This window comes from Roseivivax marinus (genome assembly GCF_900109705.1).
GTDB lineage: Bacteria > Pseudomonadota > Alphaproteobacteria > Rhodobacterales > Rhodobacteraceae > Roseivivax > Roseivivax marinus.
In genome coordinates this window covers 1-54,675 of record NZ_FOAI01000017.1, presented here as the reverse complement: position 1 = coordinate 54,675, position 54,675 = coordinate 1, and the positions used below count along the sequence as shown (strand labels likewise).

Annotated in this window: 53 protein-coding genes, 1 tRNA gene and 1 pseudogene (1 of these 55 only partly in view); 25 read left to right on the top strand and 30 right to left on the bottom strand. The window is 67.9% G+C overall.

Translation table 11 applies throughout. From position 1 onward, the window contains the following. Positions 1–824 carry the 5' portion of an MFS transporter gene (locus tag BMX29_RS16980; protein ID WP_092815213.1) on the bottom strand. 433 nt of this gene lie to the left of the window's left edge, so the window shows 824 of its 1,257 coding nt (coding positions 1–824); the start codon lies at positions 822–824; its stop codon lies off the left edge, out of view. Between the two features lie 82 nt (positions 825–906). After that, positions 907–1,278, bottom strand: coding sequence for a tellurite resistance TerB family protein (locus tag BMX29_RS16975; RefSeq protein ID WP_051487694.1), 372 nt, complete (start codon positions 1,276–1,278; stop codon positions 907–909). A 180-nt stretch (positions 1,279–1,458) separates the two neighbouring features. Here BMX29_RS16975 and BMX29_RS16970 point away from each other — a divergent pair, with 180 nt between their 5' ends. Beyond that, positions 1,459–3,036, top strand: coding sequence for a lysine--tRNA ligase (locus tag BMX29_RS16970; RefSeq protein ID WP_092815210.1), 1,578 nt, complete (start codon positions 1,459–1,461; stop codon positions 3,034–3,036). A 16-nt stretch (positions 3,037–3,052) separates the two neighbouring features. Here the strand turns inward: BMX29_RS16970 and BMX29_RS16965 are convergent, their stop codons facing one another. Continuing rightward, on the bottom strand, positions 3,053–3,949 hold the full coding sequence (locus tag BMX29_RS16965) for a CHAD domain-containing protein (RefSeq protein WP_092815207.1): 897 nt from the start codon (positions 3,947–3,949) through the stop codon (positions 3,053–3,055). 99 nt (positions 3,950–4,048) lie between these two features. Between BMX29_RS16965 and BMX29_RS16960 the strand changes: the two genes are divergently transcribed. Both BMX29_RS16960 and BMX29_RS16955 read left to right on the top strand, forming a co-directional pair. Then, complete coding sequence (locus tag BMX29_RS16960; protein WP_092815204.1) at positions 4,049–4,459, top strand: DUF4864 domain-containing protein; 411 nt, start codon at positions 4,049–4,051, stop codon at positions 4,457–4,459. A gap of 260 nt (positions 4,460–4,719) precedes the next feature. Next, complete coding sequence (locus BMX29_RS16955; protein WP_092815201.1) at positions 4,720–7,002, top strand: glycosyl hydrolase family 28-related protein; 2,283 nt, start codon at positions 4,720–4,722, stop codon at positions 7,000–7,002. Positions 7,003–7,018: 16 nt separating this feature from the next. On the opposite strand, the gene BMX29_RS16950 is transcribed toward BMX29_RS16955, so the two are convergent. After that, positions 7,019–7,582 (bottom strand): carboxymuconolactone decarboxylase family protein, encoded by a 564-nt coding sequence (locus BMX29_RS16950; RefSeq protein WP_092815198.1) that lies wholly within the window; start codon positions 7,580–7,582, stop codon positions 7,019–7,021. Between the two features lie 125 nt (positions 7,583–7,707). On the opposite strand from BMX29_RS16950, the gene BMX29_RS16945 reads away from it, so the two are divergent. Next, complete coding sequence (locus tag BMX29_RS16945) at positions 7,708–9,372, top strand: Y-family DNA polymerase (RefSeq protein ID WP_092815195.1); 1,665 nt, start codon at positions 7,708–7,710, stop codon at positions 9,370–9,372. Positions 9,373–9,436: 64 nt separating this feature from the next. Beyond that, positions 9,437–9,778, top strand: a complete 342-nt coding sequence (locus BMX29_RS16940) for a DUF2794 domain-containing protein (RefSeq protein ID WP_092815192.1) — start codon at positions 9,437–9,439, stop codon at positions 9,776–9,778. A gap of 65 nt (positions 9,779–9,843) precedes the next feature. On the opposite strand, the gene BMX29_RS16935 is transcribed toward BMX29_RS16940, so the two are convergent. From BMX29_RS16935 to BMX29_RS16925, 3 genes are all read right to left on the bottom strand, one after another. Further along, positions 9,844–10,692 (bottom strand): C40 family peptidase, encoded by an 849-nt coding sequence (locus BMX29_RS16935; protein WP_092815243.1) that lies wholly within the window; start codon positions 10,690–10,692, stop codon positions 9,844–9,846. After that, entirely contained in the window at positions 10,689–12,074 is a 1,386-nt protein-coding gene (locus tag BMX29_RS16930; RefSeq protein ID WP_092815189.1) for a leucyl aminopeptidase family protein, read from the bottom strand. Before BMX29_RS16930 ends, BMX29_RS16935 begins: the two co-directional genes overlap by 4 nt. A 242-nt stretch (positions 12,075–12,316) precedes the next feature. Next, positions 12,317–12,814, bottom strand: coding sequence for a hypothetical protein (locus BMX29_RS16925; protein ID WP_131618159.1), 498 nt, complete (start codon positions 12,812–12,814; stop codon positions 12,317–12,319). A gap of 76 nt (positions 12,815–12,890) precedes the next feature. Here BMX29_RS16925 and BMX29_RS16920 point away from each other — a divergent pair, with 76 nt between their 5' ends. Further along, positions 12,891–13,541: a carbonic anhydrase gene (locus BMX29_RS16920; protein ID WP_092815186.1), complete on the top strand. Its 651-nt coding sequence runs from the start codon at positions 12,891–12,893 to the stop codon at positions 13,539–13,541. Between the two features lie 30 nt (positions 13,542–13,571). Here the strand turns inward: BMX29_RS16920 and BMX29_RS16915 are convergent, their stop codons facing one another. From BMX29_RS16915 to BMX29_RS16910, 3 genes are all read right to left on the bottom strand, one after another. After that, complete coding sequence (locus BMX29_RS16915) at positions 13,572–13,871, bottom strand: hypothetical protein (RefSeq protein WP_244889269.1); 300 nt, start codon at positions 13,869–13,871, stop codon at positions 13,572–13,574. A 334-nt stretch (positions 13,872–14,205) separates the two neighbouring features. Then, positions 14,206–14,346, bottom strand: a complete 141-nt coding sequence (locus BMX29_RS19350) for a hypothetical protein (RefSeq protein WP_175471224.1) — start codon at positions 14,344–14,346, stop codon at positions 14,206–14,208. Positions 14,347–14,506: 160 nt separating this feature from the next. After that, positions 14,507–15,529, bottom strand: coding sequence for an aspartate-semialdehyde dehydrogenase (locus BMX29_RS16910; protein WP_043844419.1), 1,023 nt, complete (start codon positions 15,527–15,529; stop codon positions 14,507–14,509). Positions 15,530–15,872: 343 nt separating this feature from the next. On the opposite strand from BMX29_RS16910, the gene BMX29_RS16905 reads away from it, so the two are divergent. Then, entirely contained in the window at positions 15,873–17,792 is a 1,920-nt protein-coding gene (locus tag BMX29_RS16905; RefSeq protein WP_051487684.1) for a nucleoside-diphosphate sugar epimerase/dehydratase, read from the top strand. Between the two features lie 57 nt (positions 17,793–17,849). Here BMX29_RS16905 and BMX29_RS16900 read toward each other — a convergent pair whose 3' ends face one another. Next, positions 17,850–18,701: an LOG family protein gene (locus BMX29_RS16900; RefSeq protein WP_092815183.1), complete on the bottom strand. Its 852-nt coding sequence runs from the start codon at positions 18,699–18,701 to the stop codon at positions 17,850–17,852. A gap of 140 nt (positions 18,702–18,841) precedes the next feature. On the opposite strand from BMX29_RS16900, the gene dapD reads away from it, so the two are divergent. The 5 genes from dapD (at position 18,842) to BMX29_RS16875 (ending at position 22,547) form a co-directional block, all read left to right on the top strand. Then, positions 18,842–19,669: a 2,3,4,5-tetrahydropyridine-2,6-dicarboxylate N-succinyltransferase gene (gene dapD, locus BMX29_RS16895; RefSeq protein ID WP_043844416.1), complete on the top strand. Its 828-nt coding sequence runs from the start codon at positions 18,842–18,844 to the stop codon at positions 19,667–19,669. A 108-nt stretch (positions 19,670–19,777) separates the two neighbouring features. After that, positions 19,778–20,602, top strand: a complete 825-nt coding sequence (locus BMX29_RS16890; protein WP_092815180.1) for a hypothetical protein — start codon at positions 19,778–19,780, stop codon at positions 20,600–20,602. Between the two features lie 181 nt (positions 20,603–20,783). Beyond that, a complete protein-coding gene (locus BMX29_RS16885; RefSeq protein ID WP_092815177.1) occupies positions 20,784–21,812 on the top strand; it encodes a sodium:calcium antiporter in 1,029 nt (342 codons plus the stop codon). A 30-nt stretch (positions 21,813–21,842) separates the two neighbouring features. Then, a complete protein-coding gene (locus tag BMX29_RS16880; protein ID WP_043844410.1) occupies positions 21,843–22,091 on the top strand; it encodes a GlsB/YeaQ/YmgE family stress response membrane protein in 249 nt (82 codons plus the stop codon). Positions 22,092–22,193: 102 nt separating this feature from the next. After that, the gene (locus tag BMX29_RS16875; protein ID WP_092815174.1) at positions 22,194–22,547 is read left to right on the top strand and encodes a hypothetical protein; all 354 of its coding nucleotides are present in this window, start codon (positions 22,194–22,196) and stop codon (positions 22,545–22,547) included. 15 nt (positions 22,548–22,562) lie between these two features. On the opposite strand, the gene BMX29_RS16870 is transcribed toward BMX29_RS16875, so the two are convergent. Together BMX29_RS16870 and BMX29_RS16865 are read right to left on the bottom strand one after the other, a co-directional pair. Continuing rightward, positions 22,563–23,636 carry a Hint domain-containing protein gene (locus BMX29_RS16870; protein ID WP_092815171.1) on the bottom strand — a complete coding sequence of 358 codons (1,074 nt, stop codon included), beginning with the start codon at positions 23,634–23,636 and terminating at the stop codon, positions 22,563–22,565. Next, the gene (locus tag BMX29_RS16865; protein ID WP_092815168.1) at positions 23,633–25,204 is read right to left on the bottom strand and encodes a Hint domain-containing protein; all 1,572 of its coding nucleotides are present in this window, start codon (positions 25,202–25,204) and stop codon (positions 23,633–23,635) included. Before BMX29_RS16865 ends, BMX29_RS16870 begins: the two co-directional genes overlap by 4 nt. A gap of 303 nt (positions 25,205–25,507) precedes the next feature. Here BMX29_RS16865 and dapE point away from each other — a divergent pair, with 303 nt between their 5' ends. From dapE to BMX29_RS16850, 3 genes are all read left to right on the top strand, one after another. Beyond that, complete coding sequence (gene dapE / locus BMX29_RS16860; protein WP_092815165.1) at positions 25,508–26,653, top strand: succinyl-diaminopimelate desuccinylase; 1,146 nt, start codon at positions 25,508–25,510, stop codon at positions 26,651–26,653. A 93-nt stretch (positions 26,654–26,746) separates the two neighbouring features. Beyond that, a complete protein-coding gene (rnr, locus tag BMX29_RS16855) occupies positions 26,747–29,056 on the top strand; it encodes a ribonuclease R (RefSeq protein WP_092815162.1) in 2,310 nt (769 codons plus the stop codon). Between the two features lie 147 nt (positions 29,057–29,203). After that, entirely contained in the window at positions 29,204–30,496 is a 1,293-nt protein-coding gene (locus BMX29_RS16850; RefSeq protein WP_092815159.1) for a lytic murein transglycosylase, read from the top strand. A gap of 36 nt (positions 30,497–30,532) precedes the next feature. Here BMX29_RS16850 and BMX29_RS16845 read toward each other — a convergent pair whose 3' ends face one another. The 5 genes from BMX29_RS16845 to carB all read right to left on the bottom strand — a co-directional run bounded on the left by BMX29_RS16845 (position 30,533) and on the right by carB (position 38,743). Continuing rightward, entirely contained in the window at positions 30,533–31,015 is a 483-nt protein-coding gene (locus BMX29_RS16845) for an RNA pyrophosphohydrolase (RefSeq protein WP_043844399.1), read from the bottom strand. A 157-nt stretch (positions 31,016–31,172) separates the two neighbouring features. Beyond that, positions 31,173–32,612, bottom strand: a complete 1,440-nt coding sequence (locus BMX29_RS16840; protein WP_092815156.1) for a S41 family peptidase — start codon at positions 32,610–32,612, stop codon at positions 31,173–31,175. Between the two features lie 7 nt (positions 32,613–32,619). Next, positions 32,620–33,744, bottom strand: a complete 1,125-nt coding sequence (locus BMX29_RS16835) for a murein hydrolase activator EnvC family protein (RefSeq protein WP_092815153.1) — start codon at positions 33,742–33,744, stop codon at positions 32,620–32,622. After that, positions 33,741–35,252, bottom strand: a complete 1,512-nt coding sequence (gene gpmI / locus BMX29_RS16830) for a 2,3-bisphosphoglycerate-independent phosphoglycerate mutase (protein WP_092815151.1) — start codon at positions 35,250–35,252, stop codon at positions 33,741–33,743. The genes BMX29_RS16835 and gpmI overlap by 4 nt, the downstream gene beginning before the upstream one ends. 140 nt (positions 35,253–35,392) lie before the next feature. Next, positions 35,393–38,743: a carbamoyl-phosphate synthase large subunit gene (gene carB / locus BMX29_RS16825; protein ID WP_092815148.1), complete on the bottom strand. Its 3,351-nt coding sequence runs from the start codon at positions 38,741–38,743 to the stop codon at positions 35,393–35,395. A 274-nt stretch (positions 38,744–39,017) separates the two neighbouring features. On the opposite strand from carB, the gene bchJ reads away from it, so the two are divergent. Next, complete coding sequence (gene bchJ / locus BMX29_RS16820) at positions 39,018–39,653, top strand: bacteriochlorophyll 4-vinyl reductase (protein WP_051487683.1); 636 nt, start codon at positions 39,018–39,020, stop codon at positions 39,651–39,653. Positions 39,654–39,699: 46 nt separating this feature from the next. On the opposite strand, the gene BMX29_RS16815 is transcribed toward bchJ, so the two are convergent. After that, on the bottom strand, positions 39,700–40,944 hold the full coding sequence (locus BMX29_RS16815) for an SAM-dependent methyltransferase (RefSeq protein WP_092815145.1): 1,245 nt from the start codon (positions 40,942–40,944) through the stop codon (positions 39,700–39,702). A gap of 170 nt (positions 40,945–41,114) precedes the next feature. On the opposite strand from BMX29_RS16815, the gene aspS reads away from it, so the two are divergent. Then, positions 41,115–42,890: an aspartate--tRNA ligase gene (gene aspS / locus BMX29_RS16810; RefSeq protein ID WP_043844390.1), complete on the top strand. Its 1,776-nt coding sequence runs from the start codon at positions 41,115–41,117 to the stop codon at positions 42,888–42,890. Further along, positions 42,890–43,669 (top strand): BglII/BstYI family type II restriction endonuclease, encoded by a 780-nt coding sequence (locus BMX29_RS16805; protein WP_092815142.1) that lies wholly within the window; start codon positions 42,890–42,892, stop codon positions 43,667–43,669. The genes aspS and BMX29_RS16805 overlap by 1 nt, the downstream gene beginning before the upstream one ends. A 69-nt stretch (positions 43,670–43,738) precedes the next feature. Here BMX29_RS16805 and BMX29_RS16800 read toward each other — a convergent pair whose 3' ends face one another. Then, positions 43,739–44,371, bottom strand: a complete 633-nt coding sequence (locus BMX29_RS16800) for an MT-A70 family methyltransferase (RefSeq protein WP_043844388.1) — start codon at positions 44,369–44,371, stop codon at positions 43,739–43,741. 281 nt (positions 44,372–44,652) lie between these two features. Continuing rightward, entirely contained in the window at positions 44,653–45,351 is a 699-nt protein-coding gene (locus BMX29_RS16795; protein ID WP_092815139.1) for a response regulator, read from the bottom strand. 147 nt (positions 45,352–45,498) lie between these two features. On the opposite strand from BMX29_RS16795, the gene mce reads away from it, so the two are divergent. Together mce and BMX29_RS16785 are read left to right on the top strand one after the other, a co-directional pair. Beyond that, a complete protein-coding gene (gene mce, locus BMX29_RS16790) occupies positions 45,499–45,903 on the top strand; it encodes a methylmalonyl-CoA epimerase (protein ID WP_043844383.1) in 405 nt (134 codons plus the stop codon). Then, the gene (locus BMX29_RS16785; protein WP_092815136.1) at positions 45,903–46,199 is read left to right on the top strand and encodes a DUF1467 family protein; all 297 of its coding nucleotides are present in this window, start codon (positions 45,903–45,905) and stop codon (positions 46,197–46,199) included. Before mce ends, BMX29_RS16785 begins: the two co-directional genes overlap by 1 nt. On the opposite strand, the gene BMX29_RS16780 is transcribed toward BMX29_RS16785, so the two are convergent. Both BMX29_RS16780 and BMX29_RS16775 read right to left on the bottom strand, forming a co-directional pair. Then, positions 46,153–46,857 carry an EI24 domain-containing protein gene (locus BMX29_RS16780; protein WP_092815133.1) on the bottom strand — a complete coding sequence of 235 codons (705 nt, stop codon included), beginning with the start codon at positions 46,855–46,857 and terminating at the stop codon, positions 46,153–46,155. The two genes, BMX29_RS16785 and BMX29_RS16780, sit on opposite strands and share 47 nt — an antisense overlap. After that, positions 46,854–47,432 (bottom strand): nitroreductase family protein, encoded by a 579-nt coding sequence (locus BMX29_RS16775; protein ID WP_092815130.1) that lies wholly within the window; start codon positions 47,430–47,432, stop codon positions 46,854–46,856. Before BMX29_RS16775 ends, BMX29_RS16780 begins: the two co-directional genes overlap by 4 nt. Before the next feature lie 113 nt (positions 47,433–47,545). Between BMX29_RS16775 and BMX29_RS16770 the strand changes: the two genes are divergently transcribed. Beyond that, a complete protein-coding gene (locus BMX29_RS16770; RefSeq protein WP_092815237.1) occupies positions 47,546–47,806 on the top strand; it encodes a DUF167 domain-containing protein in 261 nt (86 codons plus the stop codon). Between the two features lie 39 nt (positions 47,807–47,845). Here BMX29_RS16770 and BMX29_RS16765 read toward each other — a convergent pair whose 3' ends face one another. Together BMX29_RS16765 and BMX29_RS16760 are read right to left on the bottom strand one after the other, a co-directional pair. Continuing rightward, positions 47,846–48,076 carry a hypothetical protein gene (locus tag BMX29_RS16765; RefSeq protein ID WP_043844376.1) on the bottom strand — a complete coding sequence of 77 codons (231 nt, stop codon included), beginning with the start codon at positions 48,074–48,076 and terminating at the stop codon, positions 47,846–47,848. A 9-nt stretch (positions 48,077–48,085) separates the two neighbouring features. Continuing rightward, a complete protein-coding gene (locus BMX29_RS16760) occupies positions 48,086–48,472 on the bottom strand; it encodes a thiol-disulfide oxidoreductase DCC family protein (RefSeq protein ID WP_092815127.1) in 387 nt (128 codons plus the stop codon). A 113-nt stretch (positions 48,473–48,585) separates the two neighbouring features. Here BMX29_RS16760 and BMX29_RS16755 point away from each other — a divergent pair, with 113 nt between their 5' ends. Both BMX29_RS16755 and BMX29_RS16750 read left to right on the top strand, forming a co-directional pair. Further along, complete coding sequence (locus BMX29_RS16755) at positions 48,586–49,350, top strand: M48 family metallopeptidase (protein WP_092815124.1); 765 nt, start codon at positions 48,586–48,588, stop codon at positions 49,348–49,350. 104 nt (positions 49,351–49,454) lie between these two features. After that, positions 49,455–49,712, top strand: coding sequence for a DUF6455 family protein (locus tag BMX29_RS16750; protein WP_092815121.1), 258 nt, complete (start codon positions 49,455–49,457; stop codon positions 49,710–49,712). A gap of 217 nt (positions 49,713–49,929) precedes the next feature. On the opposite strand, the gene BMX29_RS16745 is transcribed toward BMX29_RS16750, so the two are convergent. Further along, positions 49,930–50,919: a complex I NDUFA9 subunit family protein gene (locus BMX29_RS16745; protein ID WP_043844369.1), complete on the bottom strand. Its 990-nt coding sequence runs from the start codon at positions 50,917–50,919 to the stop codon at positions 49,930–49,932. 161 nt (positions 50,920–51,080) lie between these two features. Between BMX29_RS16745 and BMX29_RS16740 the strand changes: the two genes are divergently transcribed. Then, positions 51,081–51,165, top strand: a tRNA-Leu gene (locus tag BMX29_RS16740). A gap of 121 nt (positions 51,166–51,286) precedes the next feature. Here BMX29_RS16740 and BMX29_RS16735 read toward each other — a convergent pair. From BMX29_RS16735 to BMX29_RS16725, 3 genes are all read right to left on the bottom strand, one after another. After that, entirely contained in the window at positions 51,287–51,649 is a 363-nt protein-coding gene (locus BMX29_RS16735) for a hypothetical protein (RefSeq protein ID WP_092815118.1), read from the bottom strand. Positions 51,650–51,944: 295 nt separating this feature from the next. Continuing rightward, entirely contained in the window at positions 51,945–52,319 is a 375-nt protein-coding gene (locus tag BMX29_RS16730) for a hypothetical protein (protein WP_092815115.1), read from the bottom strand. A 145-nt stretch (positions 52,320–52,464) separates the two neighbouring features. Continuing rightward, a complete protein-coding gene (locus BMX29_RS16725) occupies positions 52,465–52,845 on the bottom strand; it encodes a hypothetical protein (protein WP_092815112.1) in 381 nt (126 codons plus the stop codon). Between the two features lie 522 nt (positions 52,846–53,367). Between BMX29_RS16725 and BMX29_RS16720 the strand changes: the two genes are divergently transcribed. After that, positions 53,368–54,399 carry a plasmid recombination protein gene (locus tag BMX29_RS16720; protein ID WP_092815109.1) on the top strand — a complete coding sequence of 344 codons (1,032 nt, stop codon included), beginning with the start codon at positions 53,368–53,370 and terminating at the stop codon, positions 54,397–54,399. An 84-nt stretch (positions 54,400–54,483) separates the two neighbouring features. Here BMX29_RS16720 and istB read toward each other — a convergent pair. Beyond that, a pseudogene (istB, locus tag BMX29_RS16715) lies at positions 54,484–54,675 on the bottom strand (IS21-like element ISPkr1 family helper ATPase IstB); the annotation flags it as partial.

Below are 54,675 nucleotides of genomic sequence, written 5' to 3'. Positions count from 1 at the left end.
ATCATCGAGATGGCCGCGGCCCCAAGCGCCGACGTCGTGGAAATGCCGATGGAGTGCAGCACGCCGCCCTGCAGGATCGGCCCGCACATCTCGGTCACGAGCGCGGGAAAGTGGGCGGTGATGAAGCCGAGCTGATAGCCGCACGAGAAGAAGCCGATGAAGATCAGCGCGAAGGATGGATCGCGCACCGCCCGGCCGACGATCTGCCCGAGGCTTTCCTGAAGCTCGGTCCGGCCCGCGGGCTCGGGCGCGCGCATCATCGGAAGCACCGCGAGGCTCGCCAGAACGAGGCAGGCAAAGACGATGAACACGCCCTGCCAGCTCAGGAAGCCCAGCATCCATTCGGCCAGCGGCGCGCCAACGACCTGTCCCGCCGAGCCTGCGGCCGTCGCAATGGCCAGCGCCATGGAGCGGTTGTCGTCGGATGCGGAGCGGCCCACCACCGCGAGGATCACGCCAAAGCCGGTGCCCGCGATGCCGAAACCGACCATGACCTCGAGAGCCTGGTGCGCCAGCGGAGAGGTCGCGACCGAGGACAGCACCAGACCGGCGGCATACAGAACCGCGCCGAGCACGATGGCGCGGCGATCACCCAGCCTCTCGGCGAAGGCGCCGAAGATAGGCTGGCCGATACCCCATGCGAGGTTCTGGATCGCGATGGCCAGGGAAAATTCTGCTCGCGCCCAACCGAATTCCTCGGCGATCGGGATCTGGAACACCCCGAACGAGGCCCGGACGGCGAACGACACCAGGATGACGAGGCACCCGGCAATGAGGACGGGCGAAACCAGCGGCGCGCCGCCGCGTGCGGGAGCGTGGGACATGAAAATGATCTCCGATGCGGCGACGGTACCGCCCTGCCCCGCGGCAGCAACCTCCGGCCCCGGAAAACCCGCCCTTGCGGGATCAGGCGCGCAGGTGCCGCGCCCGCGCCCCGCGCTCGATCGCCGCGGCGTGCAGCCGGTCGATGTCCAGCTCGTAGCGGATCTCTTCGAGCAGGCGCAGCTCGGTTTCGGCCAACGACCCGTCGGCGGCGGCCACGTCGCAGGCCAGCGCGTAGGCGGTCTCGTTCAGGCGCTCGGGCAGGTTGTCACGCACAAGACCGAACAGCGCGTCCAGACCGTCCTCCTGATCGAAGAGGTCGAAGATCAGGCGCGCCATCTGCTGGATACGGTCGCCGTCGTAGTCCTCGAACACCGGCAGGATCGATACCGCCGACTGAATCTTCAGAAGCTCGGTCGTGCGGATCGATTCGTCCGATGCGGACACCGCGATCATCAGCGCGACGAGGCAATCCTGGGGCGAGAGCGGATGTTCGAGCGTGTCCTGCACGGGCGCGGTTCCTTGAGGCCGGGGTGGTTCATTCGCCGGTGACGTTATTGACCGCGTCACATGCCCGCAATAGGGACCGCCGTGCGGCGTGACGCCGCTTTGCCGTCCCCGAAAGGAGCCCCCGCAATGTCCGATCTGCGCGATGCCGCGATGAATTCGAAGGCCTGGCCGTTCGAAGAGGCGCGCCGGGTGCTCAAACGCTACGAGAGCGGGCCGCCCGAGAAGGGACACGTCCTGTTCGAAACCGGCTATGGCCCCTCCGGACTGCCGCATATCGGCACCTTCGGCGAGGTCGCGCGGACGACGATGATCCGCAAGGCGTTCGAGGTGATTTCGGACATTCCCACGCGGCTGGTCTGCTTCTCGGATGACATGGACGGGATGCGCAAGGTGCCGGACAATGTCCCGGACGTGGAGGCGTTGAAGCCGCATCTGCAAAAGCCTCTGACCGACGTGCCCGACCCCTGGGGCACGCACGAGAGCTTCGGGCACCACAACAATGCCAAGCTGCGCAGCTTCCTCGATGCGTTCGGATTCGAGTACGAGTTCGTCTCCGCCACCGAATTCTATCGCGCGGGCAAGTTCGACGACACGCTTCTGCGTGCCGCCGAGCGCTACGACGATTTGATGGCCGTGATGCTGAAGTCGTTGCGCGAAGAGCGTCAGCAGACCTACTCGATCTTCCTGCCTATCCACCCCGAGACAGGGCGCGTCCTCTACGTGCCGATCAAGAACGTGGACGCCAAGGACGGCACCGTCACCTTCGACGACGAAACCGGCCGCGAGTTCACCGTGCCTGTCACCGGCGGCAACGTGAAACTCCAGTGGAAGCCCGATTTCGGCGCCCGCTGGGCCGCGCTCGACGTCGATTTCGAGATGTACGGCAAGGACCACTCGACCAACACGCCGATCTACGACCGCATCTGCGAAGTCCTCGGAGGCAAGAAGCCCGAGCACTTCACCTACGAGTTGTTCCTCGACGAGAAGGGCGAGAAGATCTCGAAGTCCAAGGGCAACGGGCTGACCATCGACGAGTGGCTCACCTACGCCTCGACGGATTCGCTGGGCTATTACATGTTCCAGAAGCCCAAGACCGCCAAGCGTCTGAGCTGGGACATCATCCCCAAGACGGTGGACGAGTATCACCAGCAGTTGCGGGCCTACGCCACGCAGGACGCCGACAAGCGTCTGGCGAACCCGGTCTACCACGTCCACGGCCACGATGTGCCGGAGTCGACGATGGTCGTGTCCTTCGCGATGCTGCTGAACCTCGCCAGCGTCTCGGGCGCCGAGGACAAGGAGACGCTCTGGGGCTTCATCGTCCGGTACGCTCCGGACGCCAGCCCCGAGGCGAACCCCGACCTCGACCAGGCGGCGGGCTTCGCGGTGCGCTACTACGAGGACTTCGTTAAGCCGCACAAGGTCTTCCGCGCGCCCGACGAGAAGGAAGAGGCCGCGATCCGCGATCTCGCCGCACGACTGCAGGCCTACGACGGCCCGATCGAGGACGAGGCGCTGCAGACGCTGGTGTTCGCGGTCGGCAAGGATCACGGCTTCGAGCCGCTGCGCGACTGGTTCAAGGCGCTCTACGAGGTGCTTTTGGGCGCGAGCCAGGGCCCGCGCTTCGGCGGGTTCGTGGCGCTCTACGGCATCGAGGAGACGCTGGCGCTGATCGACCGGGCCCTGTCCGGCGAACTGGCTTGAGCAGCACCGTGGATCGTCAGGCGGCCGCGTACCACGTCCGGACCGCCTGACGCACCTCCTTGGCCAGCATCTTCGGTTTGGGCGACAGCAACGCCTGGCCAAGCGTGAACGCCTCGAGCTCCAGCCTGCCCTGTTCCTCGGACACCAGCCCGCGCAGGAGCCGCACCGCATCGTCGGCAAGGGGACTCGTCTCCAGACGTGGCAGGAACGCCTCGAGGTCATGATGATCGCCAAGGACGTCGGACAACCGGTCCGCCGTCGCCTCGCGGGCAAGCAGCACGTCCGAGCGCGCATCCGACAAGAGCCGCATGTGATACCAGTGATACTTCACCCGCTTGCGCCATTCGTGCATGTCGGCGGGATCGCGAGAGTCGTCCGCGACATCCATCGCGGCGCGGGCGCGGTCGTAGCTCCGGACCAGTCCGTCCTCGATCGCCTTGAAGCCGCCCTTCTCCAGCGTCCAGGTCTCCACGCGGCCGCGGATTGCCTCCAACGCCTCGCACATCGCGGCCATCCGGTCGGACAGGTCGCCCGCCTCTCCAGAGGCTGTCCGGTCGCGTGTGAACGACGCCCGCAGCGGAGCGAATGCGGAGCGCTCCAGAAGGGCGCCGTAGCGCTCCATCAGCCGGTCGTAGGTCTCGATCACCGCGGTCGAGTCGCGCAGGTCCGACAGAAGCCGCGCGGCGTCGCGCAGCGCGGCGTTCTCCACCTTGTAGTCCGGAAAAGACCCGCGAAAGAGCCTCAGCATCCCGCGCAGCTTCTTGCACCGCTTGCGGGCATCGTGGACCGCCTCGTGGATCCCGATGTCACCCGCCCCGCCCAGCGACGCGATGCCGGCATCGAGCTGGTCGGCCGCCACCCGGCGAAACCCGTGAACGAGATCGGTATCTGTAGCGTCGAGCGTGTAGGTCATGATGCCCTCGAACGGTGGCGGCGAACGGGCCGTTCCCGCCGATTTGAAACCGAAGCGCAGTTTCGCCCGTAGATCCGGTATCGGACAAGGGAGGAGCACATGTTCCGTCTGGCCTTTTTCTGCATCACCCTTCTGGCAAGCGCGCCGCTCGCCGCGCAGGAGGGGGACGACACCGCCGGTATCCGGTCGACCATATCCGACCAGATGCAGGCATTCCGAGATGGCGACCTCGCTACAGCCTTCGGTTTCGCTGCACCCGGCATCCAGTCGATGTTCGCCACACCCGAGCGCTTCGGCCTCATGGTCGAGAACGGCTACCCGATGGTGTGGCAACCGGGCGAGGTCACCTTCGGCGAATTGCGCGAGGAAGGGGGCCGACTCTGGCAGAAGGTCATCGTTCGCGGGCCCAAAGGTGCGCTGCACGCGCTGGACTACGAGATGATAGACATGGGCGGCCTGTGGCGGATCGGCGGCGTGCGGCTCCTCGAGGCGCCGGAGATGGCGGTCTAGCCAGGGGTCTGCATCACCCCGCCCGGCGGGCCGCAGACACGGGTTCGCGGCCCACCCATCGGCATCGTCAGGCACTTCGACCGGTCAGGTCGCTGCGCCGCCCGCGCGCGCGGACGAGACTTCTCAACCCACCTCCGTGCAACGGCGACCGTCACGGTGCCGCAGGGGCGGGTCAACGCATCGCCCCCACCCTTCCCCCGGTTTCAAAGGGCCGTCTGCGCTGGCGCGCGGTCCGGTTCTCCGAGGGAAAGGCAACAGCGATGAACAAGGCAATCACCGATGGCGTGGTCTTCCAGCCCACATCCTTCGCCGCGGGTCTGGGCGCCTGGTCGAGCGGGGACGGCACGCCCGGCTCGGACACTTACCAGAACATCGGCACCGCGGCCTTCGTCCCGTCGGACCAGGATTTCGGCGGCGCGCTCGAGCTTCAGGTCACCTCCGGCACCCAGAAGCTGCGCTACATGGGCGAAACGCCGATCCTGCCCGGCTGCTACCTGCGCGTGACCGCGCGGGTGAAGGCGGTTTCGGGCAACCTGCCCTCGGTCCGCATCGCCGCCTGGGCTGCCCGCGGCGACGGCAGCCACCTCGACGGAGTGACCGAAACCGGACCAGCGACCGTGCTGCAGAGCTATGGCGAGGTGATCGAGGTCAGCGCCATCGTCGGCACCGGGGCGCGGCAGGGCGTGGACATGGTCTGGGGCGCCCAGGCCGCCCATGGCCATTTCGGAATCGACCTGACCGGGCCGACCGGCGGCATCGTCCGCATCGACGACATCGAAATCGAGGACGTCACCCATGTCTTCCACCGCACGATGATGCCGTGGGTGGACGTGATCGACTACGGCGCGAGGGGAGACGGCAGCGGCGACGACGCTGCGGCGTTCGAGCTGGCCGACAATGCCGCAAACGGCCGCGCGATGCTGGTGCCGGCGGGCGACTACCGCATTGCCTCGTCGATCACGATCCAGAGCCCGGTGATCTTCGAGGGCACCCTGATCCCGACCAGCGCGGCGATCCTGTCCTTCACCAAGAGCTTCGACCTGCCCACCTACATCGCGGCGCTCGGCGACGAGACGCTGGCGCTCAAGAAGGCGCTGCAATCCCTTCTGAACGACGCCGCGCACGACGCTCTCGACCTCGGCGGGCGGCGCGTGTCACTGACCGAGCCACTGGACGTGCAGGCTGCCGTCCCGAACCGGTCGAGCTATGCCCAGCGGCGCGTGCTGCGGAACGGCCAGATCCGCGCCGAGACCTCTGCGGCGTGGAGCGCAGAGCAGGTCTCCAGCCAGGCGCGCTATTCGGCGTCGAACCAGCTCAAGCTGACCGAAGTGGCGAATGTCGCCAACGTGCCCGTCGGCGCACTGGTGGAGGGCGCAGGCGTCGGCCGCGAGATCTACGTCACCGCAAAGAACGTGGCGGCGGGCGAATTGACCCTGTCCCAGCCACTGTCGGACGCGGTGGGCACGCAGTCCTACACGTTCACGCGGTTCAAGTACCTTCTCGACTTCTCGGGGTTCGAGCGGCTCGACGTGTTCCAGGTCGAGGACATCGAGTTCCAGATGAACGAGGTCGCCAACGGCATTCTGCTGGCGCCGCAGGGCGTGCAGATGCAGATCCGCGACTGCACGTTCAATCGCCCCCACCGCCGCGCGATTACCAGCCACGGGTCGGGATGCCAGGGGCTGATGGTCGAACGCTGCAACTTCATCAGCCGCGAGGGCGGCACTGCGGCGCAGTCACGTCAATCGGTGGCGATGAACACCAACGCAAACGACGTGAAGATCCGCGACTGCCGGGCGTCGCAGTTCCGCCATTTCCTCGTGATGTCCGGAGCACAGGGCCTGATCAGCGGCAACCACTTCTTCCAGGGCGATGCCACGTCGAACGGGATCCGCACCGCCGGCATTGTCGTCGCGCTTCGGGCCTGCAACACCTGCATCGTCGGCAATTATGTCGACAACTGCTTCATCGAGTGGACGAACGAACGCGAGCCCGAGCCCGACTTCACCGGAGGCTTCGGCTTCGCCGGCCTGTCGATCACCGACAACGTGTTCCTGTGCTCGAACGTCGCGCCGAGCTTTTCCTACATCGTGATCAAACCGTTCGGCGCCGACCACCGGCTGAACGGGATGAATGTTTCGGGCAACACGTTTCGGTCCTCGGGCGTCATCATCGACCGGGTGGAGCGCGTCGACACGAGCTTTGCCCCGCTCGACATCGCGCGCAGCCGGGCGGTGTCGGTCTCGAACAACACGTTCCACAACGTCGAGCACGCGGTCGCGAATCCCTTGCGGGTGAGCCACGCGCAGAACACGGTTGCGGACACCTGGGTGGTGCAGACAGACGGGCAACTGCCCTTCGACGGCCACGCCCGCGGGGTGGACGCGCTGGTGATGACCAGCCGCCTGCGCAACGACGCTAACGTGAGCGAGTGGGCCCACCCCTACGTCGCCACCAGCCAGGGTGGCGCGCAGGACCGGGTGCACGTCATCTTCCCCGAACGGGTCCGGGGCGACCTCGACATCACGGTGAGGATGGACTGAGCTCGGCGTCCGCTTCTCAGGACGGCGGCGGGTCGCGGTCGAGTGCCGCGGCCACGTCGTCGTCGAGCGGCACGTCGAAGCTGTTCAGGAGCCCGCCGAGCGTGACGTAGAAGCCCACCGTCGCGATGAGGTCGATCAGCCCCTCCGCTCCTGCAAGCTTCACAACCTCGGCCTGAAGGGGCCGGGGAACCGCGCGCGCGTCGAAAAGCGCGTCCACCGCTCCGGCCAGGGTCGCATCATCCGGGGCCATTGCGTCCAGCGGTCCGCGCACGCTTGCGATGCGGGCGTCGGTCATGCCCAGTTCCCGCGCCCTGTGGACGTGTTGGGCCCACTCGTAGTTCGACCGCATCCGGTAACCCGTGCGCAACACGACGATCTCGGCGCGTTCGGGGCCGAGCGTGCTGTGTCGCACCAGATGGTCTCGCAGCGGGGCCCACGCCGTCAAGAGAGCAGGATGGTGGGCCATCACACGGTAAACGTTCAGGTCGGTCGCGAAACTGCCCCTGAGCGGGGCCAGCTCCTCTGGCCAGCAGGCATCGGAGATCGGCGGAAGGTGGGGAGCGTCGGCGGCGTCCGGCATGGCGGTCCTCGGAGAACGGTCGGGCAGGTTCGCCCGATCCTGACGCCAAGTCCGGGGCACCGCCAGACTCGACTTACGGCGCGGCCCGAACTAGAACAAATAAAGAACAAAACTGCCGCTTCTCCATGTCCAACCGCCGCATCCTCTCCCTCTGGTTTCCGCGCCTCGGGGCCGAGCGCGCAATCCGTCGCGAGCCCCATCTCGACCGCACGCCCTTCGCGCTGGTGCGCGAGGTGGGCAACGCGCAGGTGCTCGCCTCTCTGTCGCCGCGCGCCTCGGCCGCGGGGCTGTCGCGCGGTCAACCGTTGCGCGACGCCCACGCCGTCTGCGCCGATCTGGTGACCCGCACCGAGGTCGCCCACTGCGACGCGGCCTTCCTCGGCGCACTGCACCGGTGGGCGGGCAAGTTCTCTCCCTGGGTGGCACCCGAGCCGCCAGAGGCGCTGGTGATCGACCTCACCGGCTGCGCGCACCTCTTCGGCGGAGAGGCCGCCCTCGTCGCGCAGGTGGAAACCGACTGCGCCGACCTCGGCCTCAGCGTGCGCGCGGGCATCGCCGACACGCTGGGCGCGGCCTGGGCGCTCGCGCGACATGCCGGCGGCGGAGCGGGCTCTCACCGCTCGGGTGACGCCATAGACCAAGAGGCGCGGGCGACCCGATCCCGCGCGGTCAAACGGCGGCACTGGGAACGCGGAGGCGCGGCCTCCACGGCCCCCGCCCCCACGGCGGATGCCGCCACCCGCATCGCCCCGGTGGGCCAGGCCCACGGCGCGCTGGCGCCTCTGCCGGTGGCCGCCCTGCGCCTGCCGGCCGAGACCGTGGAGGCGCTGGCACGGCTGGGCCTGCGCCGGATCGGCGACCTCTCGGGCCAGCCCCGCGCGGCGTTGGCGCGGCGCTTCGGCACCGGGCTGGTGCACCGGCTGGACCAGGCGCTCGGCTCGGCGCCCGAGCCGGTCTCGCCCGCACCACCCACCGACCGCTTCGCCGTGCGGATGACCCTGCCCGACCCGATCGGTCTCGAGGACGACGTAACCGCCGCGCTCGACCGGATGCTGCCGCAGCTTTGCGCTCGGCTCGAACGGGCCGGGCGGGGCGTGCGAACCCTGCGGCTCGAGGCGCACCGCACCGACCAGTCGATGGAATGGCGGCATGTGAGCCTCGCGCGGCCCGCCCACCGCGCCGACCGGCTGCGCCCGCTGTTGCAGGTGAAGGCGGCCGAGATCGACGCGGGCTTCGGCATCGACATGCTGCGGCTCGAGGCGATCCGGCACGAGCCCGTGCACGCCCGCTCGGCCGTGGGGCACCTCGACGCGGGCCGCGCGGTGTCGGACCGGCTGCGGGCCGGCGCGGGGCTCGACGATCTCGTGGGGCGGCTCGGCGCGCGGCTGGGGCTGGAGGCGATCACCCGCGTCCACCCGGCCGAAAGCCACGTGCCCGAGAAAAGCGCGCTGATCCTCGCCGCCGCCTGGTCAGAGCCCGCGCCTTCCTGGCCCCGCCGCGCGTCGCGCCCGCTGGTGCTGTGGCGCCCCGAGCCCCTGGGCGGTGCCGAGGCCCTCGACGGGTCGGTCGCGCCGGCCCGCTTGCGCTGGCGCGGGTGCGATCTGGCGGTGGTGCACGCGGCCGGACCCGAGCGCATCGCCCCGGAATGGTGGCTCGACGATCCCGACTGGCGCACCGGGCTGCGCGACTACTGGTGGATCGATACCGATGCGGGCGAACGGCTGTGGGTGTTCTTCGCCCACGGCGCGGCGCTGTCGCCGGGCTGGTTCTGTCACGGTCGGTTTGCCTGACCGCTGCTGTCCATGCGCGCGATACGCCTTGATTTGCGCGGCCCGCGTGCGCAACTCTGACAGGATGAACGAGATCAGCCAGTTCCCGACAGGGCCCGCCTCCGGCGAGACGGTGATGTTCCAGCGCCCCGAGCTCAACGAGATCCTGTCGCTCTACGGGCGGATGGTCGCCGCGGGCGAATGGCGCGACTACGGCATCTCGGCGCTGAAGGATGCGGCGGTGTTCTCGATTTTCCGCCGCGCCGCCGAGCAACCGATTTATCGCATCGAGAAGCGCCCCAAGTTGCGCAACCGCCAGGGCCAGTACGTGGTGATCGGCATGGACGGCCAGCTCCTCAAGCGCGGACACGAACTGCGCACGGTGCTGCGGGTGCTCGAGCGCAAGCTGATCCGGGCGGTGGACTGATGCCGGGGGAGCCCCGGATTTTTAGTTAAAAATCCGGAGCGGCGGCGCGCGTTTGCGTCAGACTTTTATCTAAAAGTCTGACGCGCCTGGCCGAGGCGCACCCGTCGGGTCACCGGCCCGTCGCCCTGTTTCCTGATGCGGTCGATGGCCGCCTCCAGCGGCTCGAACGCCACCGCCATGTGATACGCGTTCGCGTGCAGCAGCGTCTGCGGGTCCGCGACCCATCCCACGTGCCCCTTCCAGAACAGCAGGTCCCCGCGCCGCAGATCGTCCCCCTTGGGAATGTCGGTGCCCAGCGCGCGCTCCTGCAGATCGCTGTCCCCCGGACACGCGCGCCCGCACGCAGCGAGCCCGGCCTGCACAAGCCCCGAACAGTCGATCCCCACGCTCGAATTGCCGCCCCAGAGATATGGCGTGCCCAGGAGCCGCTCGGCCACCGCCACAGGGTCGCCCTCGGGGCGGTCGAGCTGCACGAGATGGCGTGCCGGCACGAATCCGTCCGGCGTCTCGGCGAAGCGCGCGGACGTCGACGTCACCGTGACCCGCGCGCCGAGGCCGAGCGCCATCAGGTCCGGGCTTTTCATGTCGGCGGCCTCGTAGAGATGCGTCGCCCGCGTCGCGACCCGGTGAGTGGCCGCACGCGGGTCGGCCAGCGCCGCTTCGGGCACGAAGCCCACGTAGTCGTCCGCGACCGCCTGCACGAAGGCCGTGCCTCCGACGCGCTCGTAGACCGTGACCTCGGCGCCGAAAAGCAGCTGCCGGTCACGCGCTCCGTCCGGCGCGCGCCGCAGGTCCGCCACCGGCACACCAATCCGTGCGGGCGCGCCCTCGACGTAGCGCAGGGCCGCAACGCGCCCCCGCAGGTGGGCGGCGGCCACCCGGCCGTTCGCGGGAGTCGTGCGCCGGTCCATCAGAGGTCCAGCAGGTCCGGCAACGCGCCGAGGATCGCCCGTCCGCCCTGCCCGAAGCCGCCCTTGGAGCGGCCCGGTGCCGCCGACAGCTGGTAGGAGAAGATGTCGAAATGTGCGTAGGCCGACGTGTTGGTCACGAAGCGGCGCAGGAACAGCGCCGCGGTAATCGCGCCCGCGAACCCGCCCGATGGCGCGTTGTCGAGGTCCGCGATGCCGGGCTCGATCATCTCTTCGTAGGGCGCGTGATAGGGCAGGCGCCAGACTGGATCGGCGGACGGGCCGGCCGACCGACCGAGGGCATCGGCCACCCGGTCCTCGGTGGCAAAGAACGCGGCCAGGTCGGGGCCTACCGCCACCCGCGCCGCGCCGGTCAGAGTCGCCATCGACACGATCAGGTCCGGTTTTTCCTCGTCCGCCAGCGCCAGCGCATCGGCCAGCACCAGCCGGCCCTCGGCGTCGGTGTTGTTGATCTCCACGCTCAGGCCCTTGCGCGAGGTCAGGATATCCTGTGGCCGGAAGCTCGCGCCCGAGACCGAGTTCTCGACTGCCGGGATCAACACCCGCAGCCGCAGCTTCAGGCCCAGCGCCATGATCGCATGGGCGAGGCCCAGCACGTTCGCCGAACCGCCCATGTCCTTCTTCATCAGGCCCATGGAGCTGCCGGGCTTGAGGTTGAGACCGCCGGTGTCGAAGCACACGCCCTTGCCGACCAGTGTAAGAGCCGGGCCTTCCTCGCCCCAGCGCATATCGATCAGGCGCGGCTCATCGGTCGCGGCGCGTCCGACCGCGTGAATCATCGGGAAGTTCTTTTCCAGCAGATCGGTGCCGGTGGTCACCTCGATCGACGCACCGTGGTCCGTGGCCAGCGCACGCGCGGCGGCCTCCAGCGCCGACGGCCCCATATCCGAGGCCGGGGTGTTCACCAGATCTCGGGTCAGTGCCTCGGCCGTGGCAAGAATTTCGATCCGAGCGGCGTCCACGCCATCCGGCGCCACGAGCCCGGCCACCTTCGGTGTCTGGTCGCGATAGCGCGAGAACCCGTATCCGGCCAGCAGCCAGCCCAGCGCCTCGGTCTCAGCGCGGTCGGCGGGCAGGCCGGCTGCGATCCGGTAAGCGCCCGCCGGAAGCTGCGTCGCCACCGCCGCGAGCGGAAAGCGCTGCCGCGCACGGGTCGCCTCCGAACCGTAGCCCGCGAGAGCAGCCACGGGCGCGCCGTCCTCTCCCGGGATCACAAGCGACGTGCCGAGCGCGCCCGAGAAGGACGAGGCCCCGACCCAGGCCTTCACGCGGTCCGGCTGGTCGGCAAGCCAGGCGTCGAGGCCGTCCTGCTCGATCAGGGTCAGCGGAAGGGCATCGGCATCGGGCGCGGCGAACGTCAGTGGCATGGGGGTCTCCGTGCAATCCTTGGGCCGCGCCGAAGCGGCGGGCCGTGTCGGGGGCACAGTATGCTCCTGCCGGGCGGCGGCAAGGGGTGGCCGGAGGTGAGCGGTTGATGTCAGGCAGCGGCCGGAGCACGGGTCGCAGGCATCACCCCAGGGCGCAGCAGCTCCTGCGCCGTGGTCAGATGTTGCCGTCCAAAGCGCGGAGGTGGTCCCGACCATGGGGCCTTGCGTGTCCGGTCGCCGTGCTAAACCAGGCTCGCCTGACGTTCGTAAAGTGCGAGCACCGATCGTTCTCCGACCCGCAGCATCCGCCCGAGGGTCGCCGCCAGTGCGACCGGGTCGCCGGTGGCGAGGCAGCGGCGGCAATCGTCGATCACCCGCGCCAGCTTGAGCATTCCCGCAACGGGTGCGTATCCCCCCAGCGCATCCAGTTGCGCCAGAAGCGCCGGGCCGTCGCCGGCACGCCAGGTGCCGTCAGCCTCTGCCAGATGAACGACGATCCGGTCAGCGATACCGCACACGAGGTCCTCGGCCTCGCGCGGCGGCAACCCGCGGCAGAGCTTGCACAGCCGATCGAGGTCCAGAGTCACCGGTTCCGTTGCCTCCGGCATCGGGATCGCTTTCATCGTCGTACTCCGTTCCACCGCGGTCGGCGCACCCGGCACCCGCCCGCGCGCCCCCACGCGCCCTTCGTTCGCGCGGACCATGCCGCGCGGCGGTATCCCAAAGGTTTCTTTGGCCATACCTTTTCGCTCGAATTCGCGGCGAAACCGGACTATCGCGAGGTCAGCAGATGCCACGAACCGGAGGTCACGCCCCATGCAGCATGCAAAGCCCCTGCCCTCGCTCTTCGCCCAGCGCTACCATGGCTGGAAGGCGACGACGCACGCAGACAACGCCGCGTGGTATCGCCGGCTCGCCAACGAGGGACAGCGCCCCAAGGCCATGGTCATCGCCTGCTGCGACAGCCGGGTGCACGTCACCTCGATCTTCGGGGCGGACTCTGGCGAGTTCTTCATCCACCGCAACATCGCCAACCTAGTCCCGCCCTACGAGCCCGACGGCGCGCAGCACGGTACCTCGGCGGCCATCGAGTTCGCGGTGACCGCGCTGAAGGTGCCGCACCTGATGATCGTCGGGCACTCGAAATGCGGGGGAGTGCAGGGATGTCTCGACATGTGCTCGGGCAAGGCGCCCGCGCTCGAGGAAACGTCGAGCTTCGTGGGGCGCTGGATGGACCTGCTGCGTCCGGGCTATGAGCGGGTGAAGGACACGGTCCCCGAGGACCAGCAGGCGCCCGCCCTTGAAAAGGAGGCTGTTCTCGTCAGCCTCGAGAACCTGATGACCTTCCCCTTCGTGCGCGAGGCCGTCGAGGCCAGAACGCTCAGCCTGCACGGTCTCTGGACCGAGATCGGCGAGGGCGACCTCGAATATTACGATTCCATCGAGCGCCGGTTCCTGCCGGTCTGAGACAACCGGCCCCCTGCGCGGGATGCGCCTTCAGGCGAAGGCGGCGGTGCTTCCATCGGGGGCCGCGCGCAAGCGCGGCCGGCCGAACCGACGCGCCAGGCTTGCCAGCGGTCGATCGACATCCGAGCCCGTGCAAAGCGCTTGCCCGGTGAACGTATCCACCACCAGCAGCCGGCCGCGCCGGAAGGCAATGACGTAGCCGCGCGCTTTCAGGAGCGTGCCTAGCGACGCCCAGTCGGTTGCGGTGTCGAGGATCGGCCGCAGCGCGCGCGAGAGTTGCGCGCGCGTTTCGCAGTCGAGCTTGCCGGGAAGGGCTGCGTCTTCAGTCATGCTCTGCCTCGTCGATGATCGGTTTTTCGGTCGAGTGTGCAGGATGTCAGGCGATTCCGGTGCATCGAGGTGCGGACCGAAGCGATTTCGTGTCGGAATGTGGCCAGGTTACCGCTGGGTCGCCTGCGATCGTTGGCCCGAGGCACCGGTGCAAGCCAGAGCGAGTTCGGGCTGGAGGGCTCGGCCCGAGCCCTCTGATGCTTGAGACATTCCACCATCCGCGTAAGACAGAGTGCGCCGGACAGAGAGGTCAAATCGAACGGCAGTGCAAGCGCGGCCTGCCTGCGACGTCCACCGTCACCGAACGGACCGAGGCTATGTCGGTGTCGATCGTCTAGCCGAACAGGCGGCGCACGAGCCGCCAGAGCGCCGGTCGGCGCACCGGCCGTGCCGTGCGGGCAAGACGCGAAGTGTGCAAGGCGGCGGCGGCAACGATAGCGCGGCCGCGCGCGATGTCGGCGAGGTCGATCTTCATGGGCGGAAACTCCGAACAGGGGGATCGGCCTTCTGGCCCGGGCGCGTCGCGGCGCGCGCGCCCTTCGATGCCCCGCCGGTTCGGCGGAATTGTGGCGGGGCGGCCGTGGCCGCCCCCGAAAAGCCCGCGCAATTCGAACGATCGCGCGGGCCGGCGGGCCTCAGCCCTTCTTGAGGACGCGGTTGCCCAGCGTCTCCGCGATCTGAACGGCGTTCAGCGCCGCGCCCTTGCGCAGGTTGTCCGAGACACACCAGAAGTTCAGGCCATTCTCGATGGTGCTGTCCTGGCGGATGCGGCTGATGAACGTGGCGAAGTCGCCGACGCATTCGACCGGGGTGACGTAGCCACCGTCCTCGCGCTTGTCGATCACCATGATGCCGGGCGCCTCACGCAGGATGTCGCGGGCTTCGTCCTCGTCGAGGAAGTCCTCGAACTCGACGTTGATCGCCTCGCCGTGTCCGACGAAGACCGGCACCCGCACGCAGGTCGCGGTGACCTTGATCGACTGGTCGACGATCTTCTTGGTCTCGGCGACCATCTTCCACTCTTCCTTGGTGGAGCCGTCGTCGAGGAAGACGTCGATGTGCGGGATCACGTTGAAGGCGATCTGCTTGGGATAGACCTTGGGCGCCACCTCGTCGGTGGGATTGTAGATCGCCTTGGTCTGGTCCCACAGTTCGTCGATGGCATCCTTGCCCGAGCCGGAAACCGACTGGTAAGTCGAGACCACCACGCGCTTGATCTTCGCGCGATCGTGCAGCGGCTTGAGCGCCACGACCATCTGCGCGGTCGAGCAGTTGGGGTTCGCGATGATGTTCTTCTTGGTGTAGCCCTCGACGGCCTCGGGGTTCACCTCTGGCACGACCAGTGGGACATCCGGGTCGTAGCGGTAGAGTGACGAGTTGTCGATCACCACGCAGCCCGCCTCGGCCGCCTTGGGCGCGTACTTCTTGGTCGCGTCCGAACCGATCGCGAACAGCGCGATGTCCCAGCCGGTGAAGTCGAACTGGTCGAGATCCTGCGTCTTCAGCGTCTGGTCCCCGAAGCTCACCTCGGTGCCCAGCGACCGGCGCGACGCCAGTGCGGCAATCTCGTCCACGGGAAACTCGCGCTCGGCGAGGATGTTCAGCATTTCGCGGCCCACGTTGCCCGTGGCGCCCGCGACGACGACCTTGTAGCCCATCTTGCAGCTCTCCTGCTTGTCAATACGGACGGTCGCCGCAGAGCGCGCGCGCCGCCGTCCGGACGCGATGTATCCCGCCCGGCCGCCTGCGGAAAGGGTGGTTTGCGCTTGAATTCAGCGCCGTTCGCCTAAAAAACTGGCATACACGCGCGAAAACGTGAGCGAACGTTTGCCCAAAATGTCACGCTTTTCGCGCTTGCAGCGCAGACAACTTGTGCGCGCTTCGGGCTGCGGCGTATAGCTGCGGCGATATCAGAGGATGGCGCGTGCCCGTAGGGCGCAGACGCCGTTCCGAACGCCTCGCAGGCGGAAGACGGGACAGAAACTGGTGCGAAACAAGCATATGGCGAATGTCGAAGCTCTGACCGCGGCGAACGACCCACTCCTCTTCCGCTTCGTGACATCCCTTTCCCGACGCCAGAAGGAAGCGATCTTCCTGGCGCTCGACGTGGCGGTGGCCGCGATGGCTCTCGGCCTCGCGCTTGCCCTCAACGGTCAGACCCGGCTCGACGGCGCTACCTTGCTTGGCGTCGCTCCTCTTGCCGCGACGATGCTTGTCGTCGGCGCGGTCCTGTCGTGGATCGTCGGCCTGCCCAAGATCAAGCTCAACGCCTACGAGACCCGCGGCATCGTTCTGACAGCGGTCTTCTCGCTGGCGGTCGGCGCGTCGGGCGCGGCGCTGGACATGGTGGCGGGCCGCCCGGTGCCGGTCGAGGTCTTCGTGATCTTCTCCTTCCTGTTCCTGGTGTTCTGCGCCGGATGGCGCATTGTCCTGCGGCAGTGGCTGCTCGACATCTACCGCCGGGGTCACCAGCACATCCGCCTGCTGATCTACGGTGCCGGCCGCACGGGCCAGCAGCTCGTCGCGGCGCTCAAGTCCGACTACGACGCCCATCCCGTGGCGTTCATCGACGACAATCCGACGCTGCAGTCGCTTCGTGTCTCGGGTCTGCCGGTCTACGCGCCGTCGAAGATCAAGAGCCTGGTGACCGAGAAACAGATCGACCGCGTCATCCTCGCGATGCCCTCGATCAGCCAGCCCAAGCAGGCGCGCATCGCCCACGGCCTCCGCCAGATCGGCTGCGAGGTCCACGCCCTGCCCTCCTTCGCCGAACTGGTCGGCAAGGGCGAGCTGCGCAAGCGCGCGGTTCCGGTGTCGCTCGACGAACTCCTGGGGCGCAACCGCCTCGAAAGCGAACTGCCGGGCGTGAGTCACGCCTATTCCGGCCGTCGCATCCTCGTGACCGGAGCCGGCGGCTCCATCGGCTCCGAACTCTGCCGTCAGCTGATCGCCTGCAAGCCGCACTGCGTCGTCCTCCTCGATCACTCCGAGCACGCGCTCTACTCGGTCGAGAAGGAACTGCGCGAGATCGCGCCCGAGCTGCACGTCCTGCCGGTCCTCGGCACCGTCCTCGACGACGAAACCGTGCGCCGCGTGATCCGCGAGAACGGCATCGACGTTATCCTGCACGCGGCAGCCTACAAGCACGTGCCGCTTGTCGAGTGCAACGCGCTCCCCGGCCTCAAGAACAACGTGATCGGAACCCGCATCATCGGCGAGGCCGCCCGCGACGCAGGTGTCGAGCGATTCATCCTGGTGTCCTCGGACAAGGCCGTGCGCCCCACCAACGTCATGGGCGCATCCAAGCGCCTGGCCGAGCTGGTGATCCAAGACCTCGCCACGCGGTCGACCTCGACCCGCTTCTCGATGGTCCGCTTCGGCAACGTGCTGGGCTCCTCCGGTTCCGTGATCCCGCTGTTCGAAGAGCAGATCGAACGCGGCGGTCCGGTCACCCTGACCGACCCGAACGTCACACGCTACTTCATGACCATCTCCGAGGCGGCGCGGCTCGTGCTGCTGGCCGGCTCGTTCGCCCGCGGCGGCGACGTGTTCGTGCTCGACATGGGCAAGCCGGTTCCGATCGCCCGCCTTGCGCGGCAGATGATCGAGGGCGCTGGCCACACCGTGAAGGACGCCGAACACCCCGAGGGCGATATCGAGATCCGCGTGACCGGCCTGCGTCCGGGCGAGAAACTGCACGAGGAACTTCTCATCTCGGCCGACATGCTGACCACGCCGCATCCCAAGATCCTACGCGCGCAGGAAGGCTACCTGTCAGAGATCGAAATGGCGACCGCGATGAAGGACCTGCGCCGCGCGATCACCACGCTCGACGAGCCTCTCGCACGTGATGTGATCCTGCGCTGGGTCGAGCGCGCCGAGGACGAAGCTCATGACCCGCGCGAGAGCGCATCGGTCTGAGACCGTCGCCGTGCTGCGAACGGCAAATGGGCGGCCACCGGGGCCGCCCTTTTTCGTTCACCGGTCGGGGATCGAGTCGCGCGCGCCCTTGGGCTCCCAGTCCTCGATGATCTTGCAGGCCTCGTCGGCGCTCTCGACGTAGCGGAAGAGGTCGAGATCGGCGGGCGAGATAGTGCCCGCCTCGGCCAGCGCCTCCCAGTTCACGATCTTCTCCCAGAATTCGCGCCCAAACAGCAGGATCGGCACCTGCTTCATCCGGCCGGTCTGCACCAGCGTCAACGTCTCGAAGAGCTCGTCCATGGTGCCGAACCCGCCGGGGAAGGCGCAGACCGCGCGCGCCCGCATCAGGAAATGCATCTTGCGGATCGCGAAGTAGTGGAAGTTGAAAGCGAGGTCCGGGGTCACGAACTCGTTCGGCGCCTGTTCGTGCGGCAGCACGATATTGAGGCCGATGGATCGGCCCCCTGCATCCGCCGCACCGCGGTTGCCGGCCTCCATCACGCCGGGGCCGCCGCCGGTGGCGATGACGAATTCCCGGCCCCCCTTCTCGAGCGACTTCTCGGTCATGGCCCGCGCGAATACGCGGGCCTCGTAGTAAAACCGGCTCATCTCGGCCAAGGCGGGGGTCTTGGAGGAATGCGCCTCCTCCGGCCGCTTGATGCGGGCGCCGCCGAAAAGGACGATGGTGGAATCGATCCCGGCTTCGTTCATCAGCAGGTCGAACTTCATCAGCTCAAGCTGAAGCCGTACCGACCGCAGCTCGCGCCGCAGCAGGAAATCCTCGTCCGCGAAGGCGAGGCGGTAGGCCGGCGATCGGGTCTGCGGGGTGTCGGGCACCTGGCGCGCGGTGTCGCGGTCGCTGTCGGCGTGGCGGAAAGGCGTGTCCTTGCCCGAGGTCTGTTCGGTCATAGAAGCTCCGGAGTGTCTGTCGCGCCAGAGCTAGCCCGTCCGGCACCCGGGCGCCAGCGCCGCGCACTCGTCGCGGGCTTTCCCCGTCACGACACGCGCGATATGACGGCCCGCGACATCGCACACCCGGAGGGACGATCATGGACACCAAGGCGCTCGAAACCGCCATCGAGGCAGCGTGGGAAAACCGCGCCGACATCACCCCCGCCACCGGCGGCGAAACCCGCGAGGCCATCGAGGACACGCTCGAGGCGCTCGACCGCGGCGAGATCCGCGTCGCCGAGAAGCCCGAGGGCGGCGACTGGGTGGTGAACCAGTGGGCCAAGAAGGCGGTCCTTCTGGGCTTCCGGATCAAGGACATGGAGATGCACGCGGGCGGCCCGCAGGGCGGCGGCTGGTTCGACAAGGTCGACAGCAAGTTCGCCGGCTGGGGCGAGAACCGCTGGCGCGAAGCCGGCTTCCGAGCCGTGCCGAACGCCGTGGTCCGCAAGTCCGCCCACATCGCCAAGGGCGTGGTGCTGATGCCGTCCTTCGTGAACCTCGGCGCCTACGTGGACGAGGGCACAATGGTCGACACCTGGGCCACGGTGGGGTCCTGCGCGCAGATCGGCAAGGGCGTGCACCTGTCGGGCGGCGTCGGCATCGGCGGTGTGCTCGAGCCGTTGCAGGCCGAACCGACGATCATCGAGGACAACTGCTTCATCGGAGCCCGTTCGGAGGTCGTCGAAGGCTGCATCGTGCGCGAGGGCGCGGTCCTCGGCATGGGCGTCTATATCGGCAAGTCCACCAAGATCGTCGACCGCGAGACCGGCGAAGTGATGATGGGCGAGGTGCCGCCCTACTCGGTGGTCGTGTCCGGGTCGATGAAGACCAAGAACGACCTCAACCTCTATTGCGCGGTGATCGTGAAGCGCGTGGACGCCCAGACCCGCTCCAAGGTCGGCATCAACGAACTGCTGCGCGACTGACATCGCGCACCTGCAGGACCGGCATGACCCTGTGTCGGTTCTGCCACGGCAGCTTCGACGCCCGAATTGTGGCGTCGGGGCGCCGCATTCCACGTCGATACGGGCGACATGACCTTGTCGCCGCATCCGCCCGTCGATTTTCGTACCGATCAGGCCCGCGCCGACCTCGCCCAGGTGATCCGCGCGGGCGCGCCTTCGGTGGCCTCCCGGATCGCGAGGCTTGTCCCCGGCGCCTCAGGCACCGCCTCCACGCTCCATGACATCCGAGCGGGCGGGCCCGTCACCGAAGCGCAGATCACCCCGGCTCTGGACGTATTGGCCTACGCCTCGGCCCTTCCCGATGACGACTTCCCGGCGTTCCTGTGGGCGAACGCGGTGCTCCTGACGGCGCTGCTCGACGGGGCGGCGCCGGCCGACTGCCTGTCCGAACACTGGGACGCCTTCGCCGACAGCTATCGCCTTGCGTCAGACGCGGACCGGGCGGCACTGGCCAACGGCTTCGCGCGCGCCAAGGAGCTGCGCCACCTGAGGGCCGATACGGCACCCGCACCCGCGGATCGCCTGACGCGGGGCCGTGAAGCAGTGCTGGCGCAGCTGGCCCCGCTGGCGCGCGACGTGGCGCCCGAGGTAGTAGCCGCTGCCCGCGCGGCGGGAGATATGACGCGCCCGACGCTGGCAGCAGCGATGGAGCACTCCGATGCCGCTCTGGCAGCCTTCGCCATGATCGACATCTGCCTGTCCACCGACGGAGAGGGCAACGCGGCCTGCGCTTGGCCCGAGCTGTCGGCCTGGCTCGAGACCTGTCCGGGCCCGGTGCGACGTCCACTTGTTCACGCGGTCCGCTGGCTCTACGAGGCGCGGCCCGACTGGGTGGCCGCTCCGCGCCAGGAGAACGGACGCGTCCCGATCGCTGTAATAATTCCTGACGTCTGACACGCCGCGATGCAGTCCGGGCCGCTCCTCGGTGGAGACGCGGCACGCTTCCCCGGCGCGAACGCGCGTTGGAAAAGAAACGTGCTGCCCGCGGAAAGCGTCGTCAAATCATCACGCACGCATGTGAAACCAAACGCTTCACGGCGTCGTTAGCCGTCAAGAACCACAAGAAGCGCGGGACATGTTTTCAGACATTTCGATCACCTGGCTATTCGTCGTCTTTGCAATCGCCGGGACCGTGGTCGTGCTCGCCTCGATCCGCGCGACCGGCCTCGCCGACGTCATTGCCGACCGCACCCGGATGGGCGAGGCGATGGCCGGCGGAATCGTTCTCGGTGCGGCCACGTCGCTGGCCGGGGTCGTCGTCTCGGTCGACGCCGCCCTGTCGGGGGATGCCTCCTACGCCTTCTCGAACGCCGTGGGCGGCATCGCGGCGCAGACGCTGTTCCTTGCCATCGCGGACATGCTGCACAAGCGCGCGAATCTCGAACATGCGGCGGCGGAACCGGCCAATCTCTTCCAGTCGGTGATGCTCATCATCCTGCTGAGCCTGCCGATCTGCGCCGTCTCGGGACCCGATATCGCCTATTTCGGCATCCATCCGGTCTCGGTCGTCCTGTTCCTCGCCTACCTCTATGGCGTGCGGCTCTCGACGACGGTCCGGGAGAACCCGATGTGGCGCCCGGTCCGCACGTCCGACACGCGCCGGGACGAACCCGAGGATGGCGATGAACCCGATCGCCCCGTGGCCGGCATCGCGATCCAGTTTGCCGTGCTCGTGGCGTTCATGGGCGCAGGCGGCTGGGTCATCAGCCAGGTCGGCGGCCAGTTCATCGAACGCTTCTCGCTGTCGTCGAGCCTCGTCGGCTCGCTCATCACCGCTGTCGTGACCTCGCTGCCCGAGTTCGTGACCACGCTCGTGGCCGTCCGCCGCGGCGCGCTCCAACTCGCCATCGGCGGCATCATCGGCGGCAACACCTTCGACACCCTCTTCCTCGTGGCCGGCGACGTCGCCTTCCGCGAGAGCTCCATCTACCATGCGATCGACCCCAACGATCTCTACTGGCTGGGCACCGGCCTGATGATGACCGCGATCCTGCTGGCCGGCCTGATCCTGCGCCAGCGCGAGGGACCGGCCCGGATCGGGATCGAGAGCGTGCTGATGATACTCGTCTACCTGACCGCTCTGACCGTCGAGGTCACCGGCTGATACCCCGCGCAAGACAAAGGAGAGCGCACAATGACTGGACTTGGATGGCTTTCGGCAATCATCGTTGGCGGCCTCGCCGGCTGGGTCGCATCGATGATCATGAAGGCGGACACCGGCCTGCTACTGAACATCGTACTCGGCATTCTCGGGGCCGTGGTCCTGAACTTCATTCTCGGCCTGCTAGGCATCTTCGCCTCGGGCACGTGGATCGCGCAGTTCATCGTCGGCCTGATCGGCGCCTGCCTGCTGATCGGCGCCTGGCGCGCGGTCAAGCGCTGAGCCTGCCCGGATCCGGTGGCCCACCCGCCGGATCCGCGCCCGCGTCCCGCCATCGGGCGGGACGCGATTGACAGACGCCCGCCGCCGGGGCACTCGGGCGACATGGCGAAGTCATCCAAGAAACACCACGTCTACACGCTGCTGGTCGAGGTCGGCCGCAAGTCCGGAGACGGTCTGCCCGAGGGCGCGACCGGCGCGGCACTTATGTGCTACGCCTCGGGCGTGGACGAGGCCGAAGCCGTGCGCGAGACCGTTGCGATCCTCAAGCAGGCTGACATGGCCCCCCTCGACGTGACCGGCTACGGCACCGAGGACGAACGCCGCAAGCAGGGACACGAGATAGACGCCGACGAGGCCGCGCTGATGGCCCGCGCGCTCGAGGAGAACGCCGTGATCGTCGCGGACGTCACGCCCTTCTTCGACGACGGCACCGGCCACGAGGGCGGCTCGGCCTGATCGGGCCGGAACCGGTCACGCAGCCCGCGCCTCGGCCAGTGTGATCGCCTCGAAGGGCCGCAGAACCTGGTAGCCGGCGCGGTGATGTTCGGGCAGTCCCGATGGGTCCATTCCCGCCAGAAGTGTCGCCGAGAGGCGGTCACTTCGCCGGCGCAGGCGGCCGATGTAGAGGCTCTCGAACCCGGCGTCCGCGACCAAAAGCGCGTCGTGTCGCGGCAGCAGCATCTGGACGTATTCGGTAAAGAGCGTCGCATCCTCGAAAACGCCGGTGAAGCCGTTCACGAGCGCCGCCGCCGGGATCAGCACCGACTCGCGACCGAACGTGTACTCGACCTCGGATCCTCCGATCACCAGCCGCTGGTGTGGTGCCACAATGACGTCGTCGCAAAGGCCGAGGTAGGGCGCGCGCAGCCGGACAGGGCGGAAGGCGCCAAGCGCGGGCACCGTGCGTCGCACCACAGCAAGCACAGGCTGCAGCCCCGAATCGCGGGTGACGACCCGGTCGCCCGGCTGGATCGACGTCAGTGAACGGTCCCCCTGCGCGGTCCGCACGAGGGCCGATCCGTGAAGCGACGGCATCGGGCCCACTGGCTCGATCGCATCCGAGACCGCGAAGAACTGGACGTCCGCATCGCGGTCGCAGAGCTGCGGACGGTGGATCATCGTGTAGATGTCCTCGAGCATCAGCGGCGGCGGTGGCGGGGTGTCGATGCTGCGCACGCCGTCATGCTCGGGCCGCTCGACCGACAGCCGCCCCCATTTCGCCGGCGCGTCCCACGAGAAGGTCAGCCGCAGCACATCGGTGCGCGCATCGCTGATCGGTGGCAGCACGGTGTGGAACTCGGCCGCGCCCTGCACCATCACCAGCACCACGCCCCCGCCAGGCACCGCCTGAAGCGAGATGTGCCCCGACCACGGATGCCGCCGGGCGTAGCGCAGCAGGCATTGCGGCCGCTCCTCGGGGCTGAGGCGCGTCTCGATCACCAGCGAGCCGCGCATCAGCAGCCGATGCCGGGCCACGGGGTCCTGCGGGAAGCGGTCCGGCGACGTCCACGCGGTTTCGCCGCCGGCCACGGCGATCCAGGTCATGCCGCGACCCGCGACAGCGCCCGGGCTTCGTGCCCGGACAGGATGCGGCGGGCGGCGGGCGGGTATCCTGCGCCGGTCAGCGGGTCGAGTTCGGGAAAGAGCGTGCAGATCTCGTGCAGCGTCTCCTCGGCGAAGATGTTGCGGACCTGCGGGCCGGGGAGAAAGCTCTCGGAGGCAAGGCCGTTGGCGAAGACGATCTCGTGCCGGTCGAAAAGCAGGTGAACGTAGGTCACCTCGCCGCCCTCGACCTGGCGCACGCGACCACCGTCCACGAGATGACGCGCCGCGATCAGAACCTCGGCCTCCCCGAAGAGAAGTTCGGCCGCGCGGTTCCGCACGAGGATGCGGTGCTGCGGCGACACCCGAAGGCGGGAATGCTGGCCGAAGGTGTGCGGCGCGATCTCGACCGGGGCGAAGGCCCCCGCCGCGGCCACGGTGCGCTGCCCGATCCAGCGCAACGGCTGATGCCCGCGGTCCTTGGTCCGCACCATCATGCCGGGCTCCAGCGCCTCGACCGGGACCGGGCCGTCGGCCGTGGCGATGCGGGTGCCCGCCACAAAGCACGGCACCGACCCCACGGTGACAAAGCCCACGTCCGTCGCGCCGGTCGAGCTTGCGGCGGTGTAGGTGAAGTTCACCGTCTCCACGTCGCCATCGCCCGTGACCTCGAGCGTCCCCGCCGGTGTCAGCGTCACGGTCTGGCCGGTGGCGAGGATCACGGTGTCGCCCACCGAAACCGCCTTGCCGTTCACATGGGTGATGGTCAGCGCGCCGCCGGTGGAATTCTCGTCGTTCGCCAACGCGTCGATCTCGACCGTGCCCTCGGGATAGAGCTGCGCGTTGTCCGTCATCGCGACGAGCGTGGTCTGCACCGAGTCCGCCGCGATCAGGATGTTGGAGTCGTAGTTCGAGTCCGAGACGTCGGCGATGCCGATCCGGATCGAGTTCAACTGCCCCGCCACCACCGGAATGGTCATCGTCATGGTGACGGTGAAGCCGTCCATCTCGGTGTTGTAGTCGCTGTCGGCGTTGTCGACGTAGAGGTTCTGGTTGGTCTCGGCGTTGAGGTTGTTGGGGTCGGTGTCGCCGTCGCCGACGTCCAGTTCGACCTGCGCGCCGTTGATCCAGACGCCGATGAAGTCCTGATAGATGCCGGTCTGGTATTCGGGATATTCCTCGGAGGCGAAGACGAACCTCATGGTCATCACGTTGCCGTCGGGCACGAAGTCCACGTCGAGATACGCCGCGTCGTAGGTGCGCGTCCCGGCGGCGGCGTCGAACCAGTCGTTGCCGGTTTCCCCCCAGGTATTGGTGGAGGTGTTTGTCTCGTCATTGGCTTGCCCGCGGGAATTCGTGATGTCCCGCGCCTCGCCGGTGGACAGGATCACCCCGCTGTCCGAGGGCGCGACCCCCGACATGGTCCCGAGCCCGTCGCTGTAGATGCCCGAGGACCGGTAATCGCCCGAGTAGCTCGCCCCGTATATCTGTGTGCCGTCACCGAAGATCGCGCGCGCCATCTCTGTCGCGGACGCGTTGATATCGATGGGAAGTTCCCGCGCTCTGACCATGCCACCTGCCTCGTCTCGAGCCCGATGGCGGAGATGCGCACACCTTCTTCGGCGAGGCTGTGCGCTGTTCGGCACACGGCATCGTTCCGACACTCTGGCCGGTTCGGGGGTGAACTGCTCTGGACCCTGCCTCGGGCGTTATATCTTTAACGTTGGGTTAACCCGAGTTTGCATGATCGCAAAACCGCCGTGGCATTTCCTGCCACCGCATTGCCGCAATTGCGTTTTTTTCGCCACATTTGCCGCCACCGGCGAAAGCCGCTACCGAGGCGGGCGCATCCCATCCCGGCCTCCGAGGTTCGCATGACCCCCACAGATCCCGTCGAGTTGACCCGCGCCCTGATCCGCTGCCCGTCCGTCACTCCGGAGGAGGGCGGGGCTTTGGAACTCCTTCAGACGATGCTGACCGAGGCGGGCTTCGAGTGTCGCCGGGCCGACCGCAACGGCGTGCCGAACCTGCTGGCGCGGTGGGGCGTGAAAGGACACGCGCGGACCTTCGGCTTCAACGGCCACACCGACGTGGTGCCGGTCGGCGACCCGGCGGACTGGACCGCCGACCCGTTCGGCGCCGAGCTGCGCGAGGGCCAGGTGTGGGGCCGGGGTGCCACCGACATGAAGTCCGCCGTGGCCGCCTTCGTGGCCGCCGCGCTCGACCGGGTGCGCTCGGCCCCGCCTGACGGCGCGATCCTGATCGCCCTGACCGGGGACGAGGAGGGCCCCTCGGTCGATGGTACGCGCGCGCTGCTCGACGCCATGGATGCCGACGACGAGCGGATGACCGTCTGCCTGGTGGGCGAGCCCACCTGCCCCGACACCTTCGGCGAGATGATGAAGATCGGCCGCCGCGGATCGGTCACCTGCCAGCTTTCGGTGCGCGGTGTGCAGGGTCACGTCGCCTACCCCCACCGCGCGACCAACCCGATGCCGGCGATGGCGCGCCTGATGGACCGGCTGGCCTCGCACCGGCTGGACGAAGGCACCGACCATTTCGAACCCTCGACGCTGGCGATCACCACTATCGACACCGGCAACACGGCGACCAACGTGATCCCGGCCGAGACACGCGGCACGGTGAACGTCCGCTTCAACGACCTCCACACCGGCCGGTCGCTGATCGACTGGGTGACCGCCGAGGCCGCCGCGGTGGATACCGAATTCGGCACCCGCACCGAGGTCATGTCCCACGTCTCGGGCGAGAGCTTTGTCACTCCACCCGGTCCGCTTTCCGAGCTCGTCGCGAATGCGGTCGAGGCTGTCGCGGGCGTCCGGCCCGTGATGTCCACCGGCGGCGGCACCTCGGACGCGCGCTTCGTCAAGGATCACTGCCCGGTGGTGGAGTTCGGCCTTGTCGGGCGCACCATGCACCAGGTCGACGAACGCGTCCCCGTGGACGACGTCCACCGGCTCAAGGCCGTTTACGCGCGCATTCTCGACGACTGGTTCGCCTGATCCGGACGCTCTGCCCGGCTGCACCGCGATGCGAGATCCGAATCGCCGCGCTTGGCGGATGACGACCCCCGCCGCGCGTGCTACCTCGCGGTTATGAGCCAGCTTCCCACCAAGGCGCAGATCCTCGACTGGATCTCCGAGAACCCCACCCAGACCGCCAAGCGAGACATCGCGAAGGCGTTCAACATCAAGGGTGCGGACCGGATCGACCTCAAACGCATCCTCAAGGAGCTCGAGTCCGAGGGCCACCTCGAGAAGCGCAAGAAGACCTACCGCGATCCCGACCGCCTGCCCCCGGTTTCGGTGCTCCAGATCAGGGCGCCCTCGGACGATGGCGACCTCTACGCGCAGCCGCTGGAATGGCACGGCGCGGGGGTGGAGCCGGTTGTCCTCATGGTCACGCGGTCCTCGGACCCTGCGCTCGGCGAAGGCGACCGGGTGCTGGCGCGGCTGACGGCGGTGCACGGTGACGGCCACAATTACGAGGCGCGCGTCATCCGGCGCATCGGCTCCAGCCCCCGCAAGGTGGTGGGCATCTTCCGCAAGGGCGCCGAGGGCGGACGGATCCTGCCCATCGACAAGGGCGCGGCGACCGAATGGCAGGTCGCCCCCGACGCCACCGGCGGCGCGCTCGAGGGCGAACTGGTCGAGGCGGAACAGGCCGGGCCCAAGGGCCGCATGGGCCTGCCGCGCGCCCGCATCACCGCCCGGCTGGGCGACCCGACCGCACCCAAGGCCGTCTCGCTCATCGCGATCCACCAGCACGGTATCCCCGACGACTTTCCCGAAGAGGTGCTGGCCGAGGCGGATCGCATGAAGCCCGCCGGCCTCAAGGGCCGCGAGGATCTGCGCGAACTGCCGCTGGTGACCATCGACCCCTCGGACGCGCGCGACCACGACGACGCGGTCTTTGCAGAACCCGACGACGATCCTAAAAACGAGGGCGGCCACGTCATCTGGGTCGCGATCGCCGACGTCTCGTACTACGTCCGCCCGGGAACCGCGCTTGACCTCGAGGCGCGGCGGCGCGGCAATTCAAGCTACTTCCCCGACCGCGTCGTGCCGATGCTGCCGGACCGCCTGTCCGGCGACCTGTGCTCGCTTCACGAGGGCGTGCCGCGCGCCTGTATCGCCGCGCGCATCCAGATCGACGCCGAAGGCAACAAGAAGGGTGCCCGGTTCGTCCGCGGCCTGATGCGTTCGCCCGCCTCGCTGACCTATCAGCAGGCGCAGGCCGCCATCGATGGAGAGCCCGACGACAAGACAGAACCGTTGCTGGAGCCGGTTCTGCGCCCGCTCTACGCCGCCTACGCCGCGCTGCGCTCGGCACGCCAGCGGCGACAGCCACTGGACCTCGACCTGCCGGAGCGCCGCATCCAGCTGACCGACGAGGGCACTGTCTCCAGCGTCAATTTCACCGAACGGCTCGACGCGCACCGCCTGATCGAGGAATTCATGATCCTCGCCAACGTCGCGGCGGCGGAAAAGCTGATCGACAAGAAGACGCCGCTTCTGTTCCGCGTCCACGAGGAGCCGCCGCAGGACAAGCTGGAATCGCTGCGCGACACCGCCGACGCCGCGGGGCTGACGCTGGCGCGGGGTCAGATCCTGGAGACCGCGCACCTCAATCGCCTGCTGCACGAGGCGGCGGGCCGCGAGGAAAGCGATCTCATCAACCTCGCGACGCTGCGGGCGATGACGCAGGCGTATTACAGCCCCAAGAACTTCGGACACTTCGGCCTCGCGCTGCAGAACTACGCGCATTTCACATCGCCGATCCGGCGCTATGCGGACCTGATCGTGCACCGCGCGCTGGTGACGGCGCATGGATGGGGCGAGGACGGCCTGTCCGACCAGGAAATCGAGAAGCTCGAAGCCACCGGTACCCACATCTCCGAGACCGAGCGCCGGTCCATGACCGCCGAGCGCGACACCACCGACCGCTATCTCGCCGCCTACCTGTCGGACCGTATCGGCGCCGAATTCACGGGCCGGATCTCGGGCGTGGCAAAGTTCGGGGTCTTCGTTAAGCTCGACGAGACCGGCGCGGATGGACTGATTCCGATCCGGAATCTCGGGAACGAGTTCTTCCACTTCGACCGCGACGCCGGGACGCTGATGGGCGCCAACTCGGGCACCGTGGTCATGCCGGGCCAACGCGCCACGGTGAAACTCGTGGAGGCGGCCCCGGTGACCGGCGGCATCGGGCTCGAGCTGCTGACGCTGGAAGAGGCCGAGATGCCCGGCCCGCGCCGCGGCGGCCAGCGCAAGGGGCGTCCCGCGGGCGGCAAGCCGAAGAAGGGCAAGCCCGGCGGATCGTCCAGCCCGCGGCGCAAGCTGGTGCGTGCCAAGAAGAAGGGCGCCAAGGCCGCGACCAAGCGAAAGCGCATCTCGCGCACGTGACGCGAGGGCAGGAAAAGTTCCCCGGTCTGACGCATCCGTGACCGGATTCGCGCGTGAATCCGCGCATCGAACCGCCCCCGCGCTTCCGTGAAGGCATCTTGTCCGCTAATCTGCCTTAAAACGAGCAGACAGCGACAGGATACACCCATGAACGCGCGACTGGCGACATCCGCCATCGCCACCCTGGTGGCGTTGAGCTTCTCTTCAGCATCGGCCGAAAGCCCCGAAAGGTCGCTCAAACCGCAGGTCCGCCCGGCGGCAGCCGTTGCGGTCAGTCGCAACGCGACCGACCTGACCGGGCTCGGGCAGCCGCGGCAGACGGACCCGATGTTCCGCGCCTGGGTCGACGATTTCCGCCCGCGCGCCCGCGCTGCGGGCATTCCGGACGCGGTGATCGACAGCGCCTTCGCCCATGCCCGCTACCTTCCTGACGTGATCGAGCGCGACCGCAACCAGGCCGAGTTCGTGATGACGATCTGGGACTATCTCGACCGCACCGTGTCCGAGAGCCGGATCGCGAACGGCCGGGACGCCCTGCGCCTTCACGGTGACACGCTCGAGCGGATCGAGGCCCATTACGGCGTCGAGAAGGAAGTCGTCGCGGCAATCTGGGGCATGGAAAGCGCCTACGGCACCCACCGCGGCGACACCCATATCGTCAGCGCGCTCGCGACCCTTGCCTATGACGGCCGCCGCGCGTCTTTCTTCGAACAGCAGCTGATCTCGGCGCTCAAGATCATCGCGTCGGGCGACGTGAACCCCGGCGACATGACCGGCAGCTGGGCCGGGGCCATGGGCCACACGCAGTTCATCCCGACCTCCTACGAGGCGCTGGCGGTGGACTTCACCGGCGACGGCAAGCGCGACATCTGGTCGGACGACCCGACCGACGCGCTGGCGTCCACGGCAGCCTATCTCGCGCATCACGGCTGGACCAAGGGCATGCCCTGGGGGGTCGAGGTGACGGTCCCCGCGGGATTCGACTACGCGCAGGCCGGCAAGGACACCAAGAAGATGCCGTCGGACTGGGCACGGCTCGGCGTCGTGGGCACCGACGGCGCGCCGGTGCGCGACTTCGGCTCGGCCTCGCTGCTTCTTCCGGCGGGCGCGCAGGGTGCGGCGTTCCTGGTGTTCAAGAATTTCCGAGCGATCGCGGCCTATAACGCGGCGGACGCCTACGTCCTCGGCGTCGGGCACCTGTCGGACCGGCTGGCGGGCAAGGGACCGCTCACGTCCGAATGGCCGCGCGGCGATCGCAGCCTCACGTTCTCGGAGAGGCAGGAGTTGCAGCGGCGTCTGACGGCCCACGGCTACGACACGCAGGGTGTCGACGGTCGTATCGGCCCGATGACCATGAGCGCGCTGAAGAGCTACCAGCGCTCCGCCGGGCTGGCGCCCGACGGCTATGCCTCTCTGTCGGTGCTGAAGCGCCTGCGCTGATGTGGTCGTGGGCCGCGCGCGGCGCGGCCCCGAACATCACAGGTGGTGGCGGAACGCCGCGACCACCTGCTCGTAGACCTCGCGTTTGAACGGCACGATCGAGTCCACGAGATCATCCACCGGCAACCACCGCCACTGCGTGAACTCCGGATGCTCGGTGGCGATGTCGATCTGCGAGTCCTCGCCGGTGAACCGCATCAGGAACCACTTCTGCTCCTGCCCGCGGAATTTCCCCTTCCAGACTTTGCCGACAAGATCATGCGGCAGATCATAGGCGATCCATTCCTGCGTCTCGGCCTCGACCCAGACGAGGTCCGGCGTCACCCCGGTCTCTTCCCGCAACTCGCGCAGCGCGGCCTCGTCCGGGGCCTCGCCCGGGTCCACGCCGCCCTGCGGCATCTGCCAGGCCGGGGCCTCGGTGTCGTTGCGCTGGCCCACGAAGACGTGGCCCGCGCCGTTCACCAGCATGACGCCCACGCAGGGACGATAGGGCAGGCTCTCGATCTCTTCGGGGGTCATCCGCGCGCTCCTTGTCTAAGGCTGTCCCGTAGGGGGTAGCGCGCGGGACCGTGGCTGGCCAGCCCAGCGAGGGACCCGGAACGCGAACGCGCCCCGGACCGAGGGTCACGGGGCGCGCGGATGGACATGTTTCGGTATCGCGAAAGGCGGGGCCGCGTCAGTTGCCGCCCTGCTCTGCCGCGTCGTCCTCGTCCTCGGCCTCGGTATCGGTCGCCTCGGTGTCCGAGCCGCCCGACCGGGCCTCCATCGCGGCCTGCTGGGCCGCCGGGCCAAGCGCGGCCAGGCCCTTCAGGATGTCAATGGCATAGGCCAGCTGGTAGTCCTCGTCGCGCAGCGCCGCGGACTGTTCGGCCCGCTCGCGGTCCTCCTCGATCTGCCGGATTTCGTCCTCGGAGAGCGAGTCGTTGTCGAGCGCGCCGCGCAGATCGGCCTCGGATCGGGTCGGCAGGCCGGAGGCCTCTTCTTCCGCCTCCTCGTCCACCGGGTCACTGCTCGGCTGCGCCACGATGATGTCGGGCGACACGCCGAGCGCCTGGATCGAACGGCCCGACGGCGTGTAGTAGCGGGCCGTGGTCAGGCGCATCGCGCCCTCGCCCCGCAGCGGCATGACAGTCTGGACCGAGCCCTTGCCGAAGCTCTTGGTGCCCACGACGATCGCCCGGCGATGGTCCTTGAGTGCACCGGCAACGATTTCGGACGCCGATGCCGAGCCGCCGTTGATGAGCACGACGATCGGCTTGCCCTCGGCAAGATCGCCTTCCTCGGCGTTGAACCGCTCTCCGTCCTGCGGGTCGCGCGACCGGGTGGACACGATCTCGCCCGCATCGAGGAAGGCATCCGCCACCTTGATCGCCTGGGTAAGCAAGCCACCCGGGTTGTTCCGGAGGTCGACGACGAAGCCGTTCACGTTCTCCATGCCGCCCGCGGCCTCGACCTGTTCCTGCAGGTTCTCCTCGAGGTTCGGGAAGGTCTGGTCGTTGAAGGTGGTGATCCGCAGCACCACGGTATCGCCCTCGGTGCGCGCACGCACGGCGGTCAGGGTGATGGTGTCGCGCACGATGGACACGTCGAACGGTTCGTCCTCGCCCTCGCGCACCACGGTGATGACGATCTCCGAGCCCACCGGCCCGCGCATCATGTCCACCGCCTCGTCGAGGTTCAGGCCGAGAACCGATTCGCCGTCCACGTGGGTGATGAAATCTCCGGCCTCGATGCCCGCTTCCGCTGCCGGGGTCTCGTCAATGGGCGAGACGACCTTCACGAAGCCGTCCTCTTGCGTGACCTCGATGCCAAGGCCCCCGAACTCGCCGCGGGTCTGCACCCGCATGTCCTGCGCATCGTCCGGCGACAGGTAGGACGAATGCGGGTCGAGCGAGGTGAGCATGCCGTTGATCGCGGCTTCCACGAGCTCCTTCTCGTCCACTTCCTCGACATACTGCGAGCGGATACGCTCGAAGATGTCGCCGAAGAGGTCGAGCTGTTCGTAGACGCTGGCCTGGTTCTCGCTTTCCTGCGCCAGCAGCGGCCCGACGAACTGGGTCGTGGCGACCGCGCCCGCGAAGGTTCCCGCGAAGGCGGCCATGAGGAATCGTTTCATCGAGGTGTCATCCCTTGTCGGTTGCGAACCATGTCAGCGGGTCGACGGTTCGTGAGCCTTCTCTGACCTCCATGTAAAGCGTTTCCGAGCGTTGAGATAAAGCCCCTTCACCCGATGGTGACAGGGCCTCGGAGCCGCCCATGAGGCCCACCGGCGCGCCTTCCGGCAGCACTTCGCCGACCTCGCCGAAGACCGTGCCGAGCCCCGCGAAGACGAACAGGAGGTCAGGCTCGGGTTCGAGAATGCTGACGAGGCCGTAGTCCAGAAGCGGCCCGCGATAGCGCAGCGTCGCCGGCACCGGCGTGATCACCAGCGCCTCGGGCCGCGTCGCCAGCACCAGCCCCGGCCGCGTTACACCGGCGGCATCGGCCTCACCGCTGCGCCGCAGCACCTGGGCCGGCACCGGCAGGGGCAGCGCGCCCTTGCGGTCGGCGATGGTCGACGCGGCGGCGCTGCCCTCGCCCGGCTCCAGCGCCGCGAGACCGCTCGCGAAACCGTCGAGCGTCTCTGTCGCCGCGATCAGGGCGGCGGTGCGGTCGGGATCGGCGGCAAAGCGCCGCGGCAGATCGGTGCGGTCGGCGATCGCCCGCGACAATTCGGCGCGCGCCTCCTGCAGCGACGACAACCCGGCCCGCAGCCGCGCCTCGGCGTCCTGTTGCAGCGCCCGCAACGTGGCCACTTCGGAAAGGTCCGCGCGCAGGCGCTCGGCCTCCTCGGCCAGCGCCGGGGTCACCGACGCCACCAGCATGCCGGATCGCGCCGCACCGAGCGGCCCGTCCGGGTGCAGAAGCCGCTGCGGCGTCTCGGCCTGGCCCAGCGCCTGCAACACGCCGAGAAGCTGCGCCACTTCGGTCTCGCGGGCGTCCAGCTCCCGGTCGAGCTGTGCCTCCCGCAGAGATGCCGCCCGCAGACCGTCGCGCATCGCCGCGAGCCCCGCTTCGTAGGCGCGCACCGCGCCGGTCAGCGCTTGCACCCTGTCCTGCGCGCCCTCCGCCTGATCCAGACGCACCTGGGCGTCGGACAGCGCCTCGGCCGCGGCGCGCGCCGCCGCACCGGCGTCAGGACCTTGCGCCGCCGCCACGCCGGCCGTCGCGACGCCCAGCCCAAGGGCCAGCACCGCTGTCCGGATCATGTGCGGATCAGGCTTTCGCCGGTCATTTCCTCGGGCTGCGGCAGTTCCATCAACTCGAGGAGCGTCGGCGCAAGGTCTGCGAGCCGCCCGTCCGACAAGATCGCCCCCTCGGGCCCGCCGAACAGGATCACCGGAACCGGGTTCAATGTGTGGGCCGTATGCGGGCCGCCGCTTTCGGGGTCGACCATCACGTCGCAATTGCCGTGGTCGGCGGTGACGATCATCGCACCGCCCGCGGCCTCCAGGGCCGCGAGCGCCTGTCCGAGGCCCGCATCCACCGCCTCGCAAGCCTTGATCGCCGCGTCGAGATCGCCGGTATGACCGACCATGTCGGGATTTGCGTAATTGACCACGATCAGGTCGTAGCCCGCCTCGATCGCATCGACGAAGGCCTCCGTGACCTCGGGCGCGCTCATCTCTGGCTGGAGGTCGTAGGTTGCGACGTCGGGGCTTTTCGGCATGTGCCGGTCCTCGCCTTCCTCGGGAACTTCCTTGCCGCCGTTGAGGAAGAACGTGACGTGCGGATACTTCTCGGTCTCGGCAAGGCGAAATTGCCGCTTGCCCTGCTGCGCCACCCAGGCGCCCAAGGTGTTGACGATCTCGCGCTTGGGATAGGCCGTGGTCATGTAGCCGTTATGCGCGTCCGAATAGGACACCATACCCAGAAGCGCCGAGAGCGGCGGCCGCTCGCGCTCGAACCCGTCGAAATCCGGCGCGCCCAGGGCGGCGAGGATCTCGCGCGCCCTGTCGGCTCTGAAATTCAGGCAGAACAGACCGTCGCCCTCGCGGATACCGTCGTAGCCGCCGACAACGGTGGCAGGCAGGAATTCGTCGGTGATGTCGGCCTCGTAGGCCGCGTCGATCGCCGCGCAGGGGGTTTCGGCCTCGTTGCCCGCCGCCGAGACGATCGCATCGTAAGCCGCTTTCACGCGCACCCAGCGATTGTCGCGGTCCATGGCGTAGTAGCGTCCGATCACCGTGCCGATGATGCTGCCCTCAGGCAGCTTGTCCTGCAGCTCGAGCATGAACGCCCCGGCCGATTTCGGCGGCACGTCACGCCCGTCGGTGATCGCATGGACCACCACCTCGAGGCCCTTGTTCCGCATCGTTTGCGCCGCCGCGACGATATGGTCGAGATGCCCGTGCACGCCGCCATCCGACACCACCCCGAAGAGGTGCGCACGACCACCGGCCTCAGACACCGTGTCGGCGAAGTCGAGAATGGCCTCGTTTTCGAAGAACGAGCCGTCCTCGATCGCCAGGTCGATCTGGCCGAGGTCCATCGCCACCACCCGTCCGGCGCCGATGTTGGTGTGACCCACCTCTGAATTGCCCATCTGGCCGCTTGGAAGACCCACATCGGGCCCGTGCGTTACCAGAGTCGCGTGGGGGCATTCGGCCATCAGCCGGTCCATGACCGGCGTCTCTGCCAGCGCGGGCGCGCTGGCCTCGCGATTCTCGGACAGGCCCCAGCCGTCGAGAATGGTCAGCACTACGGGTTTCGCCATGTCGCTCGCCTCGCCTCTGCTTTCGACCCCGCTTAACGCGTCACGGGCGCCAAGGAAAGAAACCCGGCGCCCGCTTCGTCTGGGTTCGAATATCCCGGGCTCCGGGGCAGAGCCCCGGTGACCGCCGGAAGGTCCGTCGGTCAGCCCTGAAGCGCCTTGACCACCAGTTCGCCCTCGCCCCGCGACTTCATCGCGAGCGCCGCGGCATGCGCGCCGGCCAGCGTGGTGAAGTAGGGGATCTTGTCGTAAAGCGCGACCGAGCGGATCTCGCGGCTGTCGGCCAGGGCCGCCGAGCCTTCGGTCGTGTTCAGCACCAGCTGGATGCCACCGTCCTTCATCGTGTCGACGATGTTCGGCCGGCCCTCGTAGACCTTCTTGACCGGCTCGCATGGCAGGCCCTGCGCCTTGACGAAAGCCGCGGTGCCCGAGGTCGCCACGATGCGGAAGCCGAGCTCGTGCAGGATCGACGCGATCTCTGCCAAGAGCGGCCCCTTGTCGGATTCCTTGATCGACAGGAACACCGCGCCTTTCTCGGGCAGATGTGTGCCGGCTCCCATCTGCGCCTTGAGGAAGGCCCGGGGGAACGACCGATCCCAGCCCATGACCTCGCCGGTCGAACGCATCTCGGGTCCAAGGACCGTGTCGACGCCGGGGAACCGCGCGAACGGCAGAACCGCCTCCTTGACCGAGAACCACGGCATGTCCGGATCGGCCAGCGTCATCGGGTCGGCCAGCGGCAGGGTCGTCTCGTAGCCGGTGTCCTCGGGATACCTCTCGCGCATCGCGAAGGCGGACAGCTTGTCGCCTGCCATCACCCGTGCGGCGATGGAGGCGATGGCGCTGTCGGTGGCCTTGGCGACGAAGGGCACCGTGCGGCTGGCGCGGGGGTTCACCTCGATCAGGTAGACCACGTCGTCCTTCACCGCGAACTGCACGTTCATCAGGCCGACGACGCCCAGCTCCAGCGCCAGCGCTTCGGACTGGCGCTTCACCTCGTCGATGATCTCTCGCGACAGCGAGTAGGGCGGCAGCGAACAGGCCGAGTCGCCCGAGTGGACGCCCGCCTCCTCGATGTGCTGCATGATGCCCGCGACGTGCACGCTTTCGCCATCGCAAAGCGCGTCGACGTCCAGCTCCACCGCGCCCGACAGGTAGCTGTCGAGAAGGACCGGGCTCTTGCCCGAAACCACCACGGCGTCGCGGATATAGCGTTCGAGATGCGCGGCGTCGCGGACGATCTCCATCGCGCGGCCGCCCAGCACGTAGGACGGACGGATCACCAGCGGGAAGCCGATGTCGTGGGCAATGTCGATCGCCTGCTGCTCGGACGAGGCGATGCCGTTCTTGGGCTGCTTCAGGCCAAGACGGTTCACGAGGTCCTGGAACCGCTCGCGGTCCTCGGCGCGGTCGATCGCGTCGGGCGATGTACCGAGGATCGGGATGCCGGCCGCTTCGAGGTCGTTGGCGAGCTTGAGCGGGGTCTGGCCGCCGAACTGCACGATCACGCCGTGCAGCGTGCCGTTGTCCTGCTCCACCCGCAGGATCTCCATCACGTGCTCGAAGGTCAGCGGCTCGAAATAGAGACGGTCCGAGGTGTCGTAGTCGGTCGACACGGTCTCGGGGTTACAGTTGACCATGATGGTCTCGTAGCCCGCGTCGGTCAGGGCAAAGCAGGCGTGGCAGCAGCAATAGTCGAACTCGATGCCCTGCCCGATCCGGTTCGGGCCGCCGCCGAGGATGACCACCTTCTTCGCGTCGGAGGGCCGGGCCTCGCACTCGACCTCGCCCATCATCGGGGCCTCGTAGGTCGAGTACATGTAAGGGGTCTGCGCCTCGAACTCGGCGGCGCAAGTGTCGATGCGCTTGAATACCGCGGTGACGCCTGCATCGACGCGCGCGGCGCGGACCGCGTGTTCGTCCATGTCGGTCAGTGCGGCGAGGCGCATGTCGCTGAAGCCCATCATCTTGAGCTCGCGCAGGCCGTCGGCGTCGGTGGGCAGTCCGTTCTGGCGGATTCGCTCCTCGGCCTCCACGATTTCGCGGATGCGGGCCAGGAACCACGGATCGAAGCGGGTGACACCGTGGATATCGTCATCGGACAGGCCGTGCCGCATGGCCTGCGCGATGGTCCGCATCCGGTCGGGTGTGGGCCGGGCCAGCGCCTTGACCACCGCGGCATGGTCGGACACTGCGTCACCGGTCAGCCCGGGAATCGCAACCTCGTCAAAGCCGGTCAGCCCGGTTTCCATCGACGCCAGCGCCTTTTGCAGCGACTCGTGGATGGTGCGGCCGATGGCCATCGCCTCGCCCACCGACTTCATCGCGGTGGTCAGGAGCGGCTCGGCGCCCGGGAATTTCTCGAAGGCGAAGCGCGGGATCTTGGTGACGACGTAGTCGATCGTGGGCTCGAACGACGCGGGCGTGACCTTGGTGATGTCGTTGTCCAGCTCGTCGAGCGTGTAGCCCACCGCCAGCTTCGCGGCGATCTTGGCGATCGGGAAGCCGGTCGCCTTCGATGCCAGCGCCGAGGATCGCGACACCCGCGGGTTCATCTCGATCACGACCATGCGGCCGTCCTCGGGGTTCACCGCCCACTGGACGTTGGAGCCGCCGGTCTCGACCCCGATCTCGCGCAGCACGGCGATCGAGGCCGAGCGCATCATCTGGTATTCCTTGTCGGTCAGCGTCAGCGCCGGCGCGACGGTGATCGAATCGCCGGTGTGGACGCCCATCGGGTCCACGTTCTCGATGGCACAGACGATGATGGCGTTGTCGGCGCGATCGCGCACGACCTCCATCTCGAATTCCTTCCAGCCAAGCAGGCTCTCGTCCACGAGGATCTGACCGGTGGGCGAGGCGTCCATGCCCGACCGGCAGTAATGCTCGAAGTCGTCGCGGTTGTAGGCCACACCACCGCCTGTGCCGCCTAGGGTGTAGGCCGGGCGGATGATCGCGGGCAGGCCGATGTGTTCGAGTTCGGCCAGGGCCATCCGAACGCCTTCCTTGAGGTCGACGCCGCCGCCCTCGGCCCTCTGGGGCGCGGTGATGATCGTGGCCTTGGGATTCTCGAGCCCGATCCGCTCCATCGCCTCGCGGAAGAGACCGCGGTCCTCGGCCTTCTCGATGGCCTCGCGGTTGGCGCCGATCATCTCGACCCCGAACTTCTCGAGCACGCCCATCTCCTCGAGCTTGAGCGCGGTGTTCAGGCCGGTCTGCCCGCCCATCGTCGGCAGAAGCGCGTCGGGACGCTCGGCCTCGATGATGCGCGCGACCACATCGGGTGTGATCGGTTCGATGTAGGTGGCATCGGCGAGGCCCGGATCGGTCATGATCGTCGCGGGGTTCGAGTTCACCAGGATCACCCGGTAGCCCTCTTCCCGGAGCGCCTTGCAGGCCTGCGCGCCGGAGTAGTCGAACTCGCAGGCCTGCCCGATGATGATGGGCCCCGCACCGATGATCATGATGGAGGAGAGGTCGGTTCTCTTGGGCATCGGATCCTCGTCGCCTGCGATATGGTGGGGGCAAAATTGGCAGGGTTATGGGAGAAGGCCCCGAGGGGTGCAACCCCTCGCGCACCGCCGCGATCCTGCTGCCTTCGGCGCCGTGTCAGGATTTATTGACAGCCTTAAACCATTATTCGCCTGACAGTCCGTCGGCGGCCACTATCCTCCGGCAGGACGAACGCGCAGGCGGTGCCCCGGCACGCCGCAGGCGCGGGCGGCCCGAACCGGGCCTTTCGATGCCGGGACGGGGATAGCACATCGCATGAGTTCGACATCGGCCGGCCTGTTCTGGACGACGCATCCCGAGGGGATGATGAGCGCCGCCGTGGTCGTCCCCCTGCACGCCATCCTCGCCGAGACATTCGGGCAGCGCATCTGCGACGATGTCTTTGCCGACGCGGGGATGGGCCGCCTGCCCGGGCCAGAGGATTCGGTGCCCGAAGCCCGGGTCGTCCGGCTGTTCGACGCGGTCTACACCTCGTGGCCCGAGGTGGCGCCGGACCTCCTTGACCGCGCCGGTCGGGTCACCGCCGAAATGATCGTGATGCAGCGTGTGACCGCGCGCGCTCGGCTCTTGCTGGCGAACATGCCGTGGTCAATGGCGGCGTGGCTACTGGCGCGCTCGGTCCGGCAGAACTCCCGCGCCTTCGCGGGATCGGGCATCTTCTCGGTCCAGACGGCCGGCAGCTTCGTGATATTCGACAATCCGCTGGCACGGCCCGAGACCGGTGCCGCGCCGTCGTGCCATTTTCACCGCGCCCTGTTCGAGCACATGTTCCAGCGCCTGGTGCACCGCGATTTCGCCTGCGTGGAAACCGAATGCCGCGGCGCCGGCGGCGGATGCTGTGCCTTCCGCCTCACGGTCGGGGGCGCCACGCCCGAGGCGCACCCCCGCTGAACGGCCCGGCGCGCCGAGGCGACACCGGGCGGCGCCATGCCCGGTCCTACTGCGCGGCGTGCGCCCAGCCTTCGCCCTGTGCCTTGCGCGGCTCTGCATAAAGGTAGTCGCGCGTCGTCGGCACGGCGTACTGCTTCCGCGACAGCTGGAACTGGAACACGCCCTGATGCTGCTCCTCGAACGCGGCTTCGCAGGCCGCGAGGTAGAAGCGGAACATCCGCACGAAGCGCTCGTCGTACATCTCGCGCACGCGGTCGACCTGCGCCTCGAAGCGGTCGCGCCAGTGGTGCAGGGTCGGGCCGTAATGCCCGCGCAGCACCTCGAGGTCCGCGGTCCAGAGCCCTGCCTTCTCGATCGATGGCGCAAGGTCCGACAGCGCCGGAACGTAACCGCCGGGGAAGATGTACTTGGCGATCCACGGCGAGGTCGGCGACGGAGGCTCGGTCAGCCCGATGGTGTGGATCAGCGCGATCCCGTCGGGGTCGAGCACATCCGACACCTTGTCGAAGTAGACCGGGAACTGCGGCGAGCCGACATGCTCCAGCATTCCCACAGACACCACGCGATCGAAGGTCTCGGTCACGTCGCGGTAGTCCTGCAACCGGAACTCGGTCTTGTCGGACAGCCCGGCCTCGGCGGCGCGGCGCTGCGCGGTGGCGTGCTGGTTCGACGACAGCGTGACCCCTGTGACGTGCGCACCGTAGTCGCGCGCCAGCGTCAGCGCCATGCCCCCCCAGCCGCAGCCGATGTCGAGGACGCGCATCCCCGGCTCGATCCGCAGCTTGCGGGCGATGTGATCCTTCTTGGCCTGCTGCGCCTCTTCCAGCGTCATGTCGGGACGCGCGAAGTAGGCACAGGAATACTGCATGTCCTCGTCGAGAAAGAGCCGGTAGAGGTCGTCCGAGATGTCGTAGTGATGCGCCACGTTGCGCCGCGCCGAAAGAGGCGTGTTCCGCTGAACTACGCCCTTCGCCGCGTTGCGGAACCGGTGCATCCCTACTGCCCAGCTCGGCATCGCGCCGCTGTTCTCGCGATTGCGGATCAGCATGGCGAGAAAGTCGTAGACGTTGTCGCCCTCGACCTCGATCGCGCCGTCCATGTAGCCTTCGCCAAGCGCCATCACCGGCGTCAGGCAGAGCGCGCGGGCGGTCTTCTCGTCCTTGAGCGTGACCTCGGCGGAAAACTGGTCGGGACGGCCATATCGAGTGACCGAGCCATCCGGCCACGTCACCTTGAGTTCACCATCGACGACGAGTCGCGACAGCACACGATCCAGAACCTTCGTCCACATAAGAGCCCCCTGAAAGTGTTTAGGGAAAATTACGATCCCGCCGGATTCGGATGTAAATCTAGGTCGACAGGACGCCTGCGACAAATCGCCGACGCCCGCGCTTGACTTCCCAAGCCGCCCCATGTGTATCCACGCCTGAATTTCAGTCAGTTTCCAAGGGGCCGGACGCCATGCACGCCTACCGCAGCCACACCTGCGCCGACCTGCGCCGCGACAACGTCGGCGAGGAGGTACGCCTCGCCGGATGGGTGCACCGCATTCGCGACCACGGCGGCGTCCTCTTCGTCGACCTGCGCGACCATTACGGCATCACCCAGGTGCTCTGCGATCCCGACAGCCCGGTCTTCTCGCAGGTCGAGCGCCTGCGCTCTGAATGGTGCGTGAAGATCGACGGCGTGGTGAAGGCCCGCAGCGAAAGCCTGGTAAACCCCAAGCTGCCCACCGGCGAGATCGAGGTCTACATCCGCGACGTCGAGGTGCTGGGCGCCGCCGAGGAGCTGCCGCTCATTGTCTTCGGCGACCAGGAATACCCCGAGGAGACGCGCCTGCGCTATCGCTACCTCGACCTCCGCCGCGAGGCGATGCAGCGCAACATGACGCTGCGCTCGGACGTGGTGCGCGGTATCCGCCAGCGCATGTGGGACCAGAGCTTCCGCGAGTACCAGACGCCGATCATCACCGCGTCCAGCCCCGAGGGCGCGCGCGACTTCCTCGTGCCCTCGCGCCTGCACCCCGGCAAGTTCTACGCGCTGCCGCAAGCCCCGCAGCAGTTCAAGCAGCTGATCATGGTGTCGGGCTTCGACAAGTACTTCCAGATCGCGCCGTGCTTCCGCGACGAGGACCCGCGCGCTGACCGCTCGCCCACCGATTTCTACCAGCTCGACATGGAGATGAGCTTCGTCGAGCAACAGGACGTGTTCGACACGATCCAGCCGGTGATCCAGGGCGTGTTCGAGGAATTCGGCGGCGGCAAGACCGTTGATACCGAGTGGCCGCAGATCTCCTACGCCGACGCGGCGCTGTGGTACGGCACCGACAAGCCGGACCTGCGCAACCCGATCAAGATGCAGGTGGTCTCGGACCACTTCCGCGGTTCCGGCTTCGCGATCTTCGCCAAGCTGCTCGAGCAGGACGGCACCGAGATCCGCGCGATCCCGGCCCCCGGGGGTGGCAGCCGCAAGTTCTGCGACCGGATGAACGCCTTTGCCCAGAAGGAAGGCCTGCCCGGGATGGGCTACATCTTCTGGCGCGAAAAGGACGGCGAGACCGAGGCCGCCGGGCCTCTCGCCAAGAACATCGGCCCCGAGCGCACCGAGGCGATCCGCCAGCAGCTCGGCCTCGGCGTGGGCGATGCAGCCTTCTTCCTCGGTGGCAAGCCTTCCTCGTTCGAGCGCGTCGCCGGAAAGGCGCGCGTGACCATCGGCGAGGAGCTCGGCCTGACCGAGACCGACCGCTTCGCCTTCGCCTGGATCGTCGACTTCCCGATGTACGAGGCCGATGAGGAGTCGGGCGAGATCGACTTCAGCCACAACCCGTTCTCGATGCCACAGGGCGGGATCGAGGCCCTCGACGGCGACCCGCTGCAGGTGAAGGGCTACCAGTACGACCTTGCCTGCAACGGCTACGAGCTTGTCTCGGGCGCGATCCGGAACCACCGCCCGGACATCATGTTCAAGGCCTTCGAACTGGCCGGCTACGGCGAGGACGAGGTCCGCAAGCGTTTCGGCGGCATGGTCAACGCGTTCCGCTTCGGCGCCCCGCCGCACGGCGGCTGCGCGGCGGGCATCGACCGCATCGTCATGCTGCTCGCCGAAGAGGACAATATCCGCGAGGTCATCATGTTCCCGATGAACCAGCGCGCCGAGGACCTGATGATGGGCGCCCCCTCCGAACCCGCGCCCGAGCAGCTCATGGAGCTGCGCCTGCGGGTCATGCCGGAAGAGTGATGCTGCAAAGGCTGCGGGACGCGGGCTTCGATGTCCTGACCCGCAACCATGCGGACGCCATCCTCGCGCACGACTTCCCGGCCGAGACCGCCGAACTGGTCGAGGCGCTGTCCGAGCACCGCATCACCCTGGCCGAGATCGTCGGCCGGGGCGGCGGCGAGGCGGCGCAGACCCAGCGGCTGCGCCACACCCTGAGCGCCGCGGGCTGGGCCAAGCACGGCTTCTCCGTCCGCACGGTGGTCGACGGCATCGAACGCGAGTCGGTGAGCCACGAGGTCGACCACGTGCGCGCGGGCGCGGCCGGTACGCTCGCCTGCGAGATCGAGTGGAACAACAAGGACCCGTTCTTCGATCGCGACCTCGAGAACTTCCAGCGGCTGCACGCGCTCTCGGCGATCTCGGTGGGCATCGTCGTCACCCGCGGCTCGTCGATGCAGGACGCCATCCTCGAGCGCACCACCGCGTGGATGACCGCCGAGGGACTGGCCTCCGAGGCCGACCTCGACCGCCTCAACATCGGCGTGCGCACCCGTGCGCAGCGCGAGGCCGTGGCGCGCGCAGTGGCCCGCGGCTTGCCCTTCGCCGAAGCCTTCGCGCGCATTTTCGTGCAATCGAAATACGGCCCCGCCACGACCCACTGGGCCAAGCTCGAGGACCGCGTCTCGCGCGGTGTTGGCAATCCCTGTCCGTTGCTGCTGATCGGGCTGCCGGGAAGTCTCCTGACGGAAACCGCGGTCGCTCCGCCGACATCGCCCGCTCCGGATCTGTTCTCGCGTTAAAGCCTTCTTCTTGGCGAAAACATCCCGGGGAGCGAGAGGGGCTGGCCCCTCGCCGCGCGGGAGGCGTCTCTACTCCGCGGCGACGCCGGAATTGTAAGCGTAGGTCTTCCAGGACGGCTTGTAGTCCGCGTCCGCCTGGTTGCCCCAGACCGTCCAGCCCTCGCGCACCCCCCGGCCGAAAAGTTCGAGGTAAGGTCCCCAGGAACAACTCTCGATCAGCTTGTACTGCTCGTCGGGCTTGCGCGAATGCTCGCGCTTGCGGGTCTCAACCATGTTCACCTGTCGCCGCCCCGGCGGCAACGTACGTGCGTTCCGGCCCTTGGTGCCGAAGAGCAGAAGCTCGGTCACGTTGCGGAAGTAGAATCCCACCCCGCGCCCGTCCGAGCCGCCGTCCTTGCGCACCTTGTGCCAGACGATGTTCGACTTGTACGTGAAGCCCCAGGCGTTCAGCACCGCCAGCCCCTCGGGCAAGAGCGCGTTCGGCACCCAGAGGTAACAATGCGCGGTGTCGGCCAGGTGATCGGCCACCGGCAACGCGCAGATCTCGTCGAGTGTCATGGTCGGATAGCGCGCCAGGCGCTTGTGCTCAGGCGCGACCTTTCCGGTACGGTTGACGAACCGCCACGGCGGATCGGCCATCACGCAGCCGAAGCGGTCGCCGGCGAGAAAGTCTGCAAGATCGTGTGCGGCGTCGCCTGTCATGCTCGATATACTGCGTGATTGCCGGGGAGATGTCACGGGAACGTCTGCGGAACGTAACCTGCCGGCGCCGCTCCGGCAACCTGTGGCGCAGGATGCCGGGCGCTGCCTCGAATACCCTCGGATAGACGGGGGCTGCCACGCGGCAGGGATGGGAGCGAGGGCTCTGCCCTCGCGCTCTCTGGATATTTCGCCAAGGCGAAGAGCGTGGTGGCCCGGAAGCGCTGAGCGGGCGGTTGCTCCGACCTCGCCTTCTGGTCCCTGGGCCTCTCTCGTACCCCGCGTCAGACCGCCTCCCGGTCGAGAACGCGGTCGGACAGCAGCGCGGAGAGGTGGCCCCGCGCGCCGGCCTGACCTCCGAGCAGCGCCTCGGCGGCGCGGACGACGGGATCGTCGCCGGCGCTGCGGGCCACGCCTGCAACGAAGCGCGCCACGTATGTGGTCGTGGCCTCGTCGCCCGCGCCCGACAACACCGCGGCCGCGTGCGCCATGTCGTCGCGAAAGGCGACCGGGTCCGCGCGCATTTCGGCTTTGTCGACGATCCGGGCACCCGCGGGCTGCCATTCCGGCGGCAGGTGGCGCAGGATCGCGGACTGGAACGCGGAGAGCCCGGCGAACGGCTTGGCGAGGAACCCGTCGGCACCGGCTGCCAGCGCCACCGGCTCGGCGAACGCGTCGCCGGACATCCCCAGCAGCACCGGGACGCGGGGCATCGACCGGGCCATGTCCTCCAGCAGTTCGGCCCCCGAGCCATCGGGAAGCCCCATGTCGATCAGCGCGGCCGAGGGGCGGTAGACCTCGAGGTGGCGGCGCGCCGAGCGCAGGCAGTCCGCGCGCCGGATTCGCGCGCCAGAGCGGATGCACATGAGCCGCAGGACGTCGCAGGCATAGCGGCTGTCCTCGACCATGAGGACGGTCAGGCCCAGCAAGGGGCGTGCCGCGGTGGGGCGCATGAGGCCGTAGCCGGTGTCGTGGTCGTCCATTCTGTCCTCCGTCGTGCGATCCTTCGCCGAACCGACTCGGAGTCTGCGCGCGCGCACCTAACGGGCGGTTAATGGCCGCAGGCCGGGCGCCTTGCGGGGCGGCGCGGCGGCGGGCATATCGGGTGCACCGAGATACAGGAGGATGCCATGATCGGCCGTCTCAACCACGTCGCCATCGCGGTGCCGGACCTCGACGCCGCCGCGGCGCAATACCGCGACACGCTGGGCGCCTCGGTCGGCGCCCCGCAGGACGAGCCCGACCACGGCGTCACCGTGGTGTTCATCGAGTTGCCCAACACCAAGATCGAGCTCCTCTACCCGCTCGGTGACGAGAGCCCGATCCGCGGCTTCCTCGAGAAGAACCCCGCCGGCGGCATCCACCACATCTGCTACGAGGTCGATGACATCCTCGCCGCGCGCGACCGGCTCAAGGAGCAGGGCGCGCGGGTGCTGGGTTCGGGCGATCCCAAGATCGGCGCGCACGGCAAACCGGTGCTGTTCCTGCACCCCAAGGACTTCAACGGCTGCCTCGTGGAACTGGAGGAAGTCTGATGTCCATCGCCTCGGCCATCGTTCTCTTCGCCGTGTTCTGGTTCCTGATCTTCCTGATCGTCATCCCGATCCGGCTGCAGACCCAGGGCGACGTGGGCCGGGTGGTGCACGGGACGCACTCTGCGTCACCCGAGGTGCACAATCTCGGCCGCAAGGCGTGGATCACCACGGGCGTCACTTTCGTCGTCTGGGCGATCGTGGCGGGGGTCATCCTGTCGGGCGTCATCGACGTGCGCGACATCGACATGTTCAACCGGATGGGGCCCGCGCCTGCAGGGAGTGAAACAGGTGGGTGAACGTCGCCGCGCCGAGGATCGGGATCAGCAGGTTCACCAGCGGAACCGATAGCGGCAACGCCATGAGCGTGCCCGCGATCCAGATCGTCGCGCCGTGACGCCGCCGCATGAGGATGGCCTGCTCGCGACCGACCCGGCGCATTGCAGCCAGCGTGAAATATTCGCGTCCGAGAAGGTAGCCGTTCATCGCCCAGAAGATCAGCGGCGCGAGCGGCGTGACCAGCACGTAGAGAACGAAGGCCGCGAGGTTCGCGCCGATCAGGACGGCCATGAAGCCGAGCGTGTCGCGCACCTGATCGAAGAACGGGATCTTCTTGGCGGGCGGCAGGGCCGGGTAGTGCCGGTCCTCGACCGCCTGCGCGACTTCCTCGAGGAACATCGAGGTGATCGCCGAGGCCACCGGCACCATCAGGAACACCGACAGAACCAGCATCAGCAGGATCGACCCGGCGCCGAGCAGGTCGTCGATCCAGCGCACCTCGCCCACCAGCGGCAGGGTCAGCTGCTCGGGCGAGGCCCACGCGACCAGCCACAGGAACCCGGCGTAGAACACGAAGAGCAGCGCCACCGTCAGGGCGAGGCCGAGCCACAGCACCCGGCGAAAGCGCCGGTCGTCACCGAGCTGACCGACCGCCTTCAGGAAGGACGTGAGGATCACGCCTCGATCCACTCGGTGATGGCGTCGATGTCGGGGCGCGGGCGGTCGGGCGGCGCGCTGCGCTCGGTCCCGATGTGGATGAACCCGGCAATCCGCTCGTTGGCCTCGAGCCCGAGATAGCCGGCCACGAAGCCGCGGTCATGCGCCGCCCAGCCGGTCAGCCAGTTCGCACCCCAGCCCGCCGCGAGGGCGGCATTCAGCAACGCGAGACATACGGCACCGGCCGAGTATGTCTGCTCGATCGGCGGGATCTTGGCCGATTCGCGCTGCACTTCCACCACCGCGACGCAGAGCGGGCTGTCGGCGAACTGCGCGCGCGCCTTGATGCCTTGCTCGGGGTCGAGGTCGAGCGCCGCGGCGCGTTCCGCGGCCGCCTCGGCGAGACGCGGCAGCGCTGCGCCGCGCAGCACGACGAAGCGCCAGGGCTCTAGCTTGCCGTGATCGGGACTGCGGGCCGCCGCGGTCAGAATCTCGCGCAGCTGGTCATCATCCGGCGCCGGCGCTTCCAGCAGTTTGGCCGGGCGCGAGCGGCGGGTCAGAAGGAAGTCGAGCGCGGCGTCGTTCCGGGGCGGCATGGCAGTCTCCGTGGCGTGTCGCCCCTATGTCATCCGTCGCACCGGGCGTTTCAATGCTGAAATAAGGCGTCCCGGTGCTGGCCGCCTGTGCGCGTGCGCGCTATTCCGGCGGCATGTCCCGCGCTGCGCTGTCCCACCTCGCCACGCCGGGCGCGGTGCTGCGCCTCCGCGTCACGCCGCGCGCCGGCCGAACCTCGGTCGATCTGCAAGAGGACGGCAGCCTGAAGGTACGCGTGACCGCGCCGCCCGAGGACGTCAAGGCCAACCGCGCGGTCACCGAAGCACTGGCCCGGGCTCTCGGCATCGCCAAGTCGCGGCTGACGCTCGTGTCGGGGAGCACGTCACGGGACAAGGCATTCCGGGTTGAGGACTAGGCGCAAGGGCAGGCTCGTATCGTAGGTGGATGCCTGGCCCTACTTCTTCCGGGTGTAGACCCCTTCCGGCAGCTGGATCGCGGCGGCGAGGTCGCGCATCTGTGTGATCGAGAGGGTGATCCGCTGCATTGAATCCGTGCGGGGATCGTACTGCTCGACGGTGATGCACTCCTCGAAGCTGTTGACGATGACGTCTTCCTGAAGATGCGAGGCGCCCTCGTCCACGAGGGTCACGACGGTGGAGTCGAATTCGTGCTCGATGCTGAACATGGGATCAGCCTAGCCCCGCCGCACCGCCTTGCCTAGCCTCTCGCGCCGCCGGTGCAGCGCAAAGAGCGCCGGGGCCGCCACGTGGTCGTAGAGCACCTCCGCGACCGGCCGCACCACCGGCAACCGGACCGCCCGAGCGAGCCAGCGCAGCCGCGGAATCCGTTCCCACACCAGCGCGAAGGCGGCCACGCCGTCGTGGACCTCGCCATCCTTCATCACGTGGAACCGCCGCGCGGCCTCGCGCCGTGTCAGACCGAACCGGTCGAGCTCGCCCTCCGAGAGGCCACGATAGGCGATATCGAGGTCCTGCGCCCGGGTCATGCGCTTGTAGCCCCGGACCTCGCGGGCGCAGATCGGGCAGGTGTCGTTGTAGATGACCGTCAGATCGTCGCTCATGCGAGATGACGTAGAGGTGAGCGGGCTGCCGCCAAGCCAAGGGGAAAAAGGGTTGGCCCCTGCCCTGCGCCCCGCCTAATCATGGGCTACACCCTTTTTCGACCGGAGCCTTCATGCGCTGGATCGCCATTCTCACCCTGACCCTTCTCTCGGCCGCCTGCGCGCCCATCGACGTGTCGACCACGACCGGTGGAGGCACCGCGCGACCCTCGCCGGGTGGTGGGGGCGTCCCGACAACGCGCCCTGGCGGAGAGCTTCTGACCGAGGATGGCCAGCTCAAGGGCCGGGCCGAGCGTGCCGCCCGGACCTTCGTGCAGGTGACCAACACCGTGGAGCCGGTGGCGGAATCGGAATGCCGGCGCGTGGCGCCGAACGCCAACTGCAACTTCATCATCGTGGTCGACGACCGCCCCGGACAGCTGCCCAACGCCTTCCAGACGGTGGATCGCGCGGGCCGACCGGTGCTGGCGTTCAACCTCGCGCTCATCGCCACCGTGGAGAATGCCGACGAGTTGGCCTTCGTCATGGGGCACGAGGCCTCGCACCACATCCTCGGACACCTGCAGCGCACGCAGCAGAACGCCGCCGTGGGCGCGGTGGTCTTCTCGGGCCTCGCCGCGATGACCGGCGCCAGCGCCGAAGCCGTGCGCTCGGCCGAGGAGTTCGGGGCGACCGTGGGCGCGCGCAGCTACTCCAAGGATTTCGAGCTGGAGGCGGACCAGCTGGGCACGGTCATCACGTCGCGGGCCGGGTTCAACCCGATCCGGGGGGCCGAGTTCTTCACCCGCATCCCCGATCCCGGCAATCGCTTCCTCGGCTCGCATCCGCCCAACGCCGCACGGATCGACGTGGTGCGCCGGACCGCAGCCCGGCTCTGAGTCACATCCGGCCGCGGTCCGCCGGCGCATTGACCTGCATCAAGGCGATCCGCGGTGATGTCTGCCACGCTGGTTCCCGAACGCAGAGATCGGGAGACGGCGACATGCTCGGACGCGACACCCTCAAACGCCACGCGGACCTGGTGGACCGCATGGCAACCGCGCGCGGAGTGGACCTCGAGAAGGCCGCCCTGCGGGGCGAGGTCCGGATCGGAGAGATCGACGACGCGGTGCTCGCCTGCGCCGGCTGCAGCGCGCCGGATGCGTGCACGCACTGGCTGGCGGAGACGACGGCACCGCAGCCCGCCACACCCTCCTTCTGCCGCAACGCGGAGCTGTTCGAGCGGCTGACCAAGGGCTGAGGGCGCGTCGACGAGCGGCGACCGCCCCGCACCGCTCGGCGCTTCCAAGGCCGACCGAGCGAGGCGGGCCGGGCAAGGCGCATCCGGCAGGCAGGAAAACGCCATGCCGCGAAAGCCGGAAGAGCGTTCAGGACCGCTGCCGGAACCTGCACGGCATCGGGCTCTGCTCGGGCGCAGCTGACCTGCGGCCGGCGCGCGCCGCGCCGGCGCGCCGGTTTCAGTTGCCCGGCAGGTTCTGCGCCGACTGCTTGATGTCGGAATACTGACCCGACGGGCGGAAGCGCCACAGGTACTCTGGCACCACGGCCTCGAGCGAGGTCGGCTCGATCCCGAGATCGGCGAAGGTCTTGACCCCGTCGCCCACCACGTTGTCCCGGCGCAGGTTCGCCACCTGATCGCGGGTGATTGCCGGATCGATCATGTCGAAGCTGAGCTTCTGCAGCAGGTCGAACCCGCGCCCCATGATCGAGGCGGCCCAGAACGGCACGTTCACGATCAGGCAGCGCCGACGGATCACCGACAGCATGTAGACCATGAGCTCGCGGAACGTGTTCACGTCCGGCCCGCCCAGCTCGTAGATCCCCGGCGCGGCCTGCCCGAGCACGCCCTTCACCGCCGCCTGCGCGACGTCGTCCACATAGACCGGCTGGAAGCGGGTCGAGGCGCCGACGACCGGCAGGACCGGTCCCATTCGGGCCATCTTGCCGAAGCGGTTGAAGAATTCGTCCTCGGGACCGAAGATGATCGACGGTCGCAGGATGATCGCCTGCGGGTATGCGTCAAGGATCGCCTTCTCGCCCGCGGCCTTGGTGCGTGCGTAGGCGCTGTCCGAGTCGGCGTCCGCGCCAATCGCCGAGATTTGGATCAACCGCGGCGTTTCCAGCTCGGCGGCAATGCGCGCGACCCTTGCGGCCCCCTCCTGCTGCACGGCCTCGAAGGTGTTCTTGCCCGTCTCCGCCAGAACGCCCACGCAGTTCACCGCGGCATCCGCCCCGCGCAGCACGTCGCGAACGCTGTCGTCGTCGCGAATATTGCAGAAGACCGGCTCCACCTGGCCGACAACGCCGTAGGGACGCACGTAGATCGCGTCGTTCGGGCGCCGAACCGCCACGCGCACGCGCCAGCCCTCCTGCGCCATGCGGCGGGCGATGTAGCGGCCGACGAATCCGGAGCCGCCGAATATCGTGACGAGCTTGGCCTTGGGCATGATGTCGCTCTCCTCGCGCGGGGGTGCGTTGCGTGACTGTCTAGCCCCCGCGACCCCGTTCGGCAAGCGACCGGGCATCGCGGAGAACCGGGTCGAAAAACCTGCGGAATCGCCGTTGACACCACCCGGCTCCGGGCATAAACGCCCCGTCACGCTCCCGTGCCCAGGTGGCGGAATTGGTAGACGCGCAGGTTTCAGGTACCTGTGCCGCAAGGCGTGGAGGTTCGAGTCCTCTCCTGGGCACCATTTGCAACCCCAAAAATCCAAGTATGCTTGAATTTCTGAAGTTGCTGGCGTTTTTCTTCCGAAAACTGCCCCACAAGTTGCCCCACGGAGACGTCACGAGACGCGCGGGTAGCCGCCTCGATCACATCGACCGCGCGGCCTTCGCGAGATCGGTCATGCGCGCGGCGTACCAGCGCAGTCCGGCGTCGACCTCCAAGCGGCGGCCATTGTCCACTTCGAGGGCGATAACGGGCTCACCGAGCAGGCTGAGCAGCGTGTCCGCGGCTTCATCGAGAGCGATCGCCAGTTCCGGCGTCGTCTGTCCGGGTCCGTAGGCCCGCTCGATCGCCGCCCGGAACTCGGGGCCGGAGACGCCATTGAAGCGTCGCAGAAGGTCGTCGAGGCCCGCGCCGTGGCGCGAGAGAAAGCTCTTGGTTAGACTTTCTGCCGCGAAGCTTGGGGTCCCGTTGGTCGGGTTGACGAAGATCGTCTGCTTTTGTCCCATTCGGGGATCTCCCGAGATCCGGTCGATGACACGTCGTCCTCGAGAATTGCCGGTCTCGTTCAAGGCGTCGCCGCCCAGGAGGGGTGGCGGCGACGGGCGGGCGAAGACGTATCTTCGCCTGTCGAGCGAAATGCGCGGCTGTTCCGGGCCGCATGTGCATCTCGCCTCCTATTCCTAAGAGTCGACAGAGATCGAACCCTTCGGCCGGGCGGTGCTGCTCTCGACGTCGGCCTCCCCTAATAGGCCGACCTCGACAGCAGCACCTTGGGCTATCCGAATGCCCTGCGCAACGCCGTCAGCGAGGCTCTTGCTGCGGAGTCAGAAGGGAACGGATTTCCGTGATAACCCGGATCTCGGCATGAGCAGAGAACCGGAAAGGTTTGATACGCACCAATCCTCGGTGCTTTCCGCCATCGTGGTCGGCGCACGGCCCGTATCCGAGTACGTCGAGGACTTGTTGCGCGGTCACGATTTGCGCACCGCGCTCGTCCTGCGCCTTGGCGGAGCTGAGGCTCGCTCGCATGGAGAGATCACCGCAAATGCAGATACCTGCGTAGCCGACGATCATGAGATCAGGCGAACCGCGAAACACGAAGCGGCACCAAACCAACGCCTTGCCGAGATCCCGCGCGATATACGCGTCCAGTCGCGGGTCATCCATGTCCATCATCGTCTGGCTCCTATTCCGTGCGGCCTCGCCAGGAGGGCCGCACGGAATAGGATGCCGGCGATGGCCCCGAGATAGTTCGATGGCATCATGACCCACGCCTGTGATCGTCCGGGATGCGGATGCGGCCGGAAATGCGTTGGCATCGCTACCGATGTTCCGAGCGGTGTTCAGCCAGACTTGCTTTCAGCAGGCGCGCCAGGCCCGCCGCACGCTCGTGAGCCGAGCCCCCGCCCGGCGTGACCGTAACGCCCATGCGCGGCCCAAAGACAAGGTAAGGTCGTGCGATATAGCCGAGGGTCTCGAGTGCCCATTGCGCGTCGGTGCGTATTGTCGGCAGGTCACAATCCGCGATTGCTGACATAGCCCCGACGAGGAGTAATATTTCGCCGTCGTCCCGGAGATACGCAACGGCCAGCCACGGGTACGGGGGCGCGTTCGGATGCCTCATCCGGCACCAGTCAGCCGCGATCGCCAGATCGCGGCTCATGCGATCCATCTCGCCGAGTAGTATTTCGTCGTCATCCATTGCGGCCTCCCATCGGTCCGGCTTCGCAGAGAGAGCCGGACCGATGGGAGGCCGCGGCCGCGTGAGTCACCCATGGTTCCCAGTTCGTTCGTTCGGCCGCGGTATCGATGGGAGAGGTCCAGGAGAGGGGCACCCTTTCCTGGCCGCGCGGGGCGGGAGCAGGAGGGGGCTGCCGGCGGGAGGAGTGCGGAACGACCTCCCGAGAGGCCCGTCGGAGACGCCAGGGGGGTGTGCAGAGGGGGGAGCGGCGAGCGATGCCCCCTTGCCCGCCGGAGGCGCCGGAGAGGGTCACAGGGAGGGGCGGCGAGCGCCCTCCCTCCGGGGGTGTCCAGAGGGGGTGCAACGCCCCTTTGGCCGGCGGCGTGTATGAAGCGAGCGCAGCGCTGCGGAACTACACATAGTCGGTCCCTATGTGTACGAACCTGGCGCCGCAGGCGCTCTCGTACGACCGTTTCGGGTCCCCCGCCCCGGAGTCCTAATTCCGCTTCACCCAGCGATTGAGCACAAGAAGGGGAAGCGGGCATGTCGGGATATCAGTTTGCGCATATGGAGCTTTGGTCGGCCAAGCCATCGAACGGAAATGGGCCGGAGCCGCACGCGAAAAAGAAGAACGGGGAGCGCAAATGGAGCGCGCAGGAAATCCTCGACGAGGCAGAGCGTATCGCGAGTGCGTCGGCGCACGTCATTCCCGGCCGCCCGGGTCCGCAAATCCTGCCGCGCGCCGCAAGCTCGTTCGGGGACATGCGCCAGATGCAGCAGGACGCATCTCAGGTCGAGGAGTCCTACATAGGCGGTGCGCGAGGCAAGAAGCGCGCCCCGCGCACCCGCAAGCTCCGTGTCGATGCGGCGTCGCTTTACGCAAGCGTCTTTTCGTTGCCGGTAAAAACTGAAGCCGCCCTGGCGGATCCCGATCTCCGGCAATCGTCCCTGGACGTGCTGGAGCAAGCCCTCGATTGGGAGTGCGACCGGATCGGCAAGGTTGGGGGACGTGTGCTTGCCGGCGTGGTTCACTGGGACGAAGAGCACCTTCACCTTCATGTCTTCGCCATCGACCCGGTCAGAGGTCGTGTCGATCACCTGCATCCGGGCCGAGCGGCGAAAGCGGCAGTCAACATGTCGGCCGGCCCGAAGTCGAAGGCGCGGGGCAAGAAAGCCAACGCGGCGTATTGCGACGCCATGCGAGCGTGGCAGGACGAGCTGCACGGAGAGGTGTTCGCCACATCCGGCCTGCTTCGCTACGGCCCTGGCCGGCATCGCTGGACCCGGAAAGAGTATGGACGCGCCAAGGCATTGGCCGCCGACATCGCATCCCGCGAAACGCGGCTGTCCGATCTCGAAGCCTGGGAGGGTGCGCAGGAGCGGCGGCAGGACGAACAGGATGCGCGCGAGAGCGATCTCGACAATCGCCAGACCAACATGGAGGAGCGCGAAGCCGCTGCCGAGGAAAAGGTTGCTCGAGCAGCAGCCGCGCAAGCAGATGCTCTCGCCCTGCGCAATGCATTGGAGGTGTCAATCGGCGCCCAATCGGGACCCCTTATCGGCGTCCAAAACTGACCCCTTTGGGAGCACGGGAAGCTGGCCCGATGCGGTGTAGCCGTCATACAGCGCAGCCGGATCGGGCCAGCGATTATTTGGGGCTCAGGCTCGTGTCTTGAAGCGCCAGCTCTCGTTGCCGGTCTCGACGATGTCGCAGTGGTGGGTGAGCCGGTCGAGGAGTGCGGTGGTCATCTTGGCATCGCCGAAGACGCTCGGCCATTCGCCGAAGTCGAGGTTCGTGGTCACCAGGATTGACGTGCGCTCGTAGAGGCGGCTGATCAGGTGGAAGAGCAG

What these genes read in the sequence shown, in the direction of transcription:
- BMX29_RS16975 (WP_051487694.1), bottom strand. Translation starts at nt 1,278, where the DNA reads ATGATCGCGGTGTCCGCATCGGACGAATCGATCCGCACGACCGAGCTT.
- BMX29_RS16970 (WP_092815210.1), top strand. Translation starts at nt 1,459, where the DNA reads ATGTCCGATCTGCGCGATGCCGCGATGAATTCGAAGGCCTGGCCGTTC.
- BMX29_RS16965 (WP_092815207.1), bottom strand. Translation starts at nt 3,949, where the DNA reads ATGACCTACACGCTCGACGCTACAGATACCGATCTCGTTCACGGGTTT.
- BMX29_RS16960 (WP_092815204.1), top strand. Translation starts at nt 4,049, where the DNA reads ATGTTCCGTCTGGCCTTTTTCTGCATCACCCTTCTGGCAAGCGCGCCG.
- BMX29_RS16955 (WP_092815201.1), top strand. Translation starts at nt 4,720, where the DNA reads ATGAACAAGGCAATCACCGATGGCGTGGTCTTCCAGCCCACATCCTTC.
- BMX29_RS16950 (WP_092815198.1), bottom strand. Translation starts at nt 7,582, where the DNA reads ATGCCGGACGCCGCCGACGCTCCCCACCTTCCGCCGATCTCCGATGCC.
- BMX29_RS16945 (WP_092815195.1), top strand. Translation starts at nt 7,708, where the DNA reads ATGTCCAACCGCCGCATCCTCTCCCTCTGGTTTCCGCGCCTCGGGGCC.
- BMX29_RS16940 (WP_092815192.1), top strand. Translation starts at nt 9,437, where the DNA reads ATGAACGAGATCAGCCAGTTCCCGACAGGGCCCGCCTCCGGCGAGACG.
- BMX29_RS16930 (WP_092815189.1), bottom strand. Translation starts at nt 12,074, where the DNA reads ATGCCACTGACGTTCGCCGCGCCCGATGCCGATGCCCTTCCGCTGACC.
- BMX29_RS16925 (WP_131618159.1), bottom strand. Translation starts at nt 12,814, where the DNA reads ATGGCCAAAGAAACCTTTGGGATACCGCCGCGCGGCATGGTCCGCGCG.
- BMX29_RS16920 (WP_092815186.1), top strand. Translation starts at nt 12,891, where the DNA reads ATGCAGCATGCAAAGCCCCTGCCCTCGCTCTTCGCCCAGCGCTACCAT.
- BMX29_RS16915 (WP_244889269.1), bottom strand. Translation starts at nt 13,871, where the DNA reads ATGACTGAAGACGCAGCCCTTCCCGGCAAGCTCGACTGCGAAACGCGC.
- BMX29_RS19350 (WP_175471224.1), bottom strand. Translation starts at nt 14,346, where the DNA reads ATGAAGATCGACCTCGCCGACATCGCGCGCGGCCGCGCTATCGTTGCC.
- BMX29_RS16910 (WP_043844419.1), bottom strand. Translation starts at nt 15,529, where the DNA reads ATGGGCTACAAGGTCGTCGTCGCGGGCGCCACGGGCAACGTGGGCCGC.
- BMX29_RS16905 (WP_051487684.1), top strand. Translation starts at nt 15,873, where the DNA reads ATGGCGAATGTCGAAGCTCTGACCGCGGCGAACGACCCACTCCTCTTC.
- BMX29_RS16900 (WP_092815183.1), bottom strand. Translation starts at nt 18,701, where the DNA reads ATGACCGAACAGACCTCGGGCAAGGACACGCCTTTCCGCCACGCCGAC.
- dapD (WP_043844416.1), top strand. Translation starts at nt 18,842, where the DNA reads ATGGACACCAAGGCGCTCGAAACCGCCATCGAGGCAGCGTGGGAAAAC.
- BMX29_RS16890 (WP_092815180.1), top strand. Translation starts at nt 19,778, where the DNA reads ATGACCTTGTCGCCGCATCCGCCCGTCGATTTTCGTACCGATCAGGCC.
- BMX29_RS16885 (WP_092815177.1), top strand. Translation starts at nt 20,784, where the DNA reads ATGTTTTCAGACATTTCGATCACCTGGCTATTCGTCGTCTTTGCAATC.
- BMX29_RS16880 (WP_043844410.1), top strand. Translation starts at nt 21,843, where the DNA reads ATGACTGGACTTGGATGGCTTTCGGCAATCATCGTTGGCGGCCTCGCC.
- BMX29_RS16875 (WP_092815174.1), top strand. Translation starts at nt 22,194, where the DNA reads ATGGCGAAGTCATCCAAGAAACACCACGTCTACACGCTGCTGGTCGAG.
- BMX29_RS16870 (WP_092815171.1), bottom strand. Translation starts at nt 23,636, where the DNA reads ATGACCTGGATCGCCGTGGCCGGCGGCGAAACCGCGTGGACGTCGCCG.
- BMX29_RS16865 (WP_092815168.1), bottom strand. Translation starts at nt 25,204, where the DNA reads ATGGTCAGAGCGCGGGAACTTCCCATCGATATCAACGCGTCCGCGACA.
- dapE (WP_092815165.1), top strand. Translation starts at nt 25,508, where the DNA reads ATGACCCCCACAGATCCCGTCGAGTTGACCCGCGCCCTGATCCGCTGC.
- rnr (WP_092815162.1), top strand. Translation starts at nt 26,747, where the DNA reads ATGAGCCAGCTTCCCACCAAGGCGCAGATCCTCGACTGGATCTCCGAG.
- BMX29_RS16850 (WP_092815159.1), top strand. Translation starts at nt 29,204, where the DNA reads ATGAACGCGCGACTGGCGACATCCGCCATCGCCACCCTGGTGGCGTTG.
- BMX29_RS16845 (WP_043844399.1), bottom strand. Translation starts at nt 31,015, where the DNA reads ATGACCCCCGAAGAGATCGAGAGCCTGCCCTATCGTCCCTGCGTGGGC.
- BMX29_RS16840 (WP_092815156.1), bottom strand. Translation starts at nt 32,612, where the DNA reads ATGAAACGATTCCTCATGGCCGCCTTCGCGGGAACCTTCGCGGGCGCG.
- BMX29_RS16835 (WP_092815153.1), bottom strand. Translation starts at nt 33,744, where the DNA reads ATGATCCGGACAGCGGTGCTGGCCCTTGGGCTGGGCGTCGCGACGGCC.
- gpmI (WP_092815151.1), bottom strand. Translation starts at nt 35,252, where the DNA reads ATGGCGAAACCCGTAGTGCTGACCATTCTCGACGGCTGGGGCCTGTCC.
- carB (WP_092815148.1), bottom strand. Translation starts at nt 38,743, where the DNA reads ATGCCCAAGAGAACCGACCTCTCCTCCATCATGATCATCGGTGCGGGG.
- bchJ (WP_051487683.1), top strand. Translation starts at nt 39,018, where the DNA reads ATGAGTTCGACATCGGCCGGCCTGTTCTGGACGACGCATCCCGAGGGG.
- BMX29_RS16815 (WP_092815145.1), bottom strand. Translation starts at nt 40,944, where the DNA reads ATGTGGACGAAGGTTCTGGATCGTGTGCTGTCGCGACTCGTCGTCGAT.
- aspS (WP_043844390.1), top strand. Translation starts at nt 41,115, where the DNA reads ATGCACGCCTACCGCAGCCACACCTGCGCCGACCTGCGCCGCGACAAC.
- BMX29_RS16805 (WP_092815142.1), top strand. Translation starts at nt 42,890, where the DNA reads ATGCTGCAAAGGCTGCGGGACGCGGGCTTCGATGTCCTGACCCGCAAC.
- BMX29_RS16800 (WP_043844388.1), bottom strand. Translation starts at nt 44,371, where the DNA reads ATGACAGGCGACGCCGCACACGATCTTGCAGACTTTCTCGCCGGCGAC.
- BMX29_RS16795 (WP_092815139.1), bottom strand. Translation starts at nt 45,351, where the DNA reads ATGGACGACCACGACACCGGCTACGGCCTCATGCGCCCCACCGCGGCA.
- mce (WP_043844383.1), top strand. Translation starts at nt 45,499, where the DNA reads ATGATCGGCCGTCTCAACCACGTCGCCATCGCGGTGCCGGACCTCGAC.
- BMX29_RS16785 (WP_092815136.1), top strand. Translation starts at nt 45,903, where the DNA reads ATGTCCATCGCCTCGGCCATCGTTCTCTTCGCCGTGTTCTGGTTCCTG.
- BMX29_RS16775 (WP_092815130.1), bottom strand. Translation starts at nt 47,432, where the DNA reads ATGCCGCCCCGGAACGACGCCGCGCTCGACTTCCTTCTGACCCGCCGC.
- BMX29_RS16770 (WP_092815237.1), top strand. Translation starts at nt 47,546, where the DNA reads ATGTCCCGCGCTGCGCTGTCCCACCTCGCCACGCCGGGCGCGGTGCTG.
- BMX29_RS16765 (WP_043844376.1), bottom strand. Translation starts at nt 48,076, where the DNA reads ATGTTCAGCATCGAGCACGAATTCGACTCCACCGTCGTGACCCTCGTG.
- BMX29_RS16760 (WP_092815127.1), bottom strand. Translation starts at nt 48,472, where the DNA reads ATGAGCGACGATCTGACGGTCATCTACAACGACACCTGCCCGATCTGC.
- BMX29_RS16755 (WP_092815124.1), top strand. Translation starts at nt 48,586, where the DNA reads ATGCGCTGGATCGCCATTCTCACCCTGACCCTTCTCTCGGCCGCCTGC.
- BMX29_RS16750 (WP_092815121.1), top strand. Translation starts at nt 49,455, where the DNA reads ATGCTCGGACGCGACACCCTCAAACGCCACGCGGACCTGGTGGACCGC.
- BMX29_RS16745 (WP_043844369.1), bottom strand. Translation starts at nt 50,919, where the DNA reads ATGCCCAAGGCCAAGCTCGTCACGATATTCGGCGGCTCCGGATTCGTC.
- BMX29_RS16735 (WP_092815118.1), bottom strand. Translation starts at nt 51,649, where the DNA reads ATGGGACAAAAGCAGACGATCTTCGTCAACCCGACCAACGGGACCCCA.
- BMX29_RS16730 (WP_092815115.1), bottom strand. Translation starts at nt 52,319, where the DNA reads ATGATGGACATGGATGACCCGCGACTGGACGCGTATATCGCGCGGGAT.
- BMX29_RS16725 (WP_092815112.1), bottom strand. Translation starts at nt 52,845, where the DNA reads ATGGATGACGACGAAATACTACTCGGCGAGATGGATCGCATGAGCCGC.
- BMX29_RS16720 (WP_092815109.1), top strand. Translation starts at nt 53,368, where the DNA reads ATGTCGGGATATCAGTTTGCGCATATGGAGCTTTGGTCGGCCAAGCCA.